This is a genomic window from Burkholderia sp. S171, assembly GCF_009766085.1.
Lineage (GTDB): Bacteria > Pseudomonadota > Gammaproteobacteria > Burkholderiales > Burkholderiaceae > Caballeronia.
The window spans coordinates 30,051-86,625 of record NZ_LMUF01000043.1; the positions used below are offsets into that span (position 1 = coordinate 30,051).

54 protein-coding genes and 1 pseudogene (1 of these 55 running past the window's edge) are annotated in these 56,575 nt (G+C 60.2%); 18 read left to right on the forward strand and 37 right to left on the reverse strand.

Going from position 1 to position 56,575, the window contains the following annotated elements:
* The coding region (locus tag GSQ93_RS23360; protein WP_158938018.1) for an FdhF/YdeP family oxidoreductase at positions 1 to 2,306 on the reverse strand (2,306 nt) is incomplete at its 3' end.
* Between the two features lie 150 nt (positions 2,307 to 2,456).
* Between GSQ93_RS23360 and GSQ93_RS23365 the strand changes: the two genes are divergently transcribed.
* From GSQ93_RS23365 to GSQ93_RS23375, 3 genes are all read left to right on the forward strand, one after another.
* Entirely contained in the window at positions 2,457 to 3,887 is a 1,431-nt protein-coding gene (locus tag GSQ93_RS23365; RefSeq protein WP_158938019.1) for a PLP-dependent aminotransferase family protein, read from the forward strand.
* Between the two features lie 15 nt (positions 3,888 to 3,902).
* Positions 3,903 to 4,229 carry an ArsR family transcriptional regulator gene (locus GSQ93_RS23370; RefSeq protein ID WP_158938020.1) on the forward strand — a complete coding sequence of 109 codons (327 nt, stop codon included), beginning with the start codon at positions 3,903 to 3,905 and terminating at the stop codon, positions 4,227 to 4,229.
* Between the two features lie 413 nt (positions 4,230 to 4,642).
* Positions 4,643 to 6,343, forward strand: a complete 1,701-nt coding sequence (locus GSQ93_RS23375) for a methyl-accepting chemotaxis protein (protein ID WP_158938021.1) — start codon at positions 4,643 to 4,645, stop codon at positions 6,341 to 6,343.
* 137 nt (positions 6,344 to 6,480) lie between these two features.
* Here GSQ93_RS23375 and GSQ93_RS23380 read toward each other — a convergent pair whose 3' ends face one another.
* Complete coding sequence (locus GSQ93_RS23380; RefSeq protein WP_158938022.1) at positions 6,481 to 6,990, reverse strand: DUF1993 family protein; 510 nt, start codon at positions 6,988 to 6,990, stop codon at positions 6,481 to 6,483.
* A 547-nt stretch (positions 6,991 to 7,537) separates the two neighbouring features.
* Between GSQ93_RS23380 and GSQ93_RS23385 the strand changes: the two genes are divergently transcribed.
* Positions 7,538 to 7,942, forward strand: a complete 405-nt coding sequence (locus GSQ93_RS23385) for a lysozyme inhibitor LprI family protein (protein ID WP_158938023.1) — start codon at positions 7,538 to 7,540, stop codon at positions 7,940 to 7,942.
* 49 nt (positions 7,943 to 7,991) lie between these two features.
* Here the strand turns inward: GSQ93_RS23385 and GSQ93_RS23390 are convergent, their stop codons facing one another.
* Complete coding sequence (locus GSQ93_RS23390; RefSeq protein WP_158938024.1) at positions 7,992 to 8,447, reverse strand: cupin domain-containing protein; 456 nt, start codon at positions 8,445 to 8,447, stop codon at positions 7,992 to 7,994.
* Between the two features lie 113 nt (positions 8,448 to 8,560).
* Between GSQ93_RS23390 and GSQ93_RS23395 the strand changes: the two genes are divergently transcribed.
* Positions 8,561 to 9,454, forward strand: a complete 894-nt coding sequence (locus tag GSQ93_RS23395; RefSeq protein ID WP_158938025.1) for a LysR family transcriptional regulator — start codon at positions 8,561 to 8,563, stop codon at positions 9,452 to 9,454.
* A gap of 202 nt (positions 9,455 to 9,656) precedes the next feature.
* Here the strand turns inward: GSQ93_RS23395 and GSQ93_RS23400 are convergent, their stop codons facing one another.
* Complete coding sequence (locus GSQ93_RS23400; RefSeq protein WP_216857659.1) at positions 9,657 to 10,130, reverse strand: hypothetical protein; 474 nt, start codon at positions 10,128 to 10,130, stop codon at positions 9,657 to 9,659.
* A gap of 379 nt (positions 10,131 to 10,509) precedes the next feature.
* Here GSQ93_RS23400 and GSQ93_RS23405 point away from each other — a divergent pair, with 379 nt between their 5' ends.
* Both GSQ93_RS23405 and ydiK read left to right on the forward strand, forming a co-directional pair.
* On the forward strand, positions 10,510 to 12,045 hold the full coding sequence (locus tag GSQ93_RS23405) for a sensor domain-containing diguanylate cyclase (protein WP_158938027.1): 1,536 nt from the start codon (positions 10,510 to 10,512) through the stop codon (positions 12,043 to 12,045).
* A 249-nt stretch (positions 12,046 to 12,294) separates the two neighbouring features.
* The gene (ydiK, locus tag GSQ93_RS23410) at positions 12,295 to 13,416 is read left to right on the forward strand and encodes an AI-2E family transporter YdiK (protein WP_158938028.1); all 1,122 of its coding nucleotides are present in this window, start codon (positions 12,295 to 12,297) and stop codon (positions 13,414 to 13,416) included.
* Positions 13,417 to 14,525: 1,109 nt separating this feature from the next.
* On the opposite strand, the gene GSQ93_RS23415 is transcribed toward ydiK, so the two are convergent.
* The 18 genes and pseudogenes from GSQ93_RS23415 to GSQ93_RS23500 all read right to left on the reverse strand — a co-directional run.
* On the reverse strand, positions 14,526 to 14,849 hold the full coding sequence (locus GSQ93_RS23415; RefSeq protein ID WP_158938029.1) for a chaperone modulator CbpM: 324 nt from the start codon (positions 14,847 to 14,849) through the stop codon (positions 14,526 to 14,528).
* An 11-nt stretch (positions 14,850 to 14,860) separates the two neighbouring features.
* Positions 14,861 to 15,802: a DnaJ C-terminal domain-containing protein gene (locus GSQ93_RS23420; RefSeq protein WP_158938030.1), complete on the reverse strand. Its 942-nt coding sequence runs from the start codon at positions 15,800 to 15,802 to the stop codon at positions 14,861 to 14,863.
* A 247-nt stretch (positions 15,803 to 16,049) separates the two neighbouring features.
* On the reverse strand, positions 16,050 to 17,357 hold the full coding sequence (locus tag GSQ93_RS23425) for an NRAMP family divalent metal transporter (protein ID WP_158938031.1): 1,308 nt from the start codon (positions 17,355 to 17,357) through the stop codon (positions 16,050 to 16,052).
* 15 nt (positions 17,358 to 17,372) lie between these two features.
* Positions 17,373 to 18,329, reverse strand: coding sequence for a F0F1 ATP synthase subunit gamma (locus GSQ93_RS23430; protein WP_158938032.1), 957 nt, complete (start codon positions 18,327 to 18,329; stop codon positions 17,373 to 17,375).
* The gene (locus tag GSQ93_RS23435) at positions 18,326 to 19,933 is read right to left on the reverse strand and encodes a F0F1 ATP synthase subunit alpha (protein ID WP_158938033.1); all 1,608 of its coding nucleotides are present in this window, start codon (positions 19,931 to 19,933) and stop codon (positions 18,326 to 18,328) included. Before GSQ93_RS23435 ends, GSQ93_RS23430 begins: the two co-directional genes overlap by 4 nt.
* Positions 19,930 to 20,664: a F0F1 ATP synthase subunit B gene (locus GSQ93_RS23440; protein WP_158938034.1), complete on the reverse strand. Its 735-nt coding sequence runs from the start codon at positions 20,662 to 20,664 to the stop codon at positions 19,930 to 19,932. The genes GSQ93_RS23435 and GSQ93_RS23440 overlap by 4 nt, the downstream gene beginning before the upstream one ends.
* Positions 20,665 to 20,677: 13 nt before the next feature.
* Entirely contained in the window at positions 20,678 to 20,926 is a 249-nt protein-coding gene (locus GSQ93_RS23445; protein WP_046564982.1) for a F0F1 ATP synthase subunit C, read from the reverse strand.
* Positions 20,923 to 21,621 carry a F0F1 ATP synthase subunit A gene (locus GSQ93_RS23450; protein WP_158938035.1) on the reverse strand — a complete coding sequence of 233 codons (699 nt, stop codon included), beginning with the start codon at positions 21,619 to 21,621 and terminating at the stop codon, positions 20,923 to 20,925. Before GSQ93_RS23450 ends, GSQ93_RS23445 begins: the two co-directional genes overlap by 4 nt.
* On the reverse strand, positions 21,618 to 21,896 hold the full coding sequence (locus GSQ93_RS23455) for an ATP synthase subunit I (RefSeq protein WP_158938036.1): 279 nt from the start codon (positions 21,894 to 21,896) through the stop codon (positions 21,618 to 21,620). Before GSQ93_RS23455 ends, GSQ93_RS23450 begins: the two co-directional genes overlap by 4 nt.
* Positions 21,893 to 22,165, reverse strand: coding sequence for an AtpZ/AtpI family protein (locus GSQ93_RS23460; RefSeq protein WP_174254674.1), 273 nt, complete (start codon positions 22,163 to 22,165; stop codon positions 21,893 to 21,895). The genes GSQ93_RS23455 and GSQ93_RS23460 overlap by 4 nt, the downstream gene beginning before the upstream one ends.
* A gap of 47 nt (positions 22,166 to 22,212) precedes the next feature.
* Positions 22,213 to 22,656, reverse strand: a complete 444-nt coding sequence (locus tag GSQ93_RS23465) for a F0F1 ATP synthase subunit epsilon (RefSeq protein ID WP_158938037.1) — start codon at positions 22,654 to 22,656, stop codon at positions 22,213 to 22,215.
* Complete coding sequence (gene atpD / locus GSQ93_RS23470; protein WP_158938038.1) at positions 22,653 to 24,224, reverse strand: F0F1 ATP synthase subunit beta; 1,572 nt, start codon at positions 24,222 to 24,224, stop codon at positions 22,653 to 22,655. Before atpD ends, GSQ93_RS23465 begins: the two co-directional genes overlap by 4 nt.
* 222 nt (positions 24,225 to 24,446) lie before the next feature.
* Complete coding sequence (gene acs / locus GSQ93_RS23475) at positions 24,447 to 26,345, reverse strand: acetate--CoA ligase (protein ID WP_254074035.1); 1,899 nt, start codon at positions 26,343 to 26,345, stop codon at positions 24,447 to 24,449.
* Between the two features lie 289 nt (positions 26,346 to 26,634).
* Positions 26,635 to 27,384, reverse strand: coding sequence for a YoaK family protein (locus GSQ93_RS23480; protein ID WP_158938040.1), 750 nt, complete (start codon positions 27,382 to 27,384; stop codon positions 26,635 to 26,637).
* A 15-nt stretch (positions 27,385 to 27,399) separates the two neighbouring features.
* Positions 27,400 to 28,128: a fumarate/nitrate reduction transcriptional regulator Fnr gene (gene fnr, locus GSQ93_RS23485; protein ID WP_254074036.1), complete on the reverse strand. Its 729-nt coding sequence runs from the start codon at positions 28,126 to 28,128 to the stop codon at positions 27,400 to 27,402.
* Positions 28,129 to 28,272: 144 nt separating this feature from the next.
* Entirely contained in the window at positions 28,273 to 28,671 is a 399-nt protein-coding gene (locus GSQ93_RS23490) for a response regulator (protein WP_158938042.1), read from the reverse strand.
* A gap of 156 nt (positions 28,672 to 28,827) precedes the next feature.
* On the reverse strand, positions 28,828 to 29,475 hold the full coding sequence (locus tag GSQ93_RS23495; RefSeq protein WP_158938043.1) for a response regulator transcription factor: 648 nt from the start codon (positions 29,473 to 29,475) through the stop codon (positions 28,828 to 28,830).
* Positions 29,472 to 30,674, reverse strand: a pseudogene (locus GSQ93_RS23500) (histidine kinase); the annotation flags it as partial. The pseudogene GSQ93_RS23500 and the gene GSQ93_RS23495, both read right to left, overlap by 4 nt.
* A gap of 251 nt (positions 30,675 to 30,925) precedes the next feature.
* On the opposite strand from GSQ93_RS23500, the gene GSQ93_RS23505 reads away from it, so the two are divergent.
* Positions 30,926 to 31,387, forward strand: a complete 462-nt coding sequence (locus GSQ93_RS23505; protein WP_158938045.1) for a universal stress protein — start codon at positions 30,926 to 30,928, stop codon at positions 31,385 to 31,387.
* A 56-nt stretch (positions 31,388 to 31,443) separates the two neighbouring features.
* Here the strand turns inward: GSQ93_RS23505 and GSQ93_RS23510 are convergent, their stop codons facing one another.
* Both GSQ93_RS23510 and GSQ93_RS23515 read right to left on the reverse strand, forming a co-directional pair.
* On the reverse strand, positions 31,444 to 31,950 hold the full coding sequence (locus GSQ93_RS23510; protein ID WP_158938046.1) for a universal stress protein: 507 nt from the start codon (positions 31,948 to 31,950) through the stop codon (positions 31,444 to 31,446).
* Between the two features lie 39 nt (positions 31,951 to 31,989).
* Entirely contained in the window at positions 31,990 to 32,838 is an 849-nt protein-coding gene (locus tag GSQ93_RS23515; RefSeq protein WP_158938047.1) for a universal stress protein, read from the reverse strand.
* Between the two features lie 323 nt (positions 32,839 to 33,161).
* Here GSQ93_RS23515 and GSQ93_RS23520 point away from each other — a divergent pair, with 323 nt between their 5' ends.
* Together GSQ93_RS23520 and GSQ93_RS23525 are read left to right on the forward strand one after the other, a co-directional pair.
* On the forward strand, positions 33,162 to 34,199 hold the full coding sequence (locus tag GSQ93_RS23520) for a zinc-dependent alcohol dehydrogenase family protein (protein ID WP_158938048.1): 1,038 nt from the start codon (positions 33,162 to 33,164) through the stop codon (positions 34,197 to 34,199).
* A 128-nt stretch (positions 34,200 to 34,327) separates the two neighbouring features.
* Positions 34,328 to 34,564, forward strand: a complete 237-nt coding sequence (locus GSQ93_RS23525; protein ID WP_158938049.1) for a UDP-glucose 4-epimerase — start codon at positions 34,328 to 34,330, stop codon at positions 34,562 to 34,564.
* A 21-nt stretch (positions 34,565 to 34,585) separates the two neighbouring features.
* On the opposite strand, the gene GSQ93_RS23530 is transcribed toward GSQ93_RS23525, so the two are convergent.
* Positions 34,586 to 35,728 carry a PAS domain-containing sensor histidine kinase gene (locus GSQ93_RS23530; protein ID WP_254074009.1) on the reverse strand — a complete coding sequence of 381 codons (1,143 nt, stop codon included), beginning with the start codon at positions 35,726 to 35,728 and terminating at the stop codon, positions 34,586 to 34,588.
* Positions 35,729 to 36,065: 337 nt separating this feature from the next.
* Between GSQ93_RS23530 and GSQ93_RS23535 the strand changes: the two genes are divergently transcribed.
* The 4 genes from GSQ93_RS23535 (at position 36,066) to GSQ93_RS23550 (ending at position 40,766) form a co-directional block, all read left to right on the forward strand.
* A complete protein-coding gene (locus GSQ93_RS23535; protein ID WP_254074037.1) occupies positions 36,066 to 36,650 on the forward strand; it encodes an OmpW family protein in 585 nt (194 codons plus the stop codon).
* A 145-nt stretch (positions 36,651 to 36,795) separates the two neighbouring features.
* Positions 36,796 to 37,488: a CBS domain-containing protein gene (locus GSQ93_RS23540; RefSeq protein ID WP_158938051.1), complete on the forward strand. Its 693-nt coding sequence runs from the start codon at positions 36,796 to 36,798 to the stop codon at positions 37,486 to 37,488.
* Between the two features lie 362 nt (positions 37,489 to 37,850).
* Positions 37,851 to 39,236 carry a glutamate decarboxylase gene (locus GSQ93_RS23545; protein ID WP_158938052.1) on the forward strand — a complete coding sequence of 462 codons (1,386 nt, stop codon included), beginning with the start codon at positions 37,851 to 37,853 and terminating at the stop codon, positions 39,234 to 39,236.
* Between the two features lie 54 nt (positions 39,237 to 39,290).
* Entirely contained in the window at positions 39,291 to 40,766 is a 1,476-nt protein-coding gene (locus GSQ93_RS23550; RefSeq protein ID WP_158938053.1) for an amino acid permease, read from the forward strand.
* Positions 40,767 to 40,886: 120 nt separating this feature from the next.
* On the opposite strand, the gene GSQ93_RS38760 is transcribed toward GSQ93_RS23550, so the two are convergent.
* Entirely contained in the window at positions 40,887 to 42,872 is a 1,986-nt protein-coding gene (locus tag GSQ93_RS38760) for a zinc-binding dehydrogenase (protein WP_158938054.1), read from the reverse strand.
* A 103-nt stretch (positions 42,873 to 42,975) separates the two neighbouring features.
* Here GSQ93_RS38760 and GSQ93_RS23560 point away from each other — a divergent pair, with 103 nt between their 5' ends.
* Positions 42,976 to 43,866, forward strand: a complete 891-nt coding sequence (locus GSQ93_RS23560) for a LysR family transcriptional regulator (RefSeq protein WP_158938055.1) — start codon at positions 42,976 to 42,978, stop codon at positions 43,864 to 43,866.
* Positions 43,867 to 44,232: 366 nt separating this feature from the next.
* Positions 44,233 to 44,949 carry a dienelactone hydrolase family protein gene (locus GSQ93_RS23565; protein ID WP_158938056.1) on the forward strand — a complete coding sequence of 239 codons (717 nt, stop codon included), beginning with the start codon at positions 44,233 to 44,235 and terminating at the stop codon, positions 44,947 to 44,949.
* A gap of 51 nt (positions 44,950 to 45,000) precedes the next feature.
* Here the strand turns inward: GSQ93_RS23565 and GSQ93_RS23570 are convergent, their stop codons facing one another.
* From GSQ93_RS23570 to GSQ93_RS23600, 7 genes are all read right to left on the reverse strand, one after another.
* Positions 45,001 to 45,495, reverse strand: coding sequence for a DUF3237 domain-containing protein (locus tag GSQ93_RS23570; protein WP_158938057.1), 495 nt, complete (start codon positions 45,493 to 45,495; stop codon positions 45,001 to 45,003).
* 83 nt (positions 45,496 to 45,578) lie between these two features.
* Entirely contained in the window at positions 45,579 to 45,899 is a 321-nt protein-coding gene (locus tag GSQ93_RS23575; RefSeq protein ID WP_158938058.1) for an NIPSNAP family protein, read from the reverse strand.
* 27 nt (positions 45,900 to 45,926) lie between these two features.
* Positions 45,927 to 46,676: an SDR family NAD(P)-dependent oxidoreductase gene (locus GSQ93_RS23580; RefSeq protein WP_158938059.1), complete on the reverse strand. Its 750-nt coding sequence runs from the start codon at positions 46,674 to 46,676 to the stop codon at positions 45,927 to 45,929.
* A gap of 100 nt (positions 46,677 to 46,776) precedes the next feature.
* Positions 46,777 to 47,766, reverse strand: coding sequence for a zinc-dependent alcohol dehydrogenase family protein (locus GSQ93_RS23585; RefSeq protein ID WP_158938060.1), 990 nt, complete (start codon positions 47,764 to 47,766; stop codon positions 46,777 to 46,779).
* A gap of 231 nt (positions 47,767 to 47,997) precedes the next feature.
* Positions 47,998 to 48,645, reverse strand: coding sequence for a glutathione S-transferase (locus GSQ93_RS23590; protein WP_158938061.1), 648 nt, complete (start codon positions 48,643 to 48,645; stop codon positions 47,998 to 48,000).
* A gap of 93 nt (positions 48,646 to 48,738) precedes the next feature.
* Positions 48,739 to 49,485 (reverse strand): SDR family NAD(P)-dependent oxidoreductase, encoded by a 747-nt coding sequence (locus GSQ93_RS23595; protein WP_158938062.1) that lies wholly within the window; start codon positions 49,483 to 49,485, stop codon positions 48,739 to 48,741.
* Between the two features lie 71 nt (positions 49,486 to 49,556).
* Complete coding sequence (locus tag GSQ93_RS23600; protein ID WP_158938063.1) at positions 49,557 to 50,420, reverse strand: alpha/beta fold hydrolase; 864 nt, start codon at positions 50,418 to 50,420, stop codon at positions 49,557 to 49,559.
* A gap of 181 nt (positions 50,421 to 50,601) precedes the next feature.
* Here GSQ93_RS23600 and GSQ93_RS23605 point away from each other — a divergent pair, with 181 nt between their 5' ends.
* Positions 50,602 to 51,492, forward strand: a complete 891-nt coding sequence (locus GSQ93_RS23605; RefSeq protein ID WP_158938064.1) for a LysR family transcriptional regulator — start codon at positions 50,602 to 50,604, stop codon at positions 51,490 to 51,492.
* Between the two features lie 268 nt (positions 51,493 to 51,760).
* Here GSQ93_RS23605 and GSQ93_RS23610 read toward each other — a convergent pair whose 3' ends face one another.
* Positions 51,761 to 52,960: a cytochrome P450 gene (locus GSQ93_RS23610; protein WP_158938065.1), complete on the reverse strand. Its 1,200-nt coding sequence runs from the start codon at positions 52,958 to 52,960 to the stop codon at positions 51,761 to 51,763.
* 299 nt (positions 52,961 to 53,259) lie between these two features.
* Between GSQ93_RS23610 and GSQ93_RS23615 the strand changes: the two genes are divergently transcribed.
* Entirely contained in the window at positions 53,260 to 53,661 is a 402-nt protein-coding gene (locus GSQ93_RS23615) for a GNAT family N-acetyltransferase (RefSeq protein ID WP_216857660.1), read from the forward strand.
* 201 nt (positions 53,662 to 53,862) lie between these two features.
* Here GSQ93_RS23615 and GSQ93_RS23620 read toward each other — a convergent pair whose 3' ends face one another.
* The 3 genes from GSQ93_RS23620 to GSQ93_RS23630 all read right to left on the reverse strand — a co-directional run.
* Positions 53,863 to 55,008, reverse strand: a complete 1,146-nt coding sequence (locus tag GSQ93_RS23620) for a substrate-binding domain-containing protein (protein WP_158938066.1) — start codon at positions 55,006 to 55,008, stop codon at positions 53,863 to 53,865.
* Positions 55,009 to 55,071: 63 nt separating this feature from the next.
* Positions 55,072 to 56,073 (reverse strand): ABC transporter permease, encoded by a 1,002-nt coding sequence (locus tag GSQ93_RS23625; RefSeq protein ID WP_158938067.1) that lies wholly within the window; start codon positions 56,071 to 56,073, stop codon positions 55,072 to 55,074.
* A protein-coding gene (locus GSQ93_RS23630; RefSeq protein WP_158938068.1) for a sugar ABC transporter ATP-binding protein crosses the window boundary here: on the reverse strand, positions 56,070 to 56,575 show its end. Its footprint extends 1,087 nt past the window's final position; only the last 506 of its 1,593 coding nucleotides appear in the window; the start codon falls outside the window, past its right edge — the gene reads right to left on this strand; the stop codon is at positions 56,070 to 56,072. Before GSQ93_RS23630 ends, GSQ93_RS23625 begins: the two co-directional genes overlap by 4 nt.

Below are 56,575 nucleotides of genomic sequence, written 5' to 3' on the forward strand. Positions count from 1 at the left end.
AGCCGCTTCTCGGAAGAAGCACAAAGCAATACAGGAATGGACTTCGACGTAGGCGTCCCCGCGCCATCGGCAACACTCGACAGTGGCACAAGCGGATTCGTCTCCGGGTAATACGCACCAAGACAACCGCGCGGAATGTCATAGGGCACAAGCAGAAAGCTGTCCGCACGCCGCGTGATGCCGTCGTCCCAAACGCTCGTGATATCCACCCGTTGACCCGCTTCGAACCCCAGCATCTCAATGTCGAGTTGATTGGCGAACAATACCCGCCGCTGCCCGTACACACCACGATAGCGGTCATCGAGACCATAGATTGTCGTGTTGTACTGATCGTGTGAACGAGTGGTCATGAGCGTCATCAAGCGCTCGCCATGAAGCGTCCGTGCACGATGAATCGGCGTATCGAATTCAATGCCGTGCACAAGAAATTGCGCCTTGGCGCTCGGCGTATTCCACACTCGGTCGCGCGATGCCACGCCCAGATGAAACCCACCCGGATGCTTGAGCCGCTCGTTGTAATTTTCGAAGCCAGGAATCACTTTCTCGATGCCATCGCGAATCAGCGCATAGTCGTTCGCGTTCGCGAGCCAGTCAACCTTGGCGCTGCCGAGCGTGGCCAGCGCCATGCGCGCGACAATCGCAATCTCGGACAACAAATTCGGCGAAGCCGGGCGGTTCATGCCGTACGAAATGTGCACCATGCTCATGGAGTCTTCCACGCTCACGCCTTGCGCCACGCCGTTCTGCGTGTCGATTTCAGTGCGGCCGAGCGTGGGCAGGATCAGCGCGTCGCGGCCATGAATCAGGTGGCTGCGGTTCAGCTTGGTCGTGATATGCACGGTCAGGTCGCACGAACGCATCGCTTCCCATACGCGTGGCGTATCGGGGGTCGCAATCGAAAAATTGCCGCCCAACCCGATGAACACTTTGAGCTTGCCGGCAAGCATTGCTTCGATTGAACCCACGACGTCGTAGCCATGTTCGCGCGGCGGCTCGAAGTCGTACGCGGCACCGAGCCGGTCGAGAAACGCTTGCGTCGGCTGCTCTTCAATCCCAACCGTGCGGTCTCCCTGCACATTCGAATGCCCGCGCACCGGGCACAGTCCCGCACCCAGCCGGCCGATGTTCCCGCGCATCATCATCAGGTTCGACAGGAGCTGCACGGTAGGCACGGAGTTCTTGTGCTGCGTAAGGCCCATACCCCATGTCGAGATGACGGCGCGGCCGCGTGCGTAGATATCGGCGAGTTGCAGGACTTCATCTTTCGGCACGCCCAATTCCGCGACAATCGCATCCCAGCTTTCGGCGCGCAGGTCCTCGGCGAAGGCGTCGAAACCAACCGTATGCTCAGCGATGAACGCGATATCGAGCACGCGCGGCAAGCCTTGCGCGAGCGCCGAATCGTCCAGTTCGATCACGCGTTTCGCCACGCCTTTGATCAACGCAAAATCCCCGCCAATCTTCGGCCGGATGAACACCGAACTGATTTTCGTGCTGCCGCCGGTGAGCATCTCGACCGGATGCTGCGGACTCGCGAAGCGTTCGAGACCGCGTTCACGCAGCGGGTTGATCGAGACGATGGTGGCGCCGCGTTTCGCGCAATCGCGCAGTTCTCCCAGCATCCGCGGGTGGTTTGTCGCCGGATTCTGGCCGAAGAGCAGCAGGGTGTCAGCGTGTTCGAAATCCTCGAGCGTCACGGTGCCCTTGCCCACGCCGACGGTTCCCGGCAAACCCCGGCTCGTGGCTTCGTGGCACATGTTCGAGCAGTCGGGGAAGTTGTTGGTACCGTACATGCGCACGAACAACTGGTACAGGAACGCGGCTTCGTTGCTCGCACGCCCCGACGTATAAAACGCGGCGCGATCGGGGTTATCGAGGCGATTCAGGTGGTCCGCGATCAGCGCAAACGCGTCATCCCACGCAATGGGCACGTAGCGGTCCCGGGCGGCATCGTAGACCAGCGGATCGGTCAGGCGGCCATGCTGTTCAAGCTCGTAGTCCGACTGCGCCATCAACTGTTCAACGGTATGTTCTTCGAAAAACGCCGGCGTGACCCGCTTGCTGGTGGACTCGGCGGCCACGGCCTTTACACCGTTTTCGCAGAATTCGAACGTGGAAGCGTGCTCGCGATCCGGCCAGGCGCAACCGGGGCAATCGAAACCGTCGGGCTGGTTCTGCCCAAACAGCGTGCGGTAATTCCCGCCCGACACCTTTTCCTTGAGCAGATTGAGGGCGACATATTTCAACGCGCCCCAGCCCGCTGCGGGGTGCGTGTACGGTTCAATGCGTGGTTCGGGTTTTTTCACAATGCCTGCCGCGAATTCATGAGGGTTTTCACCAATGACTCAAGGCTACTGTGTTCCGAAAATGGCGCGGTATACAGAAAAATAGATAGACGAGGAGTACAGTTTGGGGCTTGCCGGGCTCGGCCAACCCCTTTTGCTCATTCACCTACCGTGACGCTCTACGAAAAACTGGCGGCCGAGATCGAAGAAGCTGTACGGCGCGGCGTGTTTGCCGTGGGCGAGCGAGTGCCCTCGGTGCGGCAGGCAAGCGCCCAGCACGGCGTCAGTATCAAGACTGTTCTGCATGCATACGCGCTGCTGGAGAGCCGGGGCATGCTGGAAACCCGGCCGCAGTCGGGCTACTTCGTGCGCGAACTGCCTGCGCCGCAAGCGGTCAGCCAGACCGCCTCGCAACCACCGCCGGTTGCATCGAAAGTCGATGTCAGCCGCCTCGTGCTGTCCACGCTTCGCTCCATCCGCTCGCAGGACGCCACGCCGCTCGGGTCACCGTATCCAGACCCATCGCTATTTCCGTGGCGTCGTATCAACCAGTTGGCAAACGCCATTGCACGACGGCATTCAAGCTGGAACCTGATGGACGACCTCCCGCCCGGCAACCCCGAACTGATCCGCCAGATCGCGCGGCGTTACGCGGAAAACGGCGTGCCTGTCGACCCTGACGAGATCGTCATCACTATGGGCGCCACCGAGGCCATCAACCTGAGCCTGCAGGCGGTGGCGAAGCCGGGCGACACCGTCGCGGTCGAATCGCCGACTTATTACGCGATGCTCCACGCGATCGAGCGCCTCGGCATGCGGGCGATCGAAGTGCCGACGCATCCGGCCGAAGGTATCGACATCGACGCACTCGCGATCATCATCCGTGAACACCGGATTGCCGCTTGCATGGTCATGCCGAACTTCCAGAATCCCTTGGGCTTTGTCATGTCGGACGCGAACAAGGAACGGCTTGTCGGCCTGCTCGCCGCGCACGAAATTCCGGTGATCGAAAACGATGTGTACCAGGAGTTGTACTACGGCGAAGCCCGTCCGTCGGCGCTTAAGAACTTCGATAAAAAGGGCTTGGTGCTGCATTGCGCATCGTTTTCGAAGAGCCTGACGGCGTCTTACCGGATTGGCTGGGCGATGCCCGGGCGCTACCGCCAAGAGGTGGAAAAACTCAAGTTCCTGAATACGCTGACCACGCCTTCGGTGCCGCAGGTCGCGGTGGCCGACTACCTTCGGCAGGGCGGTTATGACCGTCATCTGCGGCATGTGCGCAAGGTGTACCGGCAGCAGGCACGGCTCATGATCGCGATGGTCGCGCGGTTTTTTCCCGCCGGCACGCAAACGTCCACGCCCATGGGAGGTTATGTGCTGTGGGTCCAATTACCTGGCAATGTCGACTCCATGGCGCTCTATGAAACCGCGCTCGCGCTCGGGATCACGATCGGACCGGGCACGATGTTTTCATCGCGCGATGCCTTCCGTCATTTCATCCGGCTCAACTACAGTTATCCCTGGAGCGCGCAGACGGAAGCGGCATTGAAGACGCTCGGCGAATTAGTCGCCGGCATGGCGCGCGGGAAAATCAGAGACTAGAGACAGGGACAAAACATGAATGATGAGATTGACCCGGCACTGATCGCGATCCTTGCGCAGTTATGGCGGGCGGCGCAGGAGACACCGGAGCGGGCGTGGTCGCTCGCGAAGTTATCGAAGCAATCGGGCGTGCCGATGAGCAGCCTGATTCGTCACCTGACCGCGCTGTCCGACGCGGCGTTGCTCGCCCCGGCCAATCCGGGTGACTCGAATGACTCGAATGACTCGAATGCCAATGCTGAAAATAAGGCGAATACGCCCACGGCCGCGCTGAGCGAGGCGGGCCGCGAGCTATGCGCGCAATTATTCGCCCAAACACCTCCGGAGATCGACAAATCTTGAACGATCGTGCGTTTGCCTGAGTGCTATTGGCTGGTCATTGGCGATCGCTCGCAATTTCACGCGAGTTATTGCGATTCCGGCGGTGTAAATGGCAAGCCGTTGTAAGGAATATCGAATTATTTCGTGCGCCACTCGATTAAGGAAAAAACACTCAAGAATGCGCATTCGTGGGTAGGAACTATCAATTTTTTCCGAATGCTCGTATCGGTGATGTTATTTTTACCGAAATCTCAAGTATCGGAGAAACGCCTTGCACTGATCTCTCGAAAAATTACTGATTTAATTCAATAACTTAGAAAATTTCCCCTATTCCTCAGATGTTTTAAGACAAAACGGAAAATTGAAAGGTTGTTTCAGGAAGTCGCGAATGCTCCGTAATCGTGTTCATCGTTGATCACACTGGAGAGCATGAGATGAATTTGAGTAACTTCAAGATAGGCACCCGGCTTGGCGCGGGGTTCGCGGCGATTCTGCTGCTGTTATGTGCGGTTGGCGGGTTGACGCTGTGGCAGGCGTCCCATATCTACGCGGGCACGCTCGAACTGGGCAACAACCGGCTGCCAAGTGTCCAGGCTGCCGGCAAAATGCAGGCGTATGCCAACAATGCGCGCCGTACGACGTTGCGCGCGATCCTGGCGACCGATCCCAAGGAAAAGCAGGAACAGCGCGCGTCGCACGACGCTTCTGTCGTCAAGCTTCAGGAGGTTTTCACGAAATACGAGAAGCTCGTGTCTTCGCCTGAAGAGCAACAACTCTTCGACAACATCAAAAGCGCGTGGGCGCGCTATGCGGCTCTCGACGCGAAACTGCTCGACCTGTCCGACAAGGGTGAAACCGGATTCAATGACGCCCGTGCGCTGTCGAGTGGCGAAGCCGGCACCGCGTTCACCGACATGCTCAAGCTGATTGAAACGGATATCGAACTCAACCGTACTGGCGCGGAGGAGGAAGTCGCGCGCGCGGCATCGACTTATGACAACGCCATCGTGAGCACGGGCTTGCTGATCGCTGTTGCAGTGTTCGCCGGCATTGCAATCGGCTGGCTGATTACACGCTCCATTACCACGCCGATCGGACGCGCTGTCGTGATTGCCGAGACCGTCGCTCGGGGTGACCTGACCGCGGAGATCGAAGTATCGGGCAAGGACGAAGCCAGTCAGTTGCTGGCGGCCATGCGTCACATGAACGAGCGTCTGGTCGATGTAGTGGGCCGGGTCCGCAACAGCAGCGACAGCATTGCGACCGGCTCTGCGGAGATTGCAGCAGGCAATACGGATCTTAGCCAGCGCACGGAAGAGCAGGCGGCTTCGCTGGAAGAAACCGCGGCGAGCATGGAGCAACTGACCGCGACCGTGAAGCAGAACGCGGAGAACGCGCTGCAAGGCAATTCGCTGGCGGCGAACGCGTCGGAGACGGCCGTGCGCGGTGGCGAAGTCGTCAATCGCGTGGTCCAGACGATGAGCGAAATTTCCAGCAGCTCGGAACAGGTGGCCCAGATCATCACGGTGATCGAGGGCATTGCGTTCCAGACGAACATTCTTGCGCTGAACGCGGCAGTTGAAGCGGCGCGCGCCGGTGAGCAAGGCCGCGGGTTTGCGGTGGTGGCAGGCGAAGTGCGGACGCTGGCTCAACGCAGCGCGTCGGCGGCGAAGGAGATCAAGGACCTGATCAGCGCGTCCGTGCAGCGCGTGCAGGTCGGCACGCAGTTGGTTGACGAAGCCGGACGCACGATGGGTGAAGTGGTTCAGTCGGTCAAGCGCGTCACGGACCTGATGGGTGAGATCAGTGCGGCGTCGGGTGAACAGCATACGGGCATCGAGCAGGTCAATCAGGCAGTCATGCAGATGGATGAAGTGACGCAGCAGAACGCGGCGCTGGTTGAAGAAGCATCCGCCGCCGCGCAGTCGATGGCCGCTCAGTCGGGCACCTTGCGCGAGCTCGTGTCGGTCTTCCGGATCAGTGCTTCGGATCCGGTTGTACAGACCTTCACGCCGGCAAAAGCGGCCCCTGCGGTCAGCCGTCCGACGAGCAAGATGAAACCCGCGAAACGGGCGGCTGCTGCGCCCCGGATCGCGCCGGTGGTGGGCAAGGATCCGGAATGGCAGACCTTCTGATCGCTTGAGGTTTGAAGCTGGAAGTTAGAAAGCTGAAGGTTGAAAAGTGAAGCTTGAAGTCAAGCCGGCTGCAACGGACTGTGAAGTCCCTTGCAGCCGGCTTGATGCATTTGAGTGTGAGCAGCAGCCCAGTTTGATCAGTAAGCGCCCATGTAGTCGCGCTTGCCGATATCCACGCCGTTGTGGCGCAGGATTGCATACGCGGTCGTCACGTGGAAGAAGAACTGGGGCAGTCCGTAGTGTTGCAGATAGGCGCTGCCGGCCAGCTTCTTCTCTTTCGGCGTACCCGGGCGCAGCACGATTTCCTTGTTTTCGCTGCCTTCGAATTGCGTGGCGTCAAACGTGCCGATGTAAGCCAGAGCCTTGGCCACCAGTGCTTGCAGATCGGCGAACGTGACTTCGGTATCGGCCCACGACGGCACGTCCACACCGGCGAGACGCGAGGTCACGCCCTTGGTGAAGTCAGCGGCGATCTGTACCTGGCGCACCAGCGGGAACATGTCCGGGAACAGACGTGCTTGCAGCAGCGCGTTCGGGTCGATGTTCTTTTCGGTGGCGTGCGTTTCCGCTTTCTTGAGCACGTCGGAGAGGGCGGTCAGCATCTGCTTGAAAACCGGGACGGACGTGCTGTACATGGAGATGGTCATGATCACTCTTTCAGTCGATGTGGGGTGCCGGCGCGAATAACGCTGCGCCGGGTTGTTTATCTTGTTTGATCTCGGGACATGTCCGGGCAGTTGAGTGAACCCGCTATGAGCCGGCTTTGAACCCGCCTGCCACGCGTCCGCCCATGCTGCTTGTCCCAGGAGGGCGGGAATCGCGTCAGGGCAAACCCTGCAGCAGTCGAGGCGCTTCACCTGGCCCGGTATCGCTGCACCGCAGCGATACGACCGGCCGGACCTTTTCCTTTGATCCGGCATGCCCGGTACCGCGCAAGATTATAAGCGCGCCGCGGCAAATGCCTGGTGCGCGGGCTTTATCGTGTGTGGGTAGGCGTTGAACCCCGTATCGGGGTGGCCATTGAGAGAGGAGACACCCGCCTTGACAGTGTTCGCGCGGACGTTTGGTGTAATGTCTGCGTCGCGCGGTTCGCCCGCTTTTGGACGGAACCGGCTGACGACACTGTTTGCCGAACAAGGGTCAGCGGCCATGCCGCCGGTTCCGCTCGATTTTTACTTGGTCAGGAGGAAATGCATGACTATTCGATGGAACCTGCTGGGGATCATCTTGTCGCTGTCGGTAGCCAGCAGCGCCGCCGATGCTCAGAAGCTCGACTGCAAGAACGCTTCTGATCAGTTGACTCTCAACGAATGCGCCGACAAGGACTTCAAGGCATCCGATGCGAAGCTGAACGAGGTCTATCGAGCGCTGTCGGCGAAAACCAGCCAGCAGGGGAAGACGAGCCTGCAAAATGCGCAGCGCGCATGGCTGGTTTACCGTGACGCACAGTGCCGGTTCGAGACCCTGGGTACGATTCACGGCAGCATTCACCCCATGGTCTCTGCGTCGTGCATGGACAAACTTACGCAGGCACAGACCAAGCTGCTCGGCGCGCAATTGCACTGCGAAGAAGGGGATTTGTCATGCGGCGGCCAATAGTCCCATTTAGTCTTATAGCCTGGTAGTCCGATCACAAAAGGGCGCTCCTCTAGCCCGGCAGCAAGGTAATCCCGAAGCGCGGCGCAGCTTCCCGCATGCGTCCGATATCTTCCGGCCGCGGCGCAACGGGCGTGACGGGGCCGGCTTGGACGTCGGCGCAAGCGTCGACGAAGTCATCGAATCCGGCGGGCGTGCAGATGATCAAATACCTTGAAACCAGCTCCGTATTATTAGCGAGCCGATGCGCCACGTTGCGCGGCAGCAAAGCTGTCTCGCCTGCGCGCACGCTGACGAGCTGTCCATCGACTGTTACGTCGACAACACCCTCAAGAACGACGATGGTTTCCTCTTCGCGCTCATGCACGTGCAGCGGCGTGGCCCGGTTCGGCGGTCCGAAAAACTCCATCATGCAGAAAGCACCGCCCGTCTCCTTTCCCGACATCAGCAACCGCACCCGCGTACCGGCAAAATTGTATTCAGGCGGCTCGATATTCAATACAAACATTGCATTCCTCGACAAGATCATGTGGCTTGGGGTGTTCACTATAAGTCGCAAGCCTTTCGAGAAAAAGATGCGTCGATGCCGTAACATTCACGGCAACATACCGTGAATCGATCATGAAAAATCTCAAGCAATTTATGAGCTTCGCCGCCGTGGCGAGAAACAAAAGCTTCGCAGCGGCCGCCCGTGAACTCGGTCTCGCCCCTTCGTCGGTCGCCAAGAGCGTGGCGCGTCTGGAGAGCGATCTTGGCGTGAGGTTGTTTCATCGAACGACTCGCGCAGTCCGGCTCACGGCGGAAGGCGATGCCCTTTTCGCGAAGTGCGCACGGGTCCTGGAAGAGATCGACTCGCTGGAGTTATCGACAACACGCTCGGCCGAAGCGCCGTCAGGCACGTTGCGCGTGGGTGCGCCCATAGGCTACGGAACACGCAAGATTGTCCCCATATTGAACCGCCTGCTGGCAGCTCACCCCGCGCTCAACGTCGACATGCGTTTGACGGACGAGCGAGTCAACCTGGTGAGTGAGGGCCTGGACGCGGTGATACGCATTGGTTCACTCGATGACTCCGGTCTGGTTGCGCGCCGGTTCGACCAACAGCATCTCGTGCTGTGCGCCAGTCCCGACTATATAAAACGCCATGGCGCGTTGAACGCTGTTGAGGAAGTCGAGGGGCGATCGGTCATTATGTTTCGGATGCCTACATCTGGCCGGGAGCGCCCGCTGGAGTTCGTGGATGGAGGAGAAAAGATTCAATTGCGGCCGCGATCACGCTTTGCGCTAAGTCACGGAGACGCCATGGTGGAAGCGGTATTGCAGGGCGCCGGCATCGCGCAGGTGCCTGAACACATGGTGACGCATCACATCAGGCAGGGAACGCTGGTCGAGTTGTTGCGCGAATGCCGTCCCGCTCCTTTACCGGTCAGCGTGTTGACGCCCAGCGCGCGAATGATGCCGGCCAGAGTGCGTTCTTTCATCGATGCGCTGCTGGACGAAAAAATGCTGGATTGAGCGCACACCGCGCCTTTGCAGGAAGCGGGGTGCATTAACCGGTTAACCAATGATCGTCGATTAGCGCTCAACGTCGAAAAACGGCCAACATCGAAACGGCGGACAGCACGCATCCCTCGAAGCGTTTTTAAGCTTCGATTTCCCCGATTGCCAATCCAGTGCCAATCCAATGCCGTTCGATAAGCGAAGGATTTACGCAGTCTTACGCGGGTACGTCCGCGGTAACTTTTGAATAGTCGCAAAAGTCCCGGAAATCGTTCGCTAATATCTGCAATAGCGCGGTGCCTTTACGTCCGGTGGTGCGATAAAGTTCGCCATCGCGACGGCCTGCCTCCATGCCTTTGCTGAAAGCTTCCGAGTTCACGATCGCGCTGTCGATCGATTGAGTGAACGATGCCGGACTGTCAGGAAAAATCAAGGTAACGACAAGCCCCGTGGCCGCGAGCGGAACATCGGAGTCGTCAATTTGCCACGCCGCGCAGATTGGCAGGCAAAATCCCTGAAGATAGCCAATCAGCTTCGCTTCCAGGTCAGCGGGCAGGGCACGGTAAGTGAGTTCTGAACGTGCAATGGTGGGCAGGGTGAGAGCCGCGACAATGGCGGCAACCTTGCGCGCCGTTGTCAGTTCCCTGGTTTCTTGCGTCACTTCATGGACTTGATATAGCGGTTGAAACATCGACGCCTCCTTATGAGCCTGGTTTTCCACGAAAACACCGGGTACGGGTTTGATGGAATATGATTCGTAACGCGGGAAACAGCGGTGGGGTGGCACATTCTCCGTTGGAAACCCGCCCGCCAATAATGGCGCGTGCATTACGGCATGGCAAATGACCCGCCGAGCCGGTAGTTAGTGGTATTACTGATAGTGATGTGCACAGTGAAGCGTGTAATGAACCGGTAGTGATGCCATTTCGAATGGAGGTTGGGCGACGGGATGTCGGTCGGACATTAGTTGAACGTGATGAACGTGAGATCCACGGATGCATCGAGGCTGATCCGTCGGAACCAGGGACCAGAACCGTGTCCTCTACCAAGTCGGGAAGACCGCAACCACAATGACAAAAGCAGAGCAATCCAGCTGCGTAGGTGTCGTGAACCGCATCAAGCGCGGGCTGTCGACGTCCGTTGCTGTCGCTTCGTGTGGCGTTTTTATTGCAGTTGTCATGGTGGGCCTGTGCGGTGTGGTCCTTTATCAGAGTCGCCAGGATGCGCTGGACCATACTCGCGACACTTTGCGCGATATCGCCGTCATTGCACAGCGCGATATCGAACGCAATCTCGAACTTTACGAGCTGTCGCTGCAAGCCGTGGTCGACGGGCTTCAAGAAGCGGACGTGATGGCATTACCGCCCCATTTGCGGCGGGAAGTGCTCTTCGACCGTGCAGCCAGCGCGAAATATCTCGGCTCCATGCTGGTGATGGATGCGCTTGGCAACGTTGTCATGGATTCCGGCGGCGACACGCCAAGAACCGGTAATTTCAGCGACAGGCCGTATTTCACGGTTCAACGCGACAATCCCCAGGCAGGTCTCTACATAAGCGATCCTTACTTGTCTCGCCTGCGCAACGGCACGCCGAGCATTGGCCTGAGCAGACGGCTTTCCAACCCGGACGGATCGTTTGCGGGGATCGTGCTTCTGGCCGTGAATATTGCGTATTTCCACGACCTGTTCACCGGTTTGGCGCTGGGCCCGCATGGCTCGCTGTCGCTGATCGGGAGAGACGGTTCCATGCTCATGCGGCAGCCGTACGATCCCAAGGTGATCGGACGAAACATCAAGAACGCCGCTACGTTCAAGCAGTTTCTAATGGCGCCGGAGGGCAGCTTCAGCGAGAAGTCGTCAATCGATGGCAATCGCCGGCTGTATTGGTTTGCCAACTTCCCGCGCGCGCCGCTCATCATCATGGCGGCGGCGTCCGAAGAGGATATCTACGCTTCATGGCGGCGCCGGGCCCTCACGATCGGGTCGCTGATGGCCGTGTTCGGCGTGGCGTTCATCGCACTCTCCGTTCTGCTCGGAATGCAGTTGCGGCGGCGCATGCGGGCTGAGTCCGCGCTGGAATTGCTCGCCAGAACAGACGGCTTGACCGGGTTGAACAACCGCCGCAGTCTGGGTGAAATACTGGAACTCGAGTGGCGTCGCGCGAAACGATCGCAGAGTGTGCTGTCGCTGTTGTTTGTTGATATCGATCGATTCAAGGCTTACAACGACACCTACGGCCATCAGGCCGGCGACGATACCCTGGCGGCGGTCGCGCGCTGTATTGCCGACAACATCCGGCGTCCGGCTGACAGTGCGGCACGCTATGGGGGAGAGGAGTTTATTGTTGTGCTTCCCGATACATCGGCGCTCGGCGCCTCGCTGATCGCGGAGAAGATTCGGTCGGCCATTTGTGCATGCCATATCGAGCACGCGGGCAGCGAGTTTGGATGCGTGACGGCCAGTATTGGCGCGGTGAGCCGTGAACCGCAGATGGACGACGATCTGACGACCGTGATCAAAGCCGCCGATGAAGCCTTGTACTACGCCAAGGCGACCGGCCGGAACAAGGTGTCGACCGCTGAGTCCGTGTCTGAGTCCGAGGTGTGATGCGTGCGGTGTGTGCGTGCGATCCTGGCGGGCAGGTCAGTGCGCAGGAAATCAATCCAGGTTCGCGTCTATGCATCGATGAGCGACCCTTCCTAGGGATTACTGGAACATAACCGCGTCATCCCTTAAGGCGTATGGACATCCGGGGCGAACCCTGTCAAAGTCGCTCCTCCGCGCACCTGTGGCACCCTCTCGCGGTTCGGAACGCGCGCTCAGGCACAGCCAGGATATTCTTGTCAGGAGCACGAAATGACCCCGCGTCAACCAGTCGATATTGCCCGCATTCTGTTCGTTATTGTCATCCTGTCCGCGTTGACAATCGGCAGCCTCTATATCCTGCGGCCGTTTATTCCGGGGCTTATCTGGGCAACGACCATTGTGGTTGCCACTTGGCCCGTGATGCTCGCGGTGCAGCGTCGCGTCGGTAATCGCCGATGGATAGCAACCGTGGTGATGCTGATCATCCTGCTGCTCGTGATTGCCCTGCCGCTCTACGAGGCCATCTCAACGCTGGCCTTGCACGCGGCCGACATCATGGGAACCATCAAGCTCTTGCCCAGCTACGCACTGGCCCCACCGCCTAGCTGGGTCGGTGAGATTCCACTGGCCGGGCAGCGCATCGCCCATGAGTGGCAGACCCTGTCCGACGCCGGGCCGGGCGGCATTTTGGCAAAGGTGGAACCGTATCTGACGATTGTTGCGCGCTGGATGCTTGGGCATGCGGCGGCTGTGGGCGTGTTCGTGATTCACATGTTCGTCACGATCATCATCGCGGGCATTCTGTATAGCCAGGGTGAAGCAGCGGGCCGCTTCGTTACGCGCTTCGCAACCCGGCTTGCCGCCCAGCGTGGCGCGGCGGCGGTCAAGCTGGCGGGACTGGCGATTCGCGCGGTTGCGCTCGGGATTGTCGTGACGGCGGTGGCGCAGTCCGCGCTGGGCGGGATCGGTTTGTGGGTGGCCGGCGTTCCTGCTGCCGGGATACTGACGGCGGTCATGCTGATGTTGTGCCTGGCACAGATCGGCCCGTTGCTGCCTTTGCTCGGCGGAGTCGCGTGGCTTTTTATGCATGACGCAACCGTCGCCGCGATTCTGCTGCTGATCTGGTCGGTGGCGGTCGCCATGCTCGACAGTTTGCTGCGGCCGGTTCTGATCAGGCGTGGCGTGAACCTTTCGATGCTGTTGATCCTGGCCGGTGTGTTGGGCGGTATGTTCGCGTTCGGAATAGTCGGGCTGTTCGTTGGTCCGGTGATTTTGGCGGTGGCGTCGACGCTCCTCGAGGCTTGGATGAGCGAACCTGTGCCAGTGGTTGTTGTCGATGTTGCGGAGGCTAATGGTGTGGCGGCCGAAAGCAATTCGAAAGAATTATCCTGACGCAGCAGGGGCGGGTGCGGGGGGCTGGGAGGTGCTTGAAATCTCAGGGTTAATGGTCGGGGTTGATGTCAGGTTCCGGGGTTAGCGGTTGGGGTCAATGCCGGGGTGGTACTTTCGGTGTTAGCGGTCGGGGTCTATGCTGAGTTGCTGCTTTCAGTGTTAGCGGTCTGCGAGAGTCGGATTTTCTCTTTATCACTGTTAGCCACTGTGCGTGGCGGCACGTCATTTCTTTGTCCAAAGCGACAAAGAAACGAAGCAAAGAAAGCGCTTTCAACCACGCTACCCTAAGTGTCCACAGCGTGCAGTTTTGATTCATAGGTGCCCCAAAAGCACGGTGCTCGCCAGAGCCCAGGATGTGTGAAACCCTCCTTCTCGCGAATCCCGACATAGACACGCTTCGCCACCAGTGCTCTCGGGCAAGCACCCTTGCCAAACAACCCGCACGGCCCCACGCGCTTTCGAGGCCCCGTTTCTTGATAGCTTGGTTGAGCGCAGCGAGCCGCAAGGCGACGCTCGCCAATCACAGCCCAATGTGTATTTACTGCTTCAATGGCTGGTAAGTCGCCTGGTAAGTCGCCTGATGAGTCGGCTGGTGAGTCGGCTGGTGAGTTACATACATGGACATTGTCGTCCGGTACGGCCTCACGCATCCGGCGGCCTTGTTCGAGTGAAGTTGGCCACTTGGTTCGGCGTGCGTACAATTCGGTGGAAGGTTGTTCGCGGATAGAGCGGGATGTCCCTTGGGCAGGTTCAATCACTGGTGGCGAAGCGTGTCAGAACCCGGGTTCGGAGAAAGAGGGTTTCACACGTTCGTGGCTCTGGCGAGCACCGTGCTTTTGGGGCACCTATGAATGAAAACTGCACGCTGTGGACACTTAGGGTAGTGCGGTTAAAGCGTTTTCTTTGCTTCGTTTCTTTGTCGCTTTGGACAAAGAAATGACGTGCCGCCACGCACAGTGGCTAACAGTGATAAAGAGAAAATCCGACTCAAGCAGACCACTAAGGCCGAAAGCACCAACCCGGATTGACCCAGCCCGCCAACGCTAGACCCTAGCACCCCGGCACAAACTCCAACCCCAACCCCGAGTGCGAACGACCTCCCTCCACGATCATCGCGAGTGCCCTAGCCGCGCCTTTGTCGCGTGAATTTCCGCTTGCAGCTCATCTATGCGCTGCAACAACGACAGCGCCAGCGCAAGACCTCGCCGGTCGAGTTCGAAATCGTCGCGCAGCCGTCGTGCCGTCTTCACGGTGACCACATAACTGAGCTGGAACATGCGCGTGGGCGTACCAGTGTCCACCGGCTTGATGACATCGGTATCAATGAGGTCTTCAATTTCCTCAATCGATAACCCCGAGACTTCCGCCAGATATTCAACCTGGCAAACGTCCACGTCGTTAAGCCAGACCGACTCGCTGAATGGTGTGCTCATGGCCGTGCTCCTTACGCGAAATGTTGGCGCGGGTTGAAGTTCGATGCCGCCGCCAGTTGCTCCAGCAGCTCGTGTTCACGAGCGCTTACCGTCTTCGGCACGTCTATCCTGACCACGGCATACAACGCCCCGACGTTGCCATCGGCCGATGCCAGTCCGCGTTTGGCCAGCCGCAATTTCTGCCCGGCAGTCGTGCCCGGTTTCACGTTGAGCTCAACCGTGCCTGCAAGAGTCGGTACATGCACGCTCGCCCCCAACACGGCTTCCCAAGGTGCGAGCGGCAGATCGATATAGAGGTCGCGACCATCGGGCCGATAGAGCGGATGTGGCTGCAACACAAGCGACACATACAGGTCGCCAGGCCGTCCGCCATTAAAGCCCGGGCCGCCCTTGCCGGCCAGCCGCAGGCGCTGGCCGTTCGCCGCCGATTTAGGAATGGTGATTCGAAAGGTCCGCGGCACGCGACGCGCGAGGCCATTGGCGTCATACTCGGGAAGCTCCGTGCTCAGTTCGATCTCATCTCCACGATGGATCTGCTCAAGCGTTACCGGCGCTGCGATCTCATAGTCCTGCCCGGGGACAGGAAAGCTTTGTCGGCGATGACCCGCCCCGCCGACACCGCCGCCGCTACGGCCAAAGGCTGAGAAAAGATCGGCGAGGTCGACGTCGTCGAGGCCAGCGTCGCCCGTATGGAAATGTTGCTGCCAGTCCGGCGGCGGCGTAAACGATTCGCCGGCCGGATGCTTGCCGAGGTTGTCGTAGGCTTCGCGCTTTTCCGGGTCTTTCAGCGTGGCATAGGCTTCCGCGACGTCCTTGAACTTCGCCTCGCTGTCCGCTTCGGCGGAGACATCGGGATGATATTTGTGCGCGAGCTTGCGGTACGCCTTCTTGATGTCCGCCAGTGTCGCGGTGCGCTCGACTCCCAAGGCTTCGTAATAGTCCTTGAATTTCATTTGAGCCCTAAAATAAAAGTGGAACGAGTTTTCGTCTGAGCTGAGGGGGCGCGAAGGTGGGTATCGTGTTTGCCTGGTTTCGTCGGGCTGGATACATCAAGCAGTCATATCGCCTGGTAAGTTTAGGCCAAGGTAGTTCGGACAGGGAAGTGGCTAGCAAAAGGGCCAAACACAGGCCACAAGCACAGGCCGACAATGCGCGACTCTTAGCAATTCGCGCACCCGCTCAGGCACAACCAGCGCCTCGTCAGATCGAGGTGACCACCATGCCCACCGATATCACCAGCATCACCGCCGTCGCCATCCAGCCGAGCGCCCGCAACCAGCCCTTGGCCGCAAACTTTCCCATGATGTCCGGGCGGGACACTATTTTCATCATCACGAACATCACCGGCACGGCGACTACGCCGTTGAGCACCGCGCTCCAGTAGAGCGCCTTGATTGGGTTGATCGATGTGAAATTAATGACCATGCCGATCAGCGTAGCCACTGCGATGGTCGCGTAAAAGGCCTTCGCTTCCTGCATTTTGCGCGTGAAGCCCACCGGCCAGTCGCGCGCTTCACCAATCGCATACGCCGCTGATCCGGCAAGGACAGGCACGGCTAGCAGACCGGTGCCGATCAGCCCGACGGTGAAGAACAGCGCGGCGAACGGGCCGGCGATAGGCCTCAAAGCCTGGGCCGCCTGTGCCGACGTTTCAATATCGACTATACCGCCAGCATGGAGTGTCGCCGCCGTGGTCGCCAGGATGGCCAGCGCGACCAGGTTGGACAATCCCATGCCCGCAAGCGTGTCGATCTCGATACGGCGCAGCGCCTTGGGACCTTGTTCGGGTGAGTCGAAAAGATCGAGCCGCCGCGGATGCACGCGCATGTCTTCGACTTCCTCATCGGATTGCCAGAAGAACAGGTAGGGGCTGATCGTAGTGCCAAACACCGCTACGACCGCAGTGAGATACGCCGATGTCCAGACCGGACGCGGCAAGAGCAAGTTGATGGCGAGTTGACTCCAATTGACATGCGCCACCGCGAGCACGGCGAAATACGCAAACAGCGACAGCGTGAACCACTTCAGCACAGCCACGTAGCGCGTGTATTGCAGCAAGAGCTGCATCGAGACGCAGATCACCGAGAACAGCAGCACGTAGAGCCACTTGGGACCGGGCAACAAGAGCGCAAGGGCATCGGCCATGGCGCCCAGGTCCGCCCCCAGATTGACTATATTTGCTATCAGCAGGAGCGCCACGATCCACTGCAGCAGCCACGTTGAATAGTGCAGACGGAGCACGCCTGCAATGCCGTGTCCCGTCGTGCGTCCGATGCGTGCACTGATCATCTGGATGGCGACCATCAGCGGGTAGCTGAACAACAATGTCCATGAGAGACCATAGCCGAAGGCCGCGCCCACCTGACTGTAGGTGGCGATGCCGCTGGGGTCGTCGTCGGAGGCGCCGGTGATCAGGCCCGGCCCCAGCACGCCGAGCAAATGCGGTTTGGTCGGGCCGATCACCGGATCGCGGTCCTCTGCATCGTATTCCTGGGAAGGCTCGTCCATGATGGCTGGGTCGTGTCAGAAGGAGGGGACGGAGCCGTGCCCGCGGTGCCGGGCCGGTTCCGGGTGTGGTTTGTTTGAAGGTGTGCCGGCGGCGATGCTTCCTGCGGAAAGCTCCACGATCTCCGACGTGATCTCCTCTTGCCGCAGCCGGCGAAACTCGCCGGTCAATGCGTCGAGCTTGTCATGCACGTTCGTGCGTGCAGCAATCATCGCTCCCATGCGCGCTTCGTTTTCTGCGGCGAACGACAGCATGATGGCCTCGCAAAGCTGCGCGAAAATGTATTCCTCCGCAAGCTGCGATAACAGGCGCTGCGGTGGGAGACTAATGAGCGGCGGATTGCGGCGCGCGGTTGCCGATGACGTTACCGAGAAGCGCCCGTAGTCGAATGGCAACAGGGTCTGCTCCACGGTCTGGACGGTGGCCGTCGGGTTCGGCGTTGCGTAAATCACGCTCACGCGAGTCGGCCGGCTGGCCACCAGGCGCTGGAACAAGACGCCTGTGAGGCGATCGGCGAGTGCAGGCACTTCGTCGGCGTGAGTGATCATGGGCGCCGACCAACCGACATTCAACCCGCGTTCCGTCGCCGCCACGATCCCACGGTCGCCGAGCAGCAAGTATTCCGCCGATGAAGACTGAGCGTACACGGCAGCCGACGCCAGCGCTGCATCGATTACATGCTCGTTGAACGTGCCGACAAACCCCTGTTCCGCGCACAGGACGATCACCACGGACGCATCGTGCTTTGCATCCCGATCCGGGGCCGCGGTTTCGTGCGAGGTGTGATCGTCGATCAGCAGCAACGCGTCGCCAATCGCCGCGCCGACTATTCGCGCGCAGGCTCGAATGCCGTCCAGACGGCTGCGCGCTTCACGCGAGCGTGCCGCAGCGATACCACGCATTGCACCGACCACGGATTCCAGCCCGTGTACGCCGTTCATGCGCGCCTGCACTTCGCTGAGTTTGTTGCTCATGTCGAAGCGGCCTCGGGTTGGGTGTCCTGCTTGGCCTCAGCCGCAGGCGCCGCGCTTACTTGTACTGCGAGGTCGCGTACGGCGGCTACCAATCCGGTCAGTGTGGCTTCATCGAGCGTGCCTGTGGCAACTAATGCAGCGCTCGCCGCAGCGCCGCCTTGCGCATCCAGATGTCCTGCAAGACGGGTGCGAACCGTCGCAATACAACCGACCGGCTCCGCGTCAAAAACGCCGTCGGCGAGTGCGGCCAGCAGCGCGATTTCATCGACGGGGCGTAGCGGCGCAAAGCGCGGCTGCGTGATCAATGCGCGAATGCGCTCGCCGCGGACCACTTGTGCCTTCACTCGTGGCTCCATCGCGCCGCCAAAGCGTGTGAACATTTCAAGCTCAAGGAACTGCGAATAATCGAGCCGCAAACGCCCTGATACCTTGCGCAACGCAGGCAATTGCGCCTTGCCGCCCACCCGGCTCACGCTCAGGCCGACGTCCACGGCCGGGCGCTGGTTAGCGGCGAAAAGCGCGGCGTCGAGCATGATCTGCCCATCGGTGATCGAGATCAGGTTGGTGGGAATGTAAGCGGATAAATTGCCGGCATCGGTCTCCGCGACCGGCAACGCGGTGAGCGATCCGCCACCCAGTTCCTTGGATAGTTTCGCCGCGCGCTCCAGCAAGCGCGCATGCAGGTAGAAGATATCGCCGGGATACGCTTCGCGGCCGGGCGGTTCGCGCGTGAGCAGGGAGAGTTCGCGGTGTGTCGCGGCATGCTTGCTCAGGTCGTCGATCACGATGAGCGCGTGTTGCCCGCGGTCACGAAAATATTCGGCGATGGACATACCGCTGAACGGCGCGATCCATTGCAGGCCCGGCGACGCTGCCGCCGACGCGACCACGAACACGCATCGCTCGGGCGCGCCGTGGCGGCGCACGGCGTCGATGACACGCTGCACGGCCGTAGCACGCTGACCGATCGCCACATACACGCAGATCATGTCGGTGTGCTTCTGGTTCACGATCGTGTCGATGGCAATCGAGGTCTTGCCGGTCGCCCGGTCCCCGATGATCAGCTCGCGCTGGCCGCGGCCGATCGCAAACAACGCGTCGATCAGCAAGATGCCGGTGGCGACCGGTTGCGCGACCAGATCCCGGTCGATGATGGAAGGCGCCGGCCGCTCGATGGGCAAGTGCTTCTCGGCGGGCACGGGGTCGTCGTTGTCGAGTGGCCTGCCGAGCGGATCGACCACTCGCCCGAGCAGTCCGGGGCCGACCGGCACTTCTACCACTTGGCCCGTGCCGGTGACGCGGGAGCCGGCGGAAATCGCATCGCCGTCGTCGAGCAGGACCGCGCCGATAGCACCGGCGTCCAGCGTCAGTGCAAAGCCTAAGCGGCCACCCTCGAACCGCAGCAGTTCGTTCAAGCGCACGTCGGGCAGGCCCGAGACGGAGGCAATGCCGTCGGACACGTGTTCAACGCGTCCGACGGTTTCCGCTTGCGGGGCAAACTGAGCGCGGGCGAGGGCGGCGCGGTTGCTGACGAGCCAGTCGTCGTCTGCTACGTTGTCTCCTGCTTCATCTCCTGCAGCGAGGTCGGTTTGGACGGGCGTCATGAGCTGAGGAGCTCCGCTTTCAGGCCGGCGAGATCGTGACGAAAACTGTTGCGCACGAGTGCGTGCGGCGCTTCCAGTTCAAGTCCCGCGATCACGGCGGGATCGACCGTGACCTGGACCTGCAACGGATGACCGAGTGCCTGCGTGAACCCGGTTTGACATGCGGTTAGTTCACCGTCGGTGAGGACGCGTGGGACGATCAGGTGGACCGGTTCATCGATGCCGGTCAATTGTGCCCGGGTAGTCTCGGGCAGCGCGGCGAGCTCACGCGCGAGTCCACTGATGAAGCCCGCTATCCGTGCCTCGGCAGGCAAGCGATCAAGCAGCCGCGCGGTGATATCGAGGGCGAATTGCGACGCGCGATTGGAGTCGGCCGTGGCGGCCTCGCGGCGGCTGGCGTCGATCGCGGTTTGCGCGGCCGTGCGCATCTGTTCCGTGTCGGTGCGTGCCGCGTTTTCGAGCGACGTCTTGAGCTCTGCTGCTTCGGCCGTCGCCGCTTCGAGCAGATGCGCGCGTTGTGCGGCAAGCTCAGCGCTGTCAGCGGCTGCCTTCTGCTGTTCACTCAGTGCCGCGGCTTTGGCTGCGGTGGCGTCGGCCATCAGCGCCGCGGCTGCATGCTGACGCTCCGCTACGATTTTCGCCACCGGGCGAAACAGAAAGCGCGCCAGCAACCACACGAGCACCAGCGCGTTGACGGTCTGCAGCAGGAGAGTCCACCAGTCGATATGCATGATCAGCGCGCGCTCACTTTATGAACGGATTGGCGAACAACACAAGCAGCGCGATGACCAGGCAGTAGATCGCCATGGTCTCGATCATCGCCAGGCCGACGAACAGCGTGCGCGAAATCGTGCCGGCCGATTCCGGCTGCCGGGCGAGCGCGTCCATGGCGGCGGCGACCGCTCGGCCTTCGCCGAGCGCCGGTCCGATTGCACCGAACGAGACCGCGAGCGCTGCGGCGAGAATGCTCACTACCTGGATCAGATTGTTCATTGCTGGCCTGCCTCTTTGCTGGAAGTTTTTGAGGTGTTTTCGGCTAGCGCGGCGCCAATGAAGACCATCGCGAGAACCGTGAAGATGTACGCCTGCACCGCACCGGTCAGAAGATCGAGCGCCATCAACGGGATAGGGACGAGCAACCCGGCGAGCGACAGCACGATGCCGACGACGAACACACCGCTCATCACATTGCCGAACAGACGCACGACTAACGAGAAGGTCCGCGTGATCTGCTCGACCACGTTGAGCGGGATCATGATCCACGTGGGTTCGGCAAAGGTGGCGAGGTAACGGCCCAGGCCGCGCGTGCGGATGCCGTAGAAAATGGTCGCGAAGAATACGATCAAGGCCAGCGCGGCATCGGTCTCTACGTGAGCGGTGGGGGGTTCGACACCGGGCAGGAGCGACGACCAGTTACTGACCAGGATGAACAGAAAGAGCGTGCCGACCAGCGAGCGATATCGTTCAGGCTCGGCTTGCATGGTGTCGCGAATCTGGTCGTCTATGGTGCTGACCAGCAGTTCGAGAACCGTCTGCACTTTCGATGGCGTGAGCGACAAGCGGCGCGTGTACCAGGCCGCGCCGCCTGCGAGCAGGACCATGATGACCCACGTCGCCACGACCGGCGCTGATACATCGATCGGACCGATATGGAACAGTGTGGCAGTGACGAGCGGCGAGGCAATCATGGCGCGACCTGGACGCGTCGCAGGATAAAGCCACGCGCCAGCAGTAACCCGGCCGCGCCGCACAACAACGGCCACGCGCCCAGTTTCGCCAGTACACCGAATAGAACGGCCACGCCTGCGAGGCGCGAGAGTTGCAGACCGATTGCCTTGGCCGGCGTTCCGGAAATTAGCAACCGGACATTCCAGCGCAAGGTTGCGAAGTGGAGCGCACCGGCCGCGATGCCGACAAACGAGCCAATCGCGATTTGGGCGACGAGCGGGAAGTGATAAGTCATTGCCGGTCCCTCCGGGTTTGCCGATGCATCCATTTCCATGCAGACCACAGGCCGACGGCAGCGCCTGCCATAAGCAGTGGCGCTGAGAAAAACACGCCGGTGTTGAAGTGCCGGTCGAGCCAGTGGCCGATCACAAGTCCAAGCAGCGTCGGCACGACAATGGTCCAGCCGAGAATGCCGATCTGACCTAGGCGCACGCCAAGCGACGGTTCCGGCTCTTCCAGCAACTCACGTTCGCGTTGCACGGCTTGTCGCGCAGCGTGGGCCATGCGGTCGGTGTCACGCTTGGGATCGATATCGTCAGGGGAGGGCTCAGTCACGGTCCTGCTCCGTCCGCCTGCCCCGCGCCCGGGCGCAGATACCGCAACAACTGCCGCACGGCTTGCGCATGAAGTCGGGTTTCGTCTACGCGGGCACGCCGCACTGTATCGAGCTGCGCCGCGCGTGCGGCATCGACTTGCGCCTCCAGTACTTCGAGCGATGTGCCGCTCGTGCCCATCACACCTTCGCGGCATGCAATCGATATCTCCTGTCCACCCGACACGCGCAGCACACCTTCCTTCACCGCACAAAATTGTTCGACGCCGTCAGCCGCATGCCAGCGCAGCACGGACGGCGCAAGCACGGTCAGGAACGCTGCGTGGCCAGGGAGAATGCCGAAACTGCCGGTAGCGTCCTCGGCGCGCAGTGCGACGACCTCCGTGCTGTCGAACAGCACGCGTGCCGGCGTGGCGATGGTCAGGTGCAAAAGCGCGCTCATGATTCGACGTGCTCCGCCGCGTGTTTGATCTCAGCCGCGGGCGGCGTTGACGAGGCCGCTTCGCGAGCACGTGCTTCATCGATCGTGCCGATCATGTAGAGCGAGCTTTCCTGCCAGTTGTCGCACTCACCAGCGAGGATCGCCTTGCAGCCGGCAATCGTATCGGCGACCGCGACGGAGCGGCCTGGCACACCCGTAAACGCCTCCGTCACGGTGAATGGCTGGCTCAGGAAGCGCTGCAGACGGCGAGCCCGTCCAACGATGCGACGATCGTCCACGCCGAGTTCCTCGACGCCGAGCAGCGAGATCACGTCCTGCAATTCCCGATAATGTTCGATGGTCTTGCGCACCTCGATGGCGATCGCGGCGTGCTCGTCACCGACGAAAGCGGGGTCGAGCAGGATGGACGACGAAGCGATCGGATCGATGGCCGGATACATGCCTTCCGCGGCCATCGAACGCGACAGGACGATCATGCTGTCCACGTGCGCGGCGATGGTGGTCACGGCCGGGTCGGTGAAGTCGTCGGCGGGGACGTAGACGGCTTCGATCGCGGTCACCGACACGCCGCCAACGGACACAATGCGCTCCTGCAGTGCGGCCACTTCGCTTGCGAGCGTCGGCTGATAACCAACCCGCGACGGCAGCCGTCCGAGCAGGCCTGAAACTTCCGCGCCGGCCTGGACAAACCGGAAAACGTTGTCCATCAGCAGCAGCACGTTCTGGTGACGTTCATCGCGAAAGTATTCGGCGACCGTGAGGGCGGTCAACGGCACCCGCCAGCGCGCGCCGGGCGGCTCGTTCATCTGCCCGTAGACCAGCACGGTACGCGGCAGCACGCCGGAGTTGCGCATGTCGAGCAGCATCTCGTGGCCTTCCCGCGAACGCTCGCCGACGCCAGCGAACACCGAGATACCTTTATAGCGTTCGACCATTGCATGAATCAGTTCCATCACGAGCACGGTTTTACCGACCCCGGCGCCGCCGAAGGTCGCCGCCTTGCCGCCCTGCGCGAGCGGCGTCAACAAGTCGATGACCTTGATCCCCGTCCAGAAGATCTCGGTGGCCGCACTCTGCGATGCAAACGGCGGCGGGGCGCGATGAATCGGACGGCGCGGGACATCGTCGGCGAAGGGTGCACCGCGGTCTCCCGGCGTGCCGGTGACATCGATCAGACGTCCGAGCATGGCTTCACCCACCGGCACGAGGATAGGTCCGCCTGAAGCACGGACGGCCGTGCCGCGATTCAGCCCGTTGGTCGACTGCAATGCCAGCGCGCGCACCGTGCGCTCATTCAAGTGAGCCTGCACTTCCGCGATGATCGGCGGTCCGCGATCGGTGAAGATGGACAACGACTCTTCGATGAGCGGCAACGCGGCGTTATCGAAAGCGACATCCACGATCGCACCCCGCACCGCGACTACCCGGCCCTGCGCTCCATCGACCGGACTCGCGTTCTCCAGGCCGTCCGTCGAGGGATGGTTTGCAGAGGAGGCGACCGGGGGGCGAGTGTTCAATTTGACTCCTTCAGACAGACTGCATTTCCGCCAAGTGAAAGACGTGTGCATCCCGTTTGCCGCGAATGGGGAGTGTGCATGGCGGTCCGAAAACGAAATGCGTTTGGACTGCTGCCAGCGAGGGATGAACGGCGTGGGTGAACGTCAACTGTATCCACCGGCGCGCCCGGATGATTGATCTGAATCAAGGGCACGCGCATGAGTGTTTTGAGCGCCCGGAGGGCCGCGCGCCGGCATGGAGAGACTGCTGCAACCCATGCCGGTCGAGGCGACTTACGCAGGCTCGGCGAACTGCGCGATCACCTGCGGATTTTCAACGGTCGATGTATCTTGCGCGATTGCTTCGCCCTTCGCGACCGAGCGCAACATGCGGCGCACGACCTTGCCGGAACGCGTTTTCGGCATCGCGTCGCCGAAACGGATTTCCTTTGGTTTTGCAATCGGGCCGATCTCTTTGCCGACCCATGCGCGCAATTCGTCGGCTATGCGCTTCACGTCAGCGCCGGTAGGACGCGGGCCTTTCAGCACGACGAATGCAACGATGGCTTCCCCGAAGGTTTCGTCGGGGCGACCCACGACCGCCGCTTCGGCGACCAGCGGACAGGCTGCCAGCGCCGACTCGATTTCCATCGTGCCCATGCGGTGACCCGATACATTAAGCACATCGTCGACGCGGCCGGTGATCGTGAAATAACCCGTGTCGGCGTCGCGAATCGCGCCATCGCCGGCGAGATACAGGGTGCCCCCCAGTTCGTCAGGGTAATAGCCTTTGCGGAAGCGCTCCGGGTTGTCCCAGACGGTGCGGATCATCGACGGCCATGGCTTTCTGATGACCAGCACGCCGCCTTGCCCGTTCGGGACTTCGTTGCCGGTTTCATCGACGATCGCGGCATCTATGCCGGGCAATGGCAGCGTGCAGGAGCCGGCAACAAGCGGGGTAACGCCCGGCAACGGTGTGATCATGTGGCCGCCTGTTTCGGTTTGCCAGAACGTGTCGAGCACCGGACACCGCCCGCCGCCAACCTGCTCCGAATACCAATTCCACGCGCTCGGGTTGATGGGTTCACCGACCGTGCCGAGGATGCGCAACGTGCTCAGGTCGAAGCTTCCCGGATGCACCGCGCGATCCGCTTCAGCGCTCTTGATGAGAGACCGGATGGCAGTCGGGGCGGTGTAGAAAATCGTCACCTTATGGCGCGCGATCATGTCCCAGAAGCGCCCCGCGTTCGGGTACGTGGGCACGCCTTCGAAAATGACCTGGGTCGCGCCGACGGCGGTCGGTCCGTAGCAAATGTATGTATGCCCCGTGATCCAGCCGATGTCGGCGGTACACCAGAAGACATCGTCAGGCTTGATATCGAAGGTCCACTTCATGGTGACCGCGGCCCACAGCAGATAGCCCCCCGTGCTGTGCTGCACGCCCTTCGGCGCACCGGTTGAGCCCGACGTATACAACACGAACAGCGGATGCTCGGCGCTCACCCATTCGGGCTCGCACGTGTCCGCCTGCGCATGCTCCAGTTCGTGCAACCATGCATCGCGGCCGCCGATCCATGGAATCCGGCCACCCGTGCGCCGGTAGATTACGACGGTCTTCACGGCGTCGGTGCCGCCCATTGCAAGCGCCTCGTCCACAATGCTTTTCAGCGGCAGCGTCTTGCCCGCGCGAACCTGCTCGTCCGCGGTAATGATGGCTACCGCGCCCACGTTCGTGATGCGCTCATGCAGCGATTTCGCGGAAAAACCACCGAATACAACGCAATGCGGTGCGCCGATGCGCGCGCAGGCCTGCATCGCGACAATACCTTCGACTGACATCGGCAGATAGATGACGACGCGGTCGCCTTTCTTCACGCCGCGTGCTCGCAGTGCATTCGCGAGCCGGCATACCCGGTGGTACAACGCCTGATACGTGACGGTCGAGACTCGGCCGTCGTCGGACTCGAAGATGATCGCGGTCTTGTTCGCGTTGCCGCTGGCCAGATTGCGGTCTAGGCAGTTGTACGAAGCATTCAGTTCGCCGTCTTCGAACCACTTGTAGAACGGTGCGTCACCGTCGTTGAGAATCTGCGTGAACGGACGGCGCCAGGACAGATGCTCGCGCGCAAGACGTGCCCAGAACGCTTCGTGATCCTGCGCGGCCTCGGCCACGAGCGCGCGATAAGCGTCCATGCTGTCAATCGCGGTGTGGCCTGCCGGAGAAATACCCTGGGCAGGGACGAGAGGGGTCGATTCGATGAGTGACATGGTCTCCTCGCTTTGATCATTGATCGTGAGATCGGCGAGCCAACAGGGGTCGTCGTTTGGGGAAGGGGTTTTGATGGTGGGCTCTTGATGGCCCGATGACGCAACAAGAAATGCGCCGGGTGCACTGGTCAAACACGCAGCGTTTATCCGACTATGAGATGTCCGGTGGATATCTCATTGATACAAGTCAAGCGCGTAGTTCAGCGCCGTGGTTTCACCTACGCTGCCCGACCAGATCGTCCATCAGCGGCACGACTGCCAGCACAACCAGCATTGCCGAAAGAGGCAAGGTCGATATGAAACCCACGTACTTGAAACCCAGCGCACCCGCGAGGCCGCCAATAAAAAACATGCCGAGCAGCGACGCCAGGAGCCGGAGCCTGGATCGGTCCGCCCTGACAGCGGTAACGTCGGGCCCGGACTCAGACACATTCCAATAGAAAAGCTTGCCGAGTTCAATGCCGATATCCGTGACGATGCCGGTCATATGCGTGGTGCGGATTTCGGCTTTGGAGATCTTCGTGATGATCGCGTTCTGCAGGCCCATCACATAGCACAGCAAGCCCACGGTCGCGGGCACGAACAGGAACCGGTTGTTTTCCAGGTTCGATCCGAGCAGGCCAAAGCAGAGCAGCAGCACGGCTTCCAGCATCAACGGCAGCGCGTATTCGCTTTGTGCCCGCCGGCGCCGGCCCCAGTTGATCATGATCGCGGAGGTGGCCGCGCCGGTCGTGAATGCCGCGAGTGAACTCAATCCTGCGACGATGAGACCAAAGTCACCCACTGCGAAGTTATCGGCGAGTGCCGATACGATCCCCGACATATGCGAGGTGTACTGCCCGACGGCCAGAAAGCCGCCCGCGTTGGCCGCGCCTGCGATAAACGCAAGCCAGCGCCCAAGGCGCCGGTTGTTCTGATCGGTGCGCTGCGGCCGCGCGAAACCTCGCAGATACTCTATGGGCATGTCCGTTCGCTTCGATCACACTCCGGCGAGCTTCTCGTTGTCGAGAATGTGTACCTGCTTGCCGTTTGTATCGATCACCCCTGCTTGCTGCAGCTTCGAGAACATGCGGCTGACGGTCTCGAGTTTCAGCCCGAGATAGCTGCCAATCTCTTCACGTGTCATGCGCAGATTGAATTCCGCGGAAGAGTAGCCGCGCGTTTTCATCCTCGACGACAAGTTGAGCAGGAACGCAGCAACACGCTGCTGGGCGGTCATGGTGCCGAGCATCATCATGAGCCCGGATTCACGCACGATCTCGCCGCTCATCATGCGATGCACATGCTGCTGCATGGCCTTCACGTCGTGGCAAAGGTCCTCGAGCAAGTCGAACGGGATGACACACACCTTGCTGTCCTCGAGCGCGATCGCATCGCAATTCTGTTCATCGGAGCACACGCCGTCAAGTCCAAGCGGTTCGCCCGCGATATGAAAGCCAGTGACCTGCTCGTGGCCGTCGCGATGTGTGATGACTGTCTTGAAGCACCCCACGCGCACGGCGTAGATGCTTTTGAATTTATCGCCGGCGCGGTAGAGCGTCTCGCCGCGTCGAACCAGCCGCGTAGAGCAGACAATGGCATCGAGCCGCGCCAACTCTGCCGCGCTCAGGTGGGCAGGCATGCAGATGGAGTGCAACGAACAGTCGGAGCAATTAGTGCCCGCGAGGGCGCCCGGTGGTGGCGGCCTCGTGGTGGCGGAACGCGCCATATGAGCGAGAGGATTTGCAGTCGTTGAAGCGGCGGGTGCGTAAGCGGTAGCTGAGGTCATGCCTGTCTCCAGAAGAGTCGGACGATCACTGAACGGATGAACTGACGAGCTGTACGGATCGGGCGCAGATCGAGTGAGAGGAGGTCATGCCGGCTCGCAAGGCGTTGGCTCGGGGCGGTGCTCATTGGCTAGTCGCACGATAGTGTCGCGGGCCAGTTCGTACTCGCCGGTCTTGTCAAAGAAATAGTGCGCGCCGGCACGCTGGCATGCAGCACGAAACGCCGGTCCCGAATGATTGGTCAACACCATGGTCAGGACAGGCACCGTGGCGCGCGCCAGTGTTTCGACAATCTCCATGCCATTGCCGGCTGCCAGATGCGGGTCAACAATCACGAGATCGGCGTGGGTCATGCGGATGCACCCCAGCGCCGTGTCCGCTTCCTCCGACTCGCCCACGATCACCACGCCGGCCAGCGCGCCGATCAGCGCAGAGAGGCGGCGGCGCACAAGGCTCGAGTCATCGACGAGGAAGATCTTCAGCATGGCGCGCAACCGTTTGAGTTCATGCCTCGAAGTATGGTCGCGGCTATCTCAAAATAAAATCGGCGAGGGCCCAGACATGATGTAGGGGTTTGGGAAGGGCTGTAGGGGTTGGACTACACGCTGGGTGCTTGCGTGTTCGGGCTGTCAGGCGGGCTATCAGCCGTCGCAGTCGTCGTCGAAGAGCTTGTGGCGCATGGCGTAGCGGACCAGCGCGGTGTCGTGCGGCATCTGCATTTTTTCGAGAATGCGGGTCTTGTACGTGCTGACCGTCTTGGCGCTCACCGACAGCGCCTGGGCGATCTGCGTGATCGTTTCGCCCGCTGCAATCCGCCGGAATACTTCGAATTCGCGATCGGAAAGCCGCCGGTGCGGCAGGTCATCGGCCGGTTCGTTCAGGCTTTGCGCAAGCCGCTCGGCCATCGCGAGGCTGACGTACACGCCGCCTGCCGCGACTTTGCTCACGGCCGTGACCAGTTCAGCGCTCGCACTTTCCTTGGTCAGATAACCCGATGCCCCTGCCTTGAACGCACGCACCGCGTATTGCTGTTCAGCATGCATGGTCAGGACCAGGATCCGCAGCGCCGGTTTCTCGTCCTTTATCTGCTTGAGCAGTTCGACGCCGTTCCTGCCGGGCATCGACAGGTCGAGGACCAGCACGTCTGCCGGGGTGGCGCGGATCATCGCCATGGTGCTGGCGCCGTCGCTCGCTTCACCCGCGACTTCCAGGCCCGTCGCGCTGAGCAGGATATGGCGTAGCCCGTCGCGCACGAGGGCGTGGTCATCGGCGATCAATACTCGGGTCATTGCAGCGGTTCTTCCTCGGTGTTTTCCGGATTGTCGGAGAAAGGGTCGTCCTGTTGCAAGGTCGCCAGCGGGAATGTCACGGTCACAGCGAACCCTTGTCCCACGCCAGACTCGATCAGGACCGACCCGTTCAGCCCGTGCGCCCGCTCGCGAATGCCGATAAGACCAAACGACTTGCGCCCGGTGTCGGCACGCTCATGTGCGCCTACGCCGTCGTCGGCAATGCGCAGGATGCAGCGGTCACCTTCCAGATACAACGCCAGATCGACACGGGTAGCTTGCGCATGGCGCGCCACGTTGGCCAGTGCTTCCTGCACGATCCGGAACAAGGCGGTCGCGCCGTTGCGATTAAAAATGGTGTGACTCGCGTCGATCCGCCGCTCGACGTCAATACCGTAGCGGTTTGTAAAGTCGATCGCCAGCCAGTCGATGGCCGGGACCAGGCCCAGGTCATCAAGCATCACGGGGCGCAAGTCGGCGGCGATCCGGCGCATGGAAGCGACGGTTGCATCGATCAGGCGCTGCATGCCGCGCAATTGCGCGCGCGCCTCGGCGCCCGTTCCGGCGCTCAGTTCGAGCGAGGATATATCCATTTTCAACGCGGTCAATTGCTGGCCCAGGTCGTCATGCAACTCCCTTGCAATACGGGACTTTTCTTCCTCGCGGATACTTAGCAAATTCGCGGAGAGCTCCCGCAGTTCCTCGTGCGAGCGCTGCAGCGAACGTTCAGCGTCGACTTGCGCGCTGATGTCGCGCAGCATCACCGTGTAAAGCTTGCCGTTTTCATCGCCGAATTGAGAAATCGATGCTTCGAACGGGAACTCGCCCCCGGTCGCGCGCAGGCCGTACAGTATGCGCCGCCCGCCCATTTGCCGGTCGGACACGCCGGTCACGCCGAACTGGCGCACATGCGCTTCGTGGCCTGCGCGAAAGCGCTCGGGAACGAAGCGGGAAAGGGCGGTGCCGAGCGCGTCGGCCGCCGGGCAGTCGAACAGACGTTCCGCCATCGGATTGAACATGATGATTCGCTGGCTTTCATCGATGGTAATGATTGCTTCCATCGACGACCGGATGATGCCGCGCAGTCGCGCTTCGTCAAGCCGTGTTGAAACCGGGACCGTGGCTTTAGTTGGCCTCGTGTCCTTGCGCCTGAGTGCCATGAAGGCAGCGCCCGCGGTGAGCAGGAGGGCGCCGGCCATGCCCGTTACGCGGGCCTGTCGGCCTGCGCCGCGCTGCGATGCCGGCTGCGATGCCGTATTACGCCGTGGCGCAGACATGGGGTCTCCGGGAAAGGGGGGAATGGGTGCCGCTGAGGTTGTGCGGATCATACCGTGCGGATGCAAATGTGATTTGTGCGGCGCACCCCCGGCCGCGTGAATTGATGTGGATCAAGTGACCGGCAGGCCTGCGCGCCGACACTGAAGCGTGAAGAATATCCGGGGAGCGGGTCATGTATAAACGAATTCTGGTGGCGCTCGACGGCAGCCTCAGTGCGAGCCTCGCGCTTGAAGAGGCGCTCAAACTGGCGCGGGCTTACGATGCGACGTTGATGGTGGCATGCGTTGTCTCGCACGACCTTTGCGATCTCGCGGGCGTGCTCGGAGACGAGGCTGGCAATGCGCGCGCGCACCGGCAACTCGATCATGTGCGCGTTTTGTGCGAGCGTGGCAGAGCACGCTGCATTACTCAGATAATCGATGCACACGGCGCAAGCATCCCGGGTGCCCTCATGCAGGCGGCCCAGGCGTTCAAAGCAGATCTCATCGTGATGGGGGCGTATGGGCCGCGTGGCGTGCGCCGGCATTTGATCGGCAGTGTCGCGGAAACGGTCCTGCGTTCGAGTCATGTTCCGGTCCTCACCGTTCGTGACGATCAACGCGACGATGAACACAATGCGGCACTCGCGCTTTAGCGCATCTCCAATCGATCCGACCGGCGGCGCTTAAGGTGTCAGGGCGGTCCCGCCGCCTATATTGGAGCGTCGGCAACGTCCGGCGTGCTCACATTGCGAGGTTCCTTTTTTTCCGCGGAATGCAGCGGCACCAGCAACACCGGCCGGGTCGAAATCCGCAAGAAGCGCTCGGCTACGCTGCCCAGCACGAGCCTGCGCCAGCCGCGCCGTCCGTGCGTGCCCATGACCACGAGATCGGCGCTGAAATCTTTCGCGGCGGCTGTGATCCTTTGCGCGATATCGTCACCCAAAGGATCGACTTCAACAACCAGCGTCGAGCCTTTGACACCCGCGCGCAGCATCTTCGCGGCAGCATCGGCGAGCACTAGCGCGCCTTCTTTAACGAAGGCTTCGCGTACGAGCGACGGGTCACAGGCCGGTCCTGAATACATCAATTGCGGCACGTCAACCACATAAACCGGCTTGAGTTCCGCGTCGTGTTCGTGAGCGAGTTCGAGGGCGGCGTCGAGGGCGTGCGTTGACGTATCGCTGCCGTCGATAGGAACGAGAATGCGGGTGTACATGAAGAATCTCCTTGGTTCTAATGCAACATCAAAGCAACGTCAATGCGACATCAATACGGGGATGGGCATGGACTCCAGCATGGTGCGCGTCGCACCGCCCATCACGAGTTCCTGCCAGCGCGAGTGACCATACGCGCCCATGACGATGAGGTCGGCACCCAGGTCCGAGGCGCGCGACATCAGCATGTCGCCCATGGGTACGTCGTTGACACCGTCGAGTGCCGCCACTTCGGCCTTGACGTCATGCCGTGCCAGCAGGAGCGCGATATCGGCGCCTGGAATGCGGCTGGTGCGATTGCCGCCGGGCTCGCCTTTCGACTCGTTCAGCCTGACGACGGTGACCTTTTCTGCGCGCTGCAGCAGCGGCATCGCGTCGTGAACAGCACGGGCCGACTCGCGGCTGCCGTTCCACGCAACCATGATGTTCGCGCCGAGTGTCGGAAACACCCCGGTGTAGGGAATGAACAGCACAGGGCGGCCCGCGGTCATGACGAGCGTTTCAGGGAAATGATCGGAAATAAACGATTCCGGATCTTCCGGATCGTCCTGCCCCGCGACGACCAGATCCGCGTACCGCGCATAGCGAGGAATCGCTTCGCCCGAGAAATCCGGGTAGTCGACCCACTGCCCCCTCACGTCCGCACGCACCAATTCCGCGTGGAAGATCCGTTCGAGCGCGCCGCGGCGTTCCTGATGGATTTTACGGTGCTCTTCATAGTAGTCCGCCGCTCCGGCCATGACATAGAAAGAACGCGGATTTGGCGTGAACGCCGAGAACACGCCGGTCAGGTGCGCGTCGAATTGCCTCGCGAGACGCAAGGCGTATTCGAGGCGTGGATGGGCGCGCGCGCTCATGTCGAGTTGAACGACGATGCTCTTGTAGCTCATCGCAGATGCTCCGTTAGTGGGTCGTTGGCGCCAGTGATGCAGTGAGCGGGTGGCGTTGCTCCCGAACCGGTCCGGGACCAGGTGCAGATATTGGACGCTTATAAAAAGTCTATGAGTTCGCGCGTTCTTTCTGTTGATGCAGATCAAGGAGCTGCGTTCTGGTGTGTCTTGAGCGGCACACGGCCGACGTATTGGTCATGGCTGAAACGCTCGCAGCCATGTTCTGATCGTTGATACAGGTCAACTGCGCCGGCGTTCACGAGCCTAGAGTTTTGTTGTGGAAACCCCGTTTCCAGGCATGTGCAGGCAAAAGGAGATTAACGATGAAGGCACTCGTGTATCACGGACCCGGCAGTAAATCCCTCGACGACCGACCGATGCCGAAGCTCCTTTCGGCGACAGACGCGATCGTCAAGGTCACGCGCACGACCATTTGCGGTACGGACCTGCATATCCTGAAGGGCGACGTTCCAACCTGTGAACCGGGCCGCATCCTGGGGCATGAGGGCGTGGGTGTCATCGAGCAAGTAGGTGCCGCGGTTTCAACGTTCAAACCGGGTGACCACGTGCTTATTTCCTGCATCACGTCGTGCGGAAAATGTGATTATTGCCGCCGCGGCATGTACTCGCATTGCACGACAGGCGGCTGGATTCTCGGCAACAAGATCGACGGCACGCAAGCCGAATATGTGCGTATCCCGCATGCGGAAACGAGCTTGTATCCGATTCCCGCAGGTGCCGATGAGGAAGCGCTCGTCATGCTCTCGGACATCCTTCCGACCGGTTTCGAGTGCGGCGTGCTGAACGGAAAAGTACAGCCGGGCAGCACGGTTGCTATCGTCGGTTCGGGTCCTATTGGCCTGGCCGCGTTGCTCACGGCGCAGTTCTACGCACCGGCGCAGATCATCATGATCGACCGCGATGCGAACCGGCTGGAAGTAGCGCGAACCTTTGGCGCGACCGCGTGCGTGAACAATGCAAGTGGCGACCCGGTTGCTGAAATCATGAAGCTGACCGGTGGCATTGGCGTGGACTGCGCAATCGAAGCGGTGGGTGTGCCGGCCAGTTTCGAGCTATGCGAATCGATCATTGCGGCTGGGGGCACCATCGCCAACGTGGGCGTACATGGCGTGAAGGTTGATCTGCACATGGAAGCCCTGTGGGACCGCAACATCACGATTACGACGCGACTGGTCGATACCGTCAGCACGCCCATGCTGCTGAAGACCGTACGTTCGGGTCGTCTTGAAGCGGGCAAGCTCATTACCCACCACTTCAAGCTGGACGATGTGTTGAAAGCGTACGAGACCTTCTCGCAGGCCGCCGATACGCACGCGCTCAAGGTGATTATTGAAGCGTAACGAAGCGGGAACCGTTCCGTCGATCATGGGCTGCAAGTGGCGTGGTTGATGTTCGGCGGTACTATCATGGAGCGGCCTTCAGGTCGTCGAGTAATCGTCGAGTAATCGTCGAGTAAGGGAGGGATGATATGGCACTGACGGGTCAAGTGACGGGGGACGGCTGGAGCGTTTCCACCAATAGCATGCCGGCCGACGGCGGTTTTTGCTGTGAAGTGTACGTCGCCCATGGCGGCGCGGCGGGTGAATTCAAGCATCAGTTCCGGCACTCGAAAATCTTTGCCCGCGAGTGGGAGACGGTACTGGACGGCTTGCGCGAAGGCGTGGTGTGGATCGGACTGAAGCGCGCGGAAACCATTCATCTGTAGGGTACGGTGGCGCGCAACGGCTTAGTTGCCGCCGTGTTCCGCCTGGACAGCGTCGACGGGAAAACGGATGTCGATTCGAAATCCGCCGCCGGGTGCGCTGTCGAAGGTTATTCGTCCATTGAACTGGCGTACGCGTTCCTGCATTCCGAGTAGTCCGAAGCTATCCTTTCCCCGATTTTTATCAAGCGTCGTCCCTCTGCCGTTGTCCTCAATGTGCAACCGGAATTCATCTTGTACAACGTGCATCTGAACGCGCACGCGGGTAGCGTCAGCGTGACGCGTAACATTCGTCAACGCTTCCTGCACCATGCGAAAAATGGCGGTTGCAGCCGCCGGCAATAACGCCAATTGATCCGCCGCGTTTTGCACGGTGACGGCGAGCCCGTATCGATTACGAAATTCTGCCGCAAGCCAATCTAGTGCAGCACCCAGCCCGAGGTCGTCGAGCATGGGCGGACGCAGACCGCCCGCAATGCGCCGGGCCGAGGCGATGATCGAATCAATTTGCGCTTGCAACGCAATCGTCTGCTCAATGCCATGCCGCGCGGTCTTGCCGTCTTCCGCCGCGGCCTGATCCAGTAAGGCGACATCCATCTTGAGTGCGACCAGTTGCTGGCCGAGGTCGTCATGAAGCTCGCGTGCTATCCGGGTTCTTTCTTCCTCGCGTGCGCTCTGCATGTGCGAGGACAGGGCACTCGCATGCTGAAGCTCGACTAGCCGCAGGCGATCCGTCATGTCCCGCGTCACTTTGGCAAAGCCGCGAAGCGCACCGTCAGGCGCGCGGACCGCGGTGATGGTTACGTTTGCCCAAAAGCGCGAACCGTCTTGGCGCACACGCCAGCCTTCGTCTTCAATGCGGCCTTCCAATGCCGCGAGCGTCAATCCCTTGTGCGGCTTGGCCGCCGCGACATCGTCGGGTGTGTAGAAAACCGAAAAATGTTGTCCGATGATTTCGTCGGCCATGTAGCCCTTGATGTTTTGCGCCCCTTGGTTCCAACTCGCGACACGCCCGTCAGGATCCAGCATGAAGATGGCGTAGTCCTGCACCGCGTCGACAAGCAGCCTGAAGTGGATATCGCTCAAGGCATGAGGAAATGCGTTGCTGAGCTCGTTGCTCGATGGCGTGCCGCTGGGCAGAGGTGAAGAGGGTCGGTCGCTTGGCACGTGGTTCTCCGGCTCGAATTACTCGTGTCGCTCGTGTCGTTCTTATCCTCCGGGCCGCAGCGTGCTAAGCGTGCGGCTGGCGGAGAGCGTGTTTGCGTGGGATCGATTGTATACGGGTGGGGTACGTCGGTTTGGGCAGCCGGCATACGGGTATTCAACGCGACAGTGCAGTTCACGCGGAAAGCGCAATACGCCGCACCCTTGTTATGTCGGTTCGCTGATCCACATCATGGCGCAGTACCGGTTGCATTCGGAAAATCTCCCCACGGCAAAACGCATTCGCGACCGGAAAAACAGGGGAACATCCGTGGGAAAGCATTCACTATTTGCAGCGGCGTTGTTAAGCGCGGCTTTATCGGCGGTATGCCTGCCGGCACAGGCCGATCAGGGCGACATTCTTGCACGCGTCAGGGCAATCAGCATCCAGCCCAGCGTCTCCGCGGGCGGCACACTGGGAAGCATCGGGACGGGCGTCAACAACACCATTGTTCCCGAGCTCGATTTTGTTTATATGGTGCGCCCGAGTATTGGTATCGAGTTGATTCTTGCCACGTCGCGCCATCAGGTAACGTCGAACGCCGGGGCGCTTGGCGGCGTGAACGTCTTGCCGCCCACGCTCTTGCTTCAGTACTATTTCAACGCGGCCGGCAAGGTTCGCCCCTACGTTGGCGCGGGCGTGAACTACACGCTGTTCTATAACAACGGGCTGCACGCCGGAGATACGCCGGTATCGATCAAGAACTCAAGCTTCGGCCCCGCACTGCAAGCGGGTGTCGACGTGCAGGTCGCCCGCAATCTATTCGTCAACTTCGACATCAAGAAAATCTGGATGCGCACCAGCGCGTCGGCAGACGGCGCCTCGCTTGGGTCGCTCAAGATCGATCCGCTGGTGGTGGGCGTTGGCGTCGGCATGCGTTTCTGATGGCGGCTCGGTTGACCTGAGTCAAGTCCGCGGCGCAATCCTTCACTAGCATTCTGAAGGTAGGCGAGTCCTGCTTAAGGCAAGTCCTGATAGGGGAAGATCGTTCCCTGTTCAGGCGCTCGCCCGATCACATTAGGGGAATACCATGCGAGCAGTCGATGTCATGACCAGGAAGGTCATTACCGTGGGACCCGGCACGACTGTGCGAGAGGCCGCGCGCCTGTTTGCCGACAACCACATCAGCGGCGCGCCGGTAGTGGACGACGAGGGCCGCTTGCTAGGCATGCTCACCGAGGGCGACCTCATCCATAGAGCGGAGATTGGCACACAGTCCCGGCGACGTTCATGGTGGCTTGAATTTTTCGCATCGACACAGAATCTTGCCGCAACCTATATCAAGGAGAACGCGCACCTTGTTAAGGACGTCATGACGCCCAAGGTGATTACCGTCAAGGAGACCACGCCGGTTAGTGAAATAGCCGACCTTCTGGAGAGGCACCGGATCAAGCGCGTTCCCGTGTTGTACGACGGAGAGCTGCTGGGAATTGTTAGCCGGGCGAATCTCGTGAAGGCGTTGGCTAGCGTTCCAAAGGACACAGGCATGAGCGCTCCGAACCCCGACCAAACGCTGCGCGACTTGGTTATCCGCGAGCTTGGCGGTCACCGTTGGGCCGTGGCCTCGGAAAACATTATTGTGAATGACGGCACGGTTCATCTATGGGGCGTGGTCACGTCATCCGAGCAGGCGCGTGCCATGTGCATCGCTGCGGAAAAGGTGCCGGGCGTCAAGGGCGTGGAAGACCATACCGATGCGCCCATGATGATTCCTGCGATGTAGTCGTCTATTAACTCTGGCGTCGCTAATTAAACGCAAGCGGCGTCAGAGCGAATTTATCCCCCGGGAATAATAGCGCTAGAAAGGCGCATATACCAAAGCCGGCTTCAGGGATTAAAGGCCTGCACCTAGTGTGAATGACACAGGTCAATGACCATTCGGATCAGTGGCATATAACAGTATCAGGCCGCGCGAAGTGGCTGTTAGCTGAACCGCTACCCGACCGCTGCCCGGCTATTGAAACAGCCCCAAAGCATACATTCCTCATGTGGTCGCAATCAACCGCATGGCTTCGCGACGAAGCCATTTTGCTTAAAGCACCGCACGCCTGGCATCTCCGCTCACTCTTCTCATCGGAATGGTCAATGACATTTCTTAAGCCCGCGCTCAGCAGCGCCGAAGCGAACAATGACGAGTATTCGACCACTATCTCTGGCGCGTCATTGCCGAAATATCGCATTCCGAAACTGCCCTCGGAGCCTCACGCGGTGTTCGATCTGGTGCGCGACGAACTTTTCATGGATGGCAATTCGCGGCAGAACGTAGCGACCTTCTGCACAACCTATGCAGACGACGAAGTCCGCCGTTTGATGGATCTGTCGATCGATAAGAACATGATCGATAAAGACGAATATCCGCAGACCGCCGAGATTGAAAAACGCTGCGTCCATATGCTTGCCGACCTGTGGCATGCACCGCGTTCGTGGGAGACCACGGGATGCTCGACAACCGGTTCGAGCGAAGCATGCATGCTGGGTGGACTCGCGCTCAAATGGCAATGGAAGAAGCGCCGTCTGGCTGAAGGAAAATCGGTCGACAAACCCAATATTGTGTGTGGACCCGTGCAAGTGTGCTGGGACAAGTTCGCCCGTTATTTCGATGTCGAGCTTCGCCAGGTCCCACTGAGTGGCGATTCGCTCGGTCTGCAACCGGAGCAACTGGCCGCCTATTGCGATGAAAATACCATTGGTGTTGTCGCCACGCTCGGCATTACCTTCACGTGCGTTTATGAACCCGTGAAGGCGCTCGCAGGCGCTCTGGATGCGTTGCAGCGCGATGTTGGCCTGGACATTCCCATCCACGTGGATGCAGCCAGCGGCGGGTTTGTCGCGCCTTTCATTCAACCGGATCTGGAATGGGACTTCAGCATAGAACGAGTGAAATCCATTAACAGCTCGGGCCATAAATATGGTCTGGCGCCGCTCGGCGTAGGTTGGGTGGTATGGCGCAGCGTGAAGGACTTGCCGGACGAGCTGATCTTCATGGTCGACTATCTTGGCGGCAACATGCCCACGTTCGCGCTCAATTTTTCGCGGCCGGCGGGGCAGATCATCGCGCAGTACTACCTGTTGCTCCGGCTAGGCCACGAGGGCTACAGGCGCATCCAGCAGGAATGTGCCGACACAGCGCAATTCCTGGCTGATGGTCTCGCCAAGCTCAGCGCCATAGAAATGGTGTACGACGGCCGCGGTGCGCTGCCTGCAGTTTGCTACAAGCTGCGCCACCCCGATACCGCCGGCTTTTCGCTGTTCGATTTGTCGGATCGCGTCCGCATGCGGGGCTGGCAAATCGCGTCTTATAAGCTCCCCGCCGACCGTGAGGAAACGATCGTCCAGCGCATCCTGATTCGTCGCGGCATCACGCGCGACATGGCGGTACTGCTGCTTAACGACATCAAGACCGCCATCGCGCATCTGTTGGAAAACCCGATGCCTAATTCAAAGGCGGGACCGGGCTTTCACCATGACTGACATTGACGGCTTAGTTGACAGCTTAGTTGACGGATTAACGAACAGGGGTCTGATATGACTGCGACTGCAAAAAAGGGCACCTACCTGAGTGCCACTTCCATCGGCCTCATGACAGCGGCCGCCGTGGTGACCAGCTTGCGCGGCTTGCCGCTGCTTGCGAAGGAAGAGATGACGATGTTCGTCTATCTCGCGTTCACCGTGATCTTCTACCTGATCCCAGCGTCACTGATCTCCGCCGAACTGGGCGGTGCTTTCGCCGACCGGCGCGGCGGAATTTATACGTGGGTGGGCGAGGCATTCGGCAATCGATGGGGCTTCCTCGCGATCTGGCTGCAGTGGATTCAAAACGTGGTGTGGTACCCGGTCGCCCTAACGTTCGGCGCGGCGGCTATCGCTTATACGATCGGCCGTCCGGAGCTTGCTACCAATGGCGTGTATGTTGGCGTGTTTTGCATCGTTGCCTATTGGCTTGCTACCTGGGTGGTGCTGCAAGGCGTGGAGGTTTTCGCGCGCATCGCCAATTGGACCTTCATTATTGGCACGATTGTTCCTGGGTTCGTATTGCTCGCGTTGCTGGCGTACTGGATCTATACGGGGCACGCACTCGGTTGGCAGCATATTAAGGATCCGGCGCTTTCGGAAGCGGGGCATGCGCGTTATTGGCCCGCGATCCACGGCTTCGGCACCATTGCGTTTCTCGCCGGTATTGTGTTGCTGTTTGCCGGCGTCGAGGTCCAGGCCGTGCATGTGATGGACATGCGCAGCCCGAGCCGCGGTTACCCGGCAGCAATCGGTCTGGGCGCCATTATTTCGATCCTGATTTTTGCGCTTGGCGCGCTGCCTATCGCCGGCATTCTTCCGTACGAAAAGATCTCGCTGCAGTCCGGCGTATTCGATACCTTCGCGGCGGTCATCACGGATATCTGGCACATGCAGTGGCTGGTGTCAGTGCTGTCGCTGCTGGTGGGCGTGGGTGCGATAAGCGGTGTGTTAGCGTGGCTTGGCAGCCCTTCGCGCGGACTGCTTGAAACAGCTCACGAAGGCGAACTGCCTCCCGTGCTGCAGGCCAAGAACAAAAAAGGAATGCCCACGCATATCCTGCTTGTTCAAGGGGTAATTGTCACCCTGATGTCTTGCTTCTACTTCGTCATCAAGGACGTATCGGTCGCGTTCTTCCTGATCTCGGCAATGACGATCGCGCTGTATTTGATCGCGTACATGCTGATGTACGCCGCGGCGATAAAACTGCGCTATTCAGCGCCCGATCTCAAGCGTCCGTTCACGGTGCCCGGCGGGATCGTGGGGATGTGGATTTTTGCAGGCGTGGGCCTTGCGGGCGTGGTGTTTAGCTTCGTGGTGTCGTTTTTCCCGCCCGACCAGTTGCCGGTAGGTTCGCCTGCCATGTACATCGGGCTGGTGACGCTTGGCATTGTGGTGTTTGGCGGCGTGCCGCTGATCATCCATCATGTGCGCCGAAGTAACTGGGCCGCACCGGCTGATGCGCCGGTGTTGGCAGCGGCTGCGAAATAAGAGGGAATCGGGCGGGGGTGGCGAATCCGATACCCTGAATCGTTCGGTTGGATCTGCCGTCCTTCAGAGGCCACGCGCTAATGCCATCGCTGCGATTTCCCGCAGCGATGGCATTTTTCATTAGAACAGGATCACCGCTTTCCCAGGTCCATGTCCCGTCCTGTTACGCTCGATCGCAGCGGTAGCGTCGCTCAATCCAGCGACTTCCGACACTTCCACCTTCACCGCGCCTTGATCGACCATGCTCACAATCTCCGCAAGTTGTGCTGCATCGGGTCGCATCTGAAACCAGATGCCGCGCTTGCCCGCTGGCGTATGTGCTGCAATATCAGGCGCGGCCGTGCTCACGATTCTTCCCGTATCGGCGATCACTTGCCACGAGTTGGCCAGTGTCTCGCCACCCACCAGATCAAGCACCAGATCGATGTCCTTGATCTGCTCCCAGAACGAGGAAGTCCGATAATCGATGACCTGATCCGCACCCAACCCACGCAGATAACCCGCGTTAATGCCCTGAGCGGTCGCTATGACACGCGCTCCGGCACGACACGCGAACTGGACGGCGAAACTTCCCACGCCGCCGGCCGCGCCATGAATCAACACGGTCTGGCCGCGTTTCAGTTCTCCCGCTTCGAATAACGCCTGCCACGCAGTCAGCGCTCCAACCGGGATAGCCGCAGCACGCTCGTCGGTCAGGCTGGCGGGTGTCTTCACCAGCGTGTTCGATGCGATCGCCACAAAGTCGGCATAGGCCCCAAGTCCGGTCACGGAACCCAAGACCCGATCGCCTATAACAAACCCATCCACGTCTTGACCGACTTCAATCACTTCGCCGGCGAGTTCAACGCCCAACGTCGCGGGGAGGGGCAACGGGAAATCGTTCTGCAAGCAGCCGTCGCGGATCTTCCAGTCGAGACTGTTGATTCCCGCGGCCTTGACGTGCACAACGACTTGCCCCGAAGCGACGCCCGGCATCGCGATGCTATCAATCTTCAAGGCGTCAGGACCGCCATAGGCGTGGATACGAAGGGCTCGATTCATTGAGCTTTCCGTCAGTGCGGGATAGTCGATATACCCCTTCGCTCCGGGTGAATAGAACGTGTCGCGGTCAGGCGTATTGAGCGGTGCTTCAGCGAGGAAGCGTTGCGGCAAATCCGGATTGGCGAGGTACAGGCTGCCGAACACGGTTGCATCGGCGTTGTCCCGCTCGATGAGCGTTTGTGCGCTCTCGCGGGTCAGTCCACCACCTGCCAGATAAGGGCCATCGAACAACGGGCGCAGGACCGTGCGGTAGTCGAATTCGCTCTGGGTCTTTGCCACATGCAGATACGCCAGCTTGAGCGCGGCGAGCTGCTCCACAAGATAACGATAGGTCTCCTGCGGTGTTGCGTCGGTCACGTCGTTGAAGCCCATTTCAGGCGCGATCTTGATACCCACGCGGTCGCTGCCCGCTTCCTCAGACATCGCGGTCAGCACCTCCAAAATGAAGCGTGCGCGATTCGCAAGCGAGCCGCCGTAAAGATCGGTCCGCTGGTTCGTTCCTGATGACAAAAACTGCTCCGGCAGATACCCCGAGGCCGCATGCAATTCGACGCCGTCGAAGCCGGCCGCCAACGCGTTGCGCGTGGCAAGCCGATACCCCAGGACGATATCCGCTATCTCATCGGTCTCAAGGGCGCGCGGTTCTACAAACTCCTGCGGTCCCGTCGCGGTGAATACCGTACCGGCCGGTTTGATGGCCGAAGGCGCAACCGGCGTTGCGCCGTCCGGCAAGAGGCTCGGATGAGAGATGCGACCCGTGTGCATGAGTTGCAGGAAGATAAGGCCGCCCTTGGCGTGCACTGCATCGGTGACAGGCTTCCAGGCCTCGATCTGCGCCTCGGAGTGGATGCCCGGCGTGCGCACATAGCCTTTGCCCATCGGCGCGGGAAACGTGCCTTCCGTGATGATCAGACCGGCGTTGGCACGCTGCCCGTAATAGTCCACTGCCATGGGCGAAGGGACGCCCGTGGTGTCATCAGCGCGTGAGCGGGTCATCGGCGCCATGACGAGGCGATTACGAAGCGTATAGCGGCCAATCCGGGTATTGCTGAAGAGCGGGTTCATGTCGATTCCTTGGTTGAGGAGGGGTAGAGACATGTTGCATTGATCCATCTAAGGGATAAATAGCTATAATTGAAAACAGTGATCCACCCGTGGAGCAATCATCGTGGAACTGCTGAGCTATATGCGGTTATTCGTGGAGGTCGCCCGGACCAAAAGTTTCAGGGGCGCGGCCGAAGCATTGGAGATGCCCAATTCAACACTGTCGCGCCATATATCGGAACTCGAAAAGACTATAGGCCTCCAGTTGCTTCATCGCTCCACGCGCAAAGTTGAACTCACCGCTGCGGGCGAGGTGTATTTCAAGCGATGCCAGAGCATTGTCGAAGAAGCGCGCATCGCGCACGAGTCCCTGCTCGATGTAGTGGAACGTCCTAGCGGCACGATGCGGGTGTCCATGCCGGTTGATCTCGCGACCGGTTATCTTGCGCCAATCCTGAGCGAGTTCGCCAAGGCTTATCCGCTGATCGGTTTTGAGTTCGACCTGACGCCGCGCCGCGTGGACTTGCAGAGTGATCCGTTCGATCTCGCCATTCGCATGGGACCGCCGCCGACGACGCCATCAACGCTTGTCGCACGGCAGATCGCGCTGCTGCCGCGTTACCTCTATGCATCGCCCGATTATCTCAAGGCTGCGGCGCCGCTGACCCATCCCGATGACCTGACTAATCACGTGCTATGCATCGGACAAGGAGCGACTAGCCAGGAGGAGACTAGGAGAACGTTTTATCGCGGGGACGAGGTGGTCAACGTGATGATTGCGGCGCGCTTCAGGATGAACAGTGTGGGCCTGAGTCGCGCGCTGGCGATGTCGGGCGTGGGTATCGCCGTACTCGATACGGAGCTTGCGCGCGAGGACGTAGCGTCGGGGCGCTTGCGGCGGGTACTGCCGGAATGGAGCCTTTCGCCGGTTCAGGTACATGCGATTACCGATACGCGACTCTTGCCGGCAAGGACCCGCTTGTTCATCGATTTCATCAAGGCGCGACTGAGCTAGAGGAGCCTTCAGCGCACTAGATGATCCGGGACGTGCAGGCAGGCAGGACACTCAGTCTGCTCAATCAGCCGCGAAGAGTTCTTGACCCTCGGTCAGCACAGAGCTTGCGCTGATCTTCGGCCTAATGACTGCACTGCATAAAGATAAGGAATCCGATATATTTGAGACCCTGCATACTCTCTGCGGTGCAATCCTCGCGTGATTATTCTATGCCATTTACATTAGGGCACGAACCTTAGAGATCGCCCATCGCGCTGCCAGCCCGGTGAGCGAGATCGAAAACGCTTCACTCAACTGACGGCACCAGCATGCGTATCTGTGCCGCTAGCGCTATGCTACCGGTTCCGCTCAATCGAGGACCATGTCATGAAACAGTCACCCGGATCCATGATCACCTACCAGCGCCCTGACGGGAAGGATGTCCAGGGTTATCTGGCGAAACCGCAGAAGCTCGAGGGCGCGCCCGCCATTGTCGTGATTCAGGAGTGGTGGGGATTGAACGACCAGATTCGCGGCGTGGCAGATCGCTTCGCGCAATCCGGTTATCTCGTGCTGGTCCCTGACCTTTTTCGCGGAAAAACCACCGTTGAAGAGGAAGAGGCAAGTCACCTGCTAGGCGAGCTCGACTTTGCCGACGCCGCCGGCCAGGACATCGCAGGCGCCGTGAAGTACCTCAAGGCGCACTCGGAGCGGGTCGGTGTGACCGGTTATTGCATGGGAGGCGCGCTCACGCTCCTGGCCCTGTGTCATGTCCCTGACATATCGGCCGGCACGGTGTGGTACGGCTTCCCCCCGCTCGAATACGTCGATGCATCGAAGATCAAGGCGCCGGTGCTCGGTCACTGGGCCTCACAGGACGCGTTCTTCCCGGCTGAAACGGTCGACGCGCTGGAGAGCAAGCTGACCGAGGCCAAGGTCGACGTCGAGTTTCATCGCTACCTTGCGCATCATGCGTTCGCCAACGAAACAGCGGTCGGCCCCGGCCGTATTGCCAGAACCCAGTTCGATCCGGTCTGGTCGCAACTGGCGTGGGACCGGACGCTGACCTTTTTCGGCCGCACGCTGTGGCCACACGCCGGATAGCATCGTGGGAAGGAGGGCGACTGGCGGCGGCCGGCTCTCCAAGCGCGTTGGCTACAAGACCTCAAACACGCTGTAGACCGGTCCATACGCGAACCGATGTCCCGTACCCACGGCGATGATCCGGTTCAGCCAGTCATACTTTCCTGCCGGCGCTTCGAACAGGGGGTTGATCCGGAAGTAGTAGCTTGCCGGATCGACTTCCTCACCTTTTTCCAGTCGCTGGATGACGTCGGCGGCTCCGTGGCGCACGCCGCGATACGCCATCGTAATGTTCACGCCGTCGTCGGTTTGCAGGATCAGGCGCACGTCGAGCGTCGTGCTTGCGTCGCTGCGAACGGTTTGCCAGTCGCTGCCGCCGTCCAGCACCTTGCCGGATAACCGCTCGCCGGCAAACGTTCCGGACGGCACAATTCCCACGCGGCGAAACGGCCCCGGCGTTTCACCAACGATCACAATCGGCTTGACGTCCAGCCGCATGACAAACAGAGGGCGGGTTTGCACGCTCTTGAGCGGTGTGGGGAGATCATCGAAAAGCGGAGTAGACATAGTGTTCACCATCGCGTTATACAAGCAGCAGCGCCCGTCCGTATGACGAATCTGAAGGCTGCATGTTCATTAGATTGCCTAGGCTATTTGAGCGGCGAGAAGTCAGTTGGCCGCATGATCCGCGACTCCATGCTGACGAGAATATCCAGTGCCTTAACCTTGCTGCCGAATGCCTGCCAGCGGCTGTCAGCCGCCATCCTGTCGCGACGCTCAAGCCGATCGTCCAGGCTTTTGTATGCCCAGATATGAACAATCTGGCTGATGTCGCCAATCTCGGTTGTGAAGAAACCGACCAGTTCGCCGAGGAATTCCTTCTGAAGGGGCAGGGCCTCGCTTTTATACAACGCAAGCCATTCGGCGGCGCGCAACGGTTTGAAGGTATAGGTTCGAATTTCGTAAAGCATCGGTTATCTCCAGAGCAATAAAAGAAGTTACGACGCGGTTCGTCCGCCATTGACCCTGAGGACTTCTCCGGTCATGAAGCTCGACTTGTCGGACGAAACGAACACAATAGCGTCGGCGATTTCTTCAGGCGTTCCGGCGCGTTTGAGGGGGACGGCCGCAAGAAAGGCCGCCTTGCGTTCCGGATCTGCCAGCAGCCGATTGAGCATGGCCGTCTCCACGGGACCGGGAGCGACGGCATTGACCCGTACACCGAATGCGGCAGCCTCCAGCGCTGCGGATTTCGTAAGACCTTCTACTGCGTGCTTGCTGGCGACGTAAAGGGACGCGCCTGCCGCGCCGCGCGCGCCCATTGTCGAAGAGATATTAACGATGCTGCCGCTGCCTTGCGCGGTCATCACACGCAGTTCGTATTTCATGCTCAATAATGTGCCGAGCACATTGGTATCGAAGACCGCCGCGTAGCGTTCGGGCGTCTGCTCCATCACGGGCGCGGACTCGCCTTCGGCGCCCGCGGCGTTGACCGCCACATCGAGCCGCCCAAAGCGGGCCACGGTGCCATCGACAAGTTTGCGGACATTGTCTTCGAAGCGGACATCCGCCTGAATGAATTCAGCTTCAGCGCCGAGCGCGCTTAGCTCTGCGGCAAGTTCCCGGCCCTCTTCAACGCGACGGCCGGACACGACAACACGCGCGTTTTCGCGGGCGAATGCGAAGGCGGCGGCGCGGCCAATACCGGTCAGAGCACCCGTGATAAGTACAACAGGATGGCTAGACATTTCGTTTGCTCCTTGATCAGTCAGTGCAAAGGCGAGTCGTGCCGATCGCACTGCCATTCATCGGGTGCCGGCGCCCGTGATCAGGCGCCTGCGCTTTTGCTTACACGGTCACCACGATCTTGCCGAACTGGCCGTTGGTTTCCAGATAGCGATGCACGTCGACCATTTCGTCGAACGTGAAGGAGCGATCGATCACCGGTTTAAGCGCGCCGCTCTCGAGTCCCTTGAGTACGTAGTCCACCGCAGCCTTGCGACGGGTCGCGTCACCGCTCGTCAGCCAGATGTTGTGAGCCTTGACGGTGATCATCTTGGCGATCATGTCCAGCACGGGCAACGGCGTCACACCTTCGCTAAGCGCCCCATAGATATACGCAATGCCCTGGAACGACAGCGCGGAAATCAGCTTCGGGAAGTTCGGACCACCGACTGGATCGAACACGACGCGCGCACCCTGGCCACCTGTGATTCGCGTGACTTCTTCGACCAGGTCAGTCTCGTCCGTGACAATGACGTGCGCGGCGCCTGCATCGAGCAACTGCTGTTTCTTGTCGGCCGTGCGCGTTGTCGCGATGGACGTCGCGCCGGCGTAGTTGGCAATCTGGATCGCCGCGAGTCCAACGCTGCTTGACGCTGCCGGGATGATGACGAAATCGCCCTTGCCCACTTTCGCGTCTTCGATCAGCGCGCCGTAAGCCGTCACGAACATCATCCAGACCGATGCCGCTTCGGCATACGAAAGCGATTCCGGATGCTTGACGACCGCGTGTTCCGGCGCAACGATGACTTCGCCGTACGTGAAGTACTGGTTCATCGAGAACGACGGAATCAGGTTGACCTTGTCGCCCGGCGCGAACCCGGTGACGTCGCTGCCCACTGCATCGACAATACCCGCTGCCTCGTACCCGAGACCGGCCGGGAACTTGACGGGTTCAATGTAGGCGTCCGCGCGCCACATTGCCTCGGCGCGATTAATGCCTATCGCCTTGACGTTGATGCGTACTTCAGTCGGACCGGGAGCAGGTACCGCTGCCTCGACGAATTCGAGGACGTCGGGACCGCCGGCTTTAGCAAATTTGATTGTGCGTGACATGAGACTACTCCAGAGTAAGTGAATTCAAGCGGGGTTCACACGGCTTCTGCGACTTCTACAGTAGGCAAATAAGCGGCAACTTCCGCTTCAGACGATACGGCAAATCCGGATCCGACGAGCAGTTCCGGCCGAACGCGACCCGGTCTGCATCGCCGGATGCTGTCGAAACGGTAGCGGGCAATCCAACATGGGCTTCTTACGCACCGGTCGGTCAGGACCGGCGCCAGGGTTTTATGCGGTGGCACTCGGTCGGGCGGAGACCTCGTCGTACCATCGACGAAACGCACGGTGTTCTTCTGGAATCGGCATTTTCAACGCGTTGGTTGCGAAGTCGACCGTGACCAGCGTGGTGATGTCCGCTGCCGAGAATTCATCGCCGGCTACGAACCGGACCGTGTCGAGCCGAGCGTTGAAGTCGGAGTAAAAATTCGCCACACGCTGTTTGCTGCGCTCGACCAGTTCGGGAATCTGGTCATAAGCGTGCGGGCCCGAGAGCGCGCGGCCTTTCAGTCCGGCGACCGCGTTGCGCACGCCTTCCATGACGGGTGCGAAGCCGTCCAGTTCTGCGCGGCGTTCCCACATCGTGACGAGGGCCTTTGATTCGGCCGTCGTCCCTAGCAACGGGATTTGGGGATACGCCTCTTCCAGGTAACGCCAGATCGCGAGTACTTCAGTGATGACGGGACCATTGGCTAACGCCAGCGCCGGCACCTGACTGCGCGGGTTGATTGCGCGGTAAGAGTCAGAGAACTGTTCCTTGGCGCCCAGGTCGACCGGCTTCATCGGGATATCAATTCCCTTCTCCGCGATGAAGATGCGGACACGGCGTGCGTTCGGCGAGCCTTTTGATTCGTACAGTACGGGGGCGGAGGGTGTCATTTTGATCTTCCTTGTTCGTATTTAATTTAAGTGTGGATACCTAATCAATCAGGTTTTTCACACACGCTGAAAACAGGCTTGAAATCGTTCGGACTAGAGCTTCGAGCCGCCGTCTACATGCAGCGTTTCGCCGGTAATCCAGCGCGCCGCATCCGATGCGAGAAACGCGACCGCACTGCCAATGTCATCGGGTTGCGCGACCCTTTTTAGCGCCTGCATGCCGATCGCCACCCCGCGTCCCTCTTCAGTCTTCGTGAAACTCGACATCTCGGTGGCGACTACACCGGGCGCCACCGCATTTACGCGAATACCGCGTTCGCCGAGTGCTGAAGCGAAATGCTTGACGAGGGTATCGACCGCGCCCTTGGTCGCCGCATAGGCAGGCAGCTTGCCGACCACCGTATGCGCTGCGAGCGACGACAGCAGAACAACGGTACTGCCTTTGCACATCACCGGCAGTAATTGCTGCACGAGGAAAAAGGGTGCGCGCACATTCACGGCGAACAGGTCATCGAAATCTTCGACTGTCGTTTCCTCGATGCTCGCCGACTTCGAAATGCCGGCGTTCGCCACCAGAATATCCAGCCGATGACCCACCACAGCGCGTACACGTTTGGCCAGCGTATGCGGGCCGTCAGCATCGCGCAGATTCGCGGAGACCTTTTGCGCGTTCCCGCCGGCCGCACGAATTTCGGCAACGACTGCGTCCGCTTCCTTTTCGCCGCTGCTGTAATGAACCAGCACTTGTGCACCTTCTTTGGCAAGTGCGAGCGCGCTAGCCCGACCGATGCCGCGCGAAGCGCCCGTGACTAGAGCGGTCTTTCCGGTGAGGTTCGTCATGATCAGACTCCTTTAACTTGAATGAAAACGATCTGGCAATTCAGTGCATGCGCATGTTCATGAGCGTTGACTCAGGCGTGTTCGTCGCTCTCGGACAGGAACTGCGCCACATGCGTCACGAAGCGCTCGGGATACTGGTACAGCGAGCCGTGGTTGGCATCCGGATAAATGATTAGCTGTGCGTTCGGAATGTTCTGCTGCAGGATCCACGAGTTGATCGAATAGATGATCACGTCGTTGTCCCCGTTGATCACGAGCGTGGGCTGAGCGAGCGCCAAGAGGTAATCGAAAGGATTTTCGCGGGGCGCGCCCCACTTGGCGAGTGCGGCCAGTTGCGCCGGTGCGACCTGGTCGTTGGCTTCGGGATCCCGGCCTTCGGTGCGCAGGCGAAAGCGCTGCAGGAACTTGCGGCCAGCTGCCTGGCTTGCATCCGACGGCGAGAAGTGCACGCGAAGCCACAAGTGATCCGGCTCCTCGTAAGAGGCACCAAAAATCTCCTGTGCTTCCGGCGTGAGCGACGCCATGCCTTCGCCGCTGCGGGGACCTGTGCCGACTAAAATCAGGCGGCGTACGAGCTGCGGCTCGGCCAGCGCCAGTTCCTGCGCGATCAGGCCGCCCATCGAAAAACCGAGCACATCGACTTGCGTGAGCCCAAGTGCCTTGATAAAGGCGCCAGCGTTGGCGGCCATTTCTTCAATCGACTGCGGTACCTCGCCTGACGTGCTGGAGATCCCGGCGTTGTTAAACAGGATCACTTCGCGACCTTGCGCAAGACCGTTGGTGACAGCCGGATCCCAGTGATCCATCGTGCCGGTGAAGTGGATGTTTAACACGAGCGGGACGCCGCCCGTCTTGCCGAAGCGCCGATAAGCGAAGCGGATGCCGTTTGCATCAACGAATTGCGTCGGGGCGGTTTGGTGGGTATGACTGGTCATGGCGATTCTCCGATATAGATAAAAGGTATGGAGCGAGGCAGATTTCAAACCGTCGCGATAAACAGGGTGTTGCCGTTTCGTCGCTGCCTGATGCGTAATTTAGTCGGGCCTTGCGGAAAGTAAAAAGACTTTGTAGGCTGGCGGGCATGCCTGCCAGGCATGACCGATTTGAAGGGAACGTATGGAGCTTCGACATTTGCGGTATTTTGTAGCCGTCGCGGAGACCGGGAGCCTGACCGTGGCGGCCGAACGCCGCCTGCATACGTCGCAACCATCGCTTAGCCGGCAGATTCGTGACCTGGAAGACGAGGTTGGGGCAGAACTGTTCAACCGAAGTGCGCGAGGGGTCGAGCTGACGGCTGCGGGCAAGGCTTTCCTCGACCATGCACGGCTAGCGCTGAGCCAGGTTGATGCCGCTATTGAGGCGGCGCGGCGCGCCTCTCAACCCACGAAACAGGTCTTTGCGCTCGGTTTCCTGACCGGTCAGGAAATGACCTGGCTGCCACGCGCCATGCAGGTGCTGCGCGATGAATTGCCGAACATTGACGTCACGGTATCGAGCCACTATTCGCCGGACCTCGCCGATGCCCTCGCTCGCGGCAAGCTTGATCTCGCTTTTTTACGGGCCGAACCGGGGTTCGATCTGGACTATCGGGTGGTCAGCGGTGAAAGGCTCGTTGTACTTATGCCAAGCGACCACCCGTTGACCGAGCGAGCGACGATCCGTCCAGAGGATCTCGTGGGCGAGCCGTTCATCATGGCCTCGAACAAGGCGAGGGTTCTGCACGAGGTGATTGAGCGGTATCTGCAGCAAAGCGGGGTCAATCTCACGCCCGAACACGGCGTCGACAATCTGGCGATGGCCATGTCGCTCGTCGCATCCACGCGCGGGCTGGCGCTGATGCCGGAGTATGCGAACAACTTGCTGCCTTGGTCGGTAGTCAGCCGCCCTCTTGAAGGCGATGCACCGACAATCGATCTGGTTATTGGCTACAGCAGGTCGAACGCCTCCCCTGTCCTGAAGTTGTTTCTTTCGAGAGCAGACGAGTTGATGGTGCACGCCTCCAGTTGATCCGGGTGCGCTGGCGCTGTCTGCCCGACTTAAGCCTCGCCTTAAAGTATTGCCTTAAAGCATTGCCTTAAGCGGCGACCTAATTCATTGATCTAAGTCAACTTCGCCACAAGACCGTTGCGTACGATCGTCCACTCAGTGTGGGTTTAATCGGACCGCCGTATCAGGCTTGACCTGGGGGCGCGTCCGATTTTTTTTTACTTATCGCGTTCAATTCCGCTTGCGCATGGAAAGAGGCATTCCGCGCTCGTCGGGAATTGTCAGGCGGCTAACACAGCGCCCTTAACGATTCCACCCCGCGCAGGGTATTGCGTTGCCGCCACTGCAGTGAATCGAGATTCGTGATGCGCAGATCCGGTAGCCGCGACAGAAGAGTACTCAGCCCCGTTTCGAGTTCCAGCGTCGCGAGCCGTGCGCCCAGGCAGTGATGAATGCCGGCGCCGAATGAAAGCAACTGGCCCTGAAGCTGGCGCCCGATGTCCAGCTCATCCGGCTTCTCGAACTGGCCGGGATCGCGATTCGCGGCCCCGACCGTCATGAACACCATCGTGCCGCGCGCGATCGAGTGACCCGCCGCCTCCAGGTCTTCAAACGCCGTACGCACGATCATTTGCACCGAGCTGTCGAACCGCAGGCACTCTCCAACAGCCTTGGGCAGCAACGACGCGTCGCCCTTGAGCAGCGCAAGTTGCTCGGGGTGGCGATGCAACGCAATCAGCGCATTACCCAGCATGTTCGACGTCGTTTCATGCCCTGCAACGAACAGCAGCAGCACGTTCGAAATGATCTCATCTTCGGTGAGCGATTCGCCGGCTTGCTCCGCACGAAGCAGCGCGGACACGAGATCGTTGCCGGGTTTCGTGCGCCGCTGCTCGACCACGGTTTTGAAATAGCGCTCCAATGTTTGCGTTGCTTCGTTCGCGGCGGCAAGGTGCACGGCGTCCATGGGGGCGGCTTCCAGCGCATTGCCGAAGTGGCTTGCCGCCGAGCCGAGCTTGACGCCATCTTCGACAGGCACATCGAGCAACCGGCAAATGACGTTCACCGGCAAGGGCAACGCGTAGTCGGTGACCAGATCGAATTCCGCGCCTGGATCGAGGGCATCGATCAGGCTGTCCGCGGTGCTCTGTGCCGTGTCGCGAAGAAGGTCGATCTGACGGGCATTAAAAGCCGCCATCAGGAGACTGCGCAGCCGCGTGTGTGCCGGCGGGTTCATCATGAGGAACATGCGGCTGAGCGCCTGAAACACCGGCTGCTCGGGTGCGCTTTCGCCGTAGCGCGCGACTACGCTGGGCATATACGTCTTCCCCATACGCCGATCGCGCAGCAGCGCGTCAACCATTGCATAGTGGCCGGTGATCACGACGTTGGGTGCCAGCGGAATCAGCGCGCCTTGGGCGCGAAGCTGTTCGTAGAAGGGGTAGGGATTTTCAAAGAACGCAGGGGATGAGAGATCGCTGAATTTCATTGGAGGCGTGGGTGAGTGGGGAAACCGCGGACCGAGGCAAGGCGTGCGCCTCACGCACTGAGAACGCACGTGCGGACCGGTTTATTCCATCGAGTGTTTTTGCGGCCGGGAGGGCAGTTGAAAAACGGCAAGGCGGATAGATAGAATGTTGAATATCAGCAGTAGGGTAACGCGGCAAAAATCCGCGTTGGTGATTGGTGTGATCGGGTGATTGATTTCCTGGCTGCGGCTAATCCGCAGTACCTAATGCTAAACAAGGGCTCTTGACGGGATGGATGATGGGCGCACAGATTCGAGAAATGGTACTGACTGACTATGACGCTGTTGTTGCACTGTGGAAGAGCACGCCGGGTGTCGACATTCGCCCGGTTACCGACAGCAAGGAAGGGATTGAACGGTTGCTTGTTAGAAACCCTGGCCTGAGCGTGGTCGCTGTCAAGGATCGCGGGCTGGTCGGCTGCGCCCTGGCTAGCCACGACGGCCGCCGTGGATTTCTCCAGCACGTCGTGGTTGCACCGGCTTCGCGCGGTCAAGGTCTTGCGAGAGCAATGATCGACAGGTGTATCGAGCGTCTCCGGGAACACCACCTGGGATGGGTGCATCTGGATGTCGTTGTCGATAACGAAGCCGCCATGGCCTTTTGGGAAAAGGCTGGCTGGCACCGCGTTGATACACTGACGCGGCTATCGCGTGCGCTTTAGGTTACAGCTAGCCGACCACGCTAACCCGTCTAATTTTATAGCTCGAAATAGCTGACGGCGGCTCTTCGTGGAGCGCCTCGCTTGATCGCAACTCCGACTCCATCTTGCGATGACATTCTGGAGCAGATTGCCTGGTCGTAATGGATTGCAGGCGAAGCACGCACCTGAGCACGCTTCGCCCGTATCGCTCAAACCGTCACATCAGCCACAAGCCGGTTTTGCCTTCGTACAAGCGTCCGCGAGCTGAGGCGGAGGATCTTTCTTGAAGACGATCTTGTACGCTTCGAGCACGTTCGACTGAACAACCGGCAACGATTGCACGCCGATCCACGCCGGCGGCGTCTGTCCAATGAGCGCCTTCATCATGGCCATTGCCTCGGCCACGCCCTGATCATAGGGGCGCTGCGAACCGGTTGCCTTCAGCGGTCCACCCTTGGCAATCTCGATCGCGGATTCAAGCCCAAGATCGACTGTCGTGACCGGGATGTTTACGCCCTGAGCCCGCATTGACGTCAGCGTGTCCAGCGCCGGTTGATCCCATACAGCGAACAGCCCTTTGACGTCCGGATTGCCGGTCAAAAAATCCCCCGCGATCTGCCCGACTTTCGATGGGTCAGTGAAGTCGACCTGCTTGATCTTGAGGTCGGGCCGATTCTTTTTCATCCAGTCATTGACCGCTTTAGTGCGCTCCTTCGTGCTGAAGTAATCCACACCGAAATTGACCAGTCCAATGGTGGCTCCTTTGGGTACGCACGATGCAAGAACCTTGGCCGCGATCTGACCGTTGCCTTCGCTGTCGGCCGAGATCATCGAGGCGTATTGTTCCGGATGCTTCAGTCCGGCCGGCACGTTGTCCATGAACACCAGCTTGATACCGGCCTGGGACACCTTCTTGTACGTGGCCGCGGTCGCGGTCCCATCGACCGGAATGGAGATGATGCCGTCCGGGTGGCGCTGGATAGTGTTTTCGATATCCGCAATCTGCTTGTCGACCTGATACTCGGCCGACGCCGTGCCGATAACCTCCACACCGTATTTCTTCAGCGTGTCGGTAATGCCCTGGACCTGCAGTTGCGACCAGTCGAGGTTCATGGTCTGCATGGAGATACCGACCTTGAACTTGCCCGCTTTGATCTTGGCAACGTCAGCGTCGCTCAGTTTCACCGTGTCCACCGACGCTGCTTTTTCTCCATTCGGTCCTTGCCCGACAATTGTTTGTGGTCCTATCGATGCAACCGGTAATCCGGTTACGCACTGCGCGCTGGCATCGAAAGAAGACAGGGCCGCAACGCCTGCCGCTGCCATCATGCCGGCTAAAACCATTCTTGAGCCACGACGATGTTTCATGATTCTCCTCCGTTGGTTTTGATGTACTTCGTCCCCTGCATCGCGAGTGATCGGCATCCCCCGTCACTTCTTTGTAAAGGCGACCGCCGCGACGATGATCGCCCCCTTGATAACAAGCTGGAGCGACGAACTCACGCCCAGCAGAACAAGACCGTTGTTGAGTGTTCCGATAATGAGGCTGCCCAGCAGCGTGCCGAGGACAAACCCCCTGCCGCCGAAGAGACTGCAACCGCCTAGCGTCACGGACGCGATCACGTCGAGCTCAAGCCCCTGCACGACATCGGGCCGCGCCGCGTGAGAGCGCGCAGAGAGAACGAGCGCGGCGAGCCCGGCAAGCATGCCGGTGAGGACGAAGGCCAGCGTCGTCACGCGCTTGATGTTGATGCCCGAATAAAGCGCTGCGGTTGGATTGCCGCCGGCCGCATAGATCTGCCGGCCAAAGACGCTGTAGTGAAGCAGCAAGATGCCGGCGATCACGGCCAGCACGGTCCAGATGATTGGCACCGGCACGCCGAAGATGTCGCCCTCGCCGAAGATCGAAACAAAGGAGTCATTGGTGATGATGACCGGCCGGGTTGTGGTGACTAGCAGTGCCAGACCGCGCGCGGCGCTAAGCGTCCCCAGCGTGACCAGGAACGAAGGAATATTCAGCCGGGTGACGACAAAGCCGTTGATCGCGCCCACGATTGCGCCGGTCCCAATGCCCGCGATAGCGCCGATGATCCAGTTGTCGCCAATGTGCGCCATGGCGAGTGCAGCGGACATGCCGGACAACGCCAGTGCGGATCCCACGGACAAGTCGATCTGCCGCGCGATGATCACGAACGTCATGCCGATCGCGATGATGGAAACAAGCGCGGTCTGGCGGCCGATGTTCAGGAAGTTGTCGATGGAGAGGAACCACGGCGACGCGAAACTGAACACCACCAGCAGGATCGCAAACGCGAAATACAGCGCGTAGGGCCGGTCGCCCTGCAACAGGAGCCGGACTAACTGCCACTTGCGGCTGCTGCGCTGTTGAGCTGCCTGCCCGTCAGTCGTGGGCGTTGAGACAGAGTCGTTCATGTTGCGAGCTCGTTGGAAGAACGGGAGAGTTGAATCAGGTGATGAAGCGCTTCGGCATTGCCGAGATGAGCGCGATCCAGGGTATTGACGATGCGGCCATCGACCACAATGGAGATCCGGTCGCACAGGCGCAGAAGCTCATCGAGATCCGACGACACGATAAGGACACCTGTACCGGCCCGAGCGGCGTCCTGGACCACGCCGTATATTTCCTCGCGCGCGCCAACGTCGACGCCGACCGTGGGTTCATCGAGTAAAAGAAGCTTGGGCCGCGGGTGATCCCATTTGGCGAAAACCACTTTCTGTTGATTGCCGCCGGACAGGAACTTGACGTAGGTAGAAGATCCCGGTGCTTTGACGGCCAGCTTTTTCATCGAGCTTTGCGCCTGCTGCACGGCAGCTTGGCTGCGCAGCCAACCCCAACGGGAAAATTGCGGCAGCCGCGGCAAGGTCAGGTTTCGTTCGATGGAGTGATCAAGGACCAGGCCCTGTACATGGCGGT

Bases quoted from the DNA above. Each gene is read 5' to 3' on its own strand.
- GSQ93_RS23510 (WP_158938046.1), bottom strand. From the start codon at position 31,950: ATGTACACCCGCATTCTCGTTCCTATCGACGGCAGCGATACGTCAACG.
- GSQ93_RS23480 (WP_158938040.1), bottom strand. From the start codon at position 27,384: ATGCCCATAGAGTATCTGCGAGGTTTCGCGCGGCCGCAGCGCACCGAT.
- GSQ93_RS23575 (WP_158938058.1), bottom strand. From the start codon at position 45,899: ATGCTTTACGAAATTCGAACCTATACCTTCAAACCGTTGCGCGCCGCC.
- GSQ93_RS23620 (WP_158938066.1), bottom strand. From the start codon at position 55,008: ATGAAACATCGTCGTGGCTCAAGAATGGTTTTAGCCGGCATGATGGCA.
- GSQ93_RS23415 (WP_158938029.1), bottom strand. From the start codon at position 14,849: ATGAGCACACCATTCAGCGAGTCGGTCTGGCTTAACGACGTGGACGTT.
- GSQ93_RS23430 (WP_158938032.1), bottom strand. From the start codon at position 18,329: ATGAGCAACAAACTCAGCGAAGTGCAGGCGCGCATGAACGGCGTACAC.
- GSQ93_RS23405 (WP_158938027.1), top strand. From the start codon at position 10,510: ATGACAAAAGCAGAGCAATCCAGCTGCGTAGGTGTCGTGAACCGCATC.
- GSQ93_RS23590 (WP_158938061.1), bottom strand. From the start codon at position 48,645: ATGACACCCTCCGCCCCCGTACTGTACGAATCAAAAGGCTCGCCGAAC.
- GSQ93_RS23605 (WP_158938064.1), top strand. From the start codon at position 50,602: ATGGAGCTTCGACATTTGCGGTATTTTGTAGCCGTCGCGGAGACCGGG.
- ydiK (WP_158938028.1), top strand. From the start codon at position 12,295: ATGACCCCGCGTCAACCAGTCGATATTGCCCGCATTCTGTTCGTTATT.
- GSQ93_RS23395 (WP_158938025.1), top strand. From the start codon at position 8,561: ATGAAAAATCTCAAGCAATTTATGAGCTTCGCCGCCGTGGCGAGAAAC.
- GSQ93_RS23610 (WP_158938065.1), bottom strand. From the start codon at position 52,960: ATGAAATTCAGCGATCTCTCATCCCCTGCGTTCTTTGAAAATCCCTAC.
- GSQ93_RS23615 (WP_216857660.1), top strand. From the start codon at position 53,260: ATGGTACTGACTGACTATGACGCTGTTGTTGCACTGTGGAAGAGCACG.
- GSQ93_RS23445 (WP_046564982.1), bottom strand. From the start codon at position 20,926: ATGAACAATCTGATCCAGGTAGTGAGCATTCTCGCCGCAGCGCTCGCG.
- GSQ93_RS23440 (WP_158938034.1), bottom strand. From the start codon at position 20,664: ATGCATATCGACTGGTGGACTCTCCTGCTGCAGACCGTCAACGCGCTG.
- GSQ93_RS23370 (WP_158938020.1), top strand. From the start codon at position 3,903: ATGAATGATGAGATTGACCCGGCACTGATCGCGATCCTTGCGCAGTTA.
- GSQ93_RS23520 (WP_158938048.1), top strand. From the start codon at position 33,162: ATGAAGGCACTCGTGTATCACGGACCCGGCAGTAAATCCCTCGACGAC.
- GSQ93_RS23565 (WP_158938056.1), top strand. From the start codon at position 44,233: ATGAAACAGTCACCCGGATCCATGATCACCTACCAGCGCCCTGACGGG.
- GSQ93_RS23525 (WP_158938049.1), top strand. From the start codon at position 34,328: ATGGCACTGACGGGTCAAGTGACGGGGGACGGCTGGAGCGTTTCCACC.
- GSQ93_RS23455 (WP_158938036.1), bottom strand. From the start codon at position 21,896: ATGACTTATCACTTCCCGCTCGTCGCCCAAATCGCGATTGGCTCGTTT.
- acs (WP_254074035.1), bottom strand. From the start codon at position 26,345: ATGGACGCTTATCGCGCGCTCGTGGCCGAGGCCGCGCAGGATCACGAA.
- GSQ93_RS23420 (WP_158938030.1), bottom strand. From the start codon at position 15,802: ATGAAATTCAAGGACTATTACGAAGCCTTGGGAGTCGAGCGCACCGCG.
- GSQ93_RS38760 (WP_158938054.1), bottom strand. From the start codon at position 42,872: ATGAACCCGCTCTTCAGCAATACCCGGATTGGCCGCTATACGCTTCGT.
- GSQ93_RS23515 (WP_158938047.1), bottom strand. From the start codon at position 32,838: ATGAGCTACAAGAGCATCGTCGTTCAACTCGACATGAGCGCGCGCGCC.
- atpD (WP_158938038.1), bottom strand. From the start codon at position 24,224: ATGCACACGTCTTTCACTTGGCGGAAATGCAGTCTGTCTGAAGGAGTC.
- fnr (WP_254074036.1), bottom strand. From the start codon at position 28,128: ATGGCGCGTTCCGCCACCACGAGGCCGCCACCACCGGGCGCCCTCGCG.
- GSQ93_RS23425 (WP_158938031.1), bottom strand. From the start codon at position 17,357: ATGGACGAGCCTTCCCAGGAATACGATGCAGAGGACCGCGATCCGGTG.
- GSQ93_RS23465 (WP_158938037.1), bottom strand. From the start codon at position 22,656: ATGAGCGCGCTTTTGCACCTGACCATCGCCACGCCGGCACGCGTGCTG.
- GSQ93_RS23600 (WP_158938063.1), bottom strand. From the start codon at position 50,420: ATGACCAGTCATACCCACCAAACCGCCCCGACGCAATTCGTTGATGCA.
- GSQ93_RS23585 (WP_158938060.1), bottom strand. From the start codon at position 47,766: ATGTCACGCACAATCAAATTTGCTAAAGCCGGCGGTCCCGACGTCCTC.
- GSQ93_RS23435 (WP_158938033.1), bottom strand. From the start codon at position 19,933: ATGACGCCCGTCCAAACCGACCTCGCTGCAGGAGATGAAGCAGGAGAC.
- GSQ93_RS23460 (WP_174254674.1), bottom strand. From the start codon at position 22,165: ATGGCCCACGCTGCGCGACAAGCCGTGCAACGCGAACGTGAGTTGCTG.
- GSQ93_RS23400 (WP_216857659.1), bottom strand. From the start codon at position 10,130: ATGTTTCAACCGCTATATCAAGTCCATGAAGTGACGCAAGAAACCAGG.
- GSQ93_RS23505 (WP_158938045.1), top strand. From the start codon at position 30,926: ATGTATAAACGAATTCTGGTGGCGCTCGACGGCAGCCTCAGTGCGAGC.
- GSQ93_RS23580 (WP_158938059.1), bottom strand. From the start codon at position 46,676: ATGTCTAGCCATCCTGTTGTACTTATCACGGGTGCTCTGACCGGTATT.
- GSQ93_RS23490 (WP_158938042.1), bottom strand. From the start codon at position 28,671: ATGCTGAAGATCTTCCTCGTCGATGACTCGAGCCTTGTGCGCCGCCGC.
- GSQ93_RS23625 (WP_158938067.1), bottom strand. From the start codon at position 56,073: ATGAACGACTCTGTCTCAACGCCCACGACTGACGGGCAGGCAGCTCAA.
- GSQ93_RS23570 (WP_158938057.1), bottom strand. From the start codon at position 45,495: ATGTCTACTCCGCTTTTCGATGATCTCCCCACACCGCTCAAGAGCGTG.
- GSQ93_RS23595 (WP_158938062.1), bottom strand. From the start codon at position 49,485: ATGACGAACCTCACCGGAAAGACCGCTCTAGTCACGGGCGCTTCGCGC.
- GSQ93_RS23375 (WP_158938021.1), top strand. From the start codon at position 4,643: ATGAATTTGAGTAACTTCAAGATAGGCACCCGGCTTGGCGCGGGGTTC.
- GSQ93_RS23390 (WP_158938024.1), bottom strand. From the start codon at position 8,447: ATGTTTGTATTGAATATCGAGCCGCCTGAATACAATTTTGCCGGTACG.
- GSQ93_RS23450 (WP_158938035.1), bottom strand. From the start codon at position 21,621: ATGATTGCCTCGCCGCTCGTCACTGCCACACTGTTCCATATCGGTCCG.
- GSQ93_RS23495 (WP_158938043.1), bottom strand. From the start codon at position 29,475: ATGACCCGAGTATTGATCGCCGATGACCACGCCCTCGTGCGCGACGGG.
- GSQ93_RS23540 (WP_158938051.1), top strand. From the start codon at position 36,796: ATGCGAGCAGTCGATGTCATGACCAGGAAGGTCATTACCGTGGGACCC.
- GSQ93_RS23550 (WP_158938053.1), top strand. From the start codon at position 39,291: ATGACTGCGACTGCAAAAAAGGGCACCTACCTGAGTGCCACTTCCATC.
- GSQ93_RS23545 (WP_158938052.1), top strand. From the start codon at position 37,851: ATGACATTTCTTAAGCCCGCGCTCAGCAGCGCCGAAGCGAACAATGAC.
- GSQ93_RS23380 (WP_158938022.1), bottom strand. From the start codon at position 6,990: ATGACCATCTCCATGTACAGCACGTCCGTCCCGGTTTTCAAGCAGATG.
- GSQ93_RS23385 (WP_158938023.1), top strand. From the start codon at position 7,538: ATGACTATTCGATGGAACCTGCTGGGGATCATCTTGTCGCTGTCGGTA.